Here is a 57,671-nt window from a genome sequence, read left to right as displayed (position 1 = left end):
GGCCAGGAGTTCTACCAGGAGAACAAGGAGACCATCGACACCATTCTCTTCAACTGGGACGAGGGCGATGGCGGCAACGACTGGACGGGCGGCGACGATATCGTCAGCAAGAAGGATCTCGAGAAGATCGCCGACCCGGAAAACGGCCACTCCAAGAAAGAGCGGGACGCGGCACAATTCCTGCTCGACAACGAGGACTTCTTTGCCCTGCTGGATACGCTGCACAAGCAGGACGGCTCGGACGACAAGATCAGCAGCGCCGACATCGACTCCTGGATGCAGTTGATCGGCGAGCGTGCAATCACCGACGACAACCCGGCCTTCGCCGAGGAAGACAGCATCTGGGACAACCCGGCGTCGTACAAGCTGTAGGCTGAAGCCACGAGCTACGGGCTGCGAAAAGCGGGCCATGCCTCGATCCGAGGCATGGCCCGCTGTCGTTGTCGCGACCGGATCGTCGGTCGCCTTTCAGCCGTGGCTCAGCCGAACTGGTTCATGGTATTGAGCCCGCCGCCGGCCTTGAGCGCGGCGGCACCGGAGAAGTACTCCTTGTGGTCGTCGCCGATATTGGAGCCGGCCATATCCTGATGCTTGACCGAGGCCAGGCCTCGCCGAATCTCCCGGCGCTGGACGCCGGCGACGTAGGCCAGCATGCCGGCCTCGCCGAAGTAGCCCTCGGCCAGCTCGTCGGTGGAGAGCGCCGCCGTGTGGTAGGTTGGCAGGGTGATCAGGTGGTGGAATACGCCGGCGTCGCGGGCTGCGTCGCGCTGGAATGCCTGGATACGGTGATCCGCCTCCCGCGCCAGCTTGGAATCGTCGTAGGCGGCGCTCATCAGTTGGCTGCGTTCGATGCCGGAGAGCGACCGCCCCTCTCGTTGCCCTTCTGTCTGCCCTTCTCGCTCCCAGTCGTCGAAGACCTGTTGGCGGAAGTTGAGCGTCCAGTTGAACGAGGGCGAGTTGTTGTAGACCAGCTTGGCATTGGGCACGACCTGGCGGATACGATCGACCATGCCGGCGATCTGGCCGACATGGGGTTTCTCGGTCTCGATCCACAGCAGGTCGGCGCCATTCTGCAGGGCGTTGATGCAGTCCAGCACCACGCGATCCTCGCCGGTATCGGAGCGGAACCGATAGAGTCCGTTGGCGAGACGCAGGGGTTTGCGCAGATCGCCGTCGAGCTTGATGATCGTATCGCCTTCGTTGACATCGTCCGCCGAGCAAATCGGCACGGTGCAGAGAAAACCGTTGTACTGGTGGGCGAGATCTCCGGGTTCCTTGCTGACCGGCAGTTTCTGGGTCAGGCCGGCGCCTAGCGAGTCGGTCCGGGCGACGATCACGCCCTCCTCCACGCCGAGTTCCAGAAACGCATGGCGAACCGCGTTGATCTTGGCGACGAAGTCTTCGTGGGGAACGGTGACCTTGCCATCCTGGTGCCCGCACTGCTTGGCATCCGACACCTGGTTCTCGAGCTGGATGCAGCAGGCGCCCGCTTCGATCATCTTTTTCGCCAGCAGGTAGGTCGCCTCTTCGTTACCGAAGCCGGCATCGATGTCGGCGATGATCGGCACGATATGGGTCTCGAAGTTATCGATTTTCTCCACGATTCCCCGCGCCACCACCTCGTTACCCTGTTTCCGGGCGCTGTCCAGTTCCCGGAAAAGCAGCGTCAACTCTCTGGAATCCGCCTGGCGAAGAAAAGTATAGAGTTCCTCGATCAGGGCCGGAACGGCTGTCTTCTCGTGCATCGACTGATCGGGAAGCGGGCCGAACTCCGAGCGCATGGCGGCAATCATCCAACCGGAGAGATAGAGATACCGCCCCTGCGTCGTACCGTGGTGTTTCTTGATGGCGATCATCTTCTGCTGGCCGACGAAGCCGTGCCAGCACCCCAGCGACTGGGTATAACGGGAAGGGTCCCGGTCGTAGGCCTCCATGTCGCGGCGCATCACGGCGGCGGTGTAGCGGGCGATGTCGAGGCCGGTACGGAAGCGGTTCTGGGCCCGCATCCGTGCCACGTTTTCCGGATCGATATTGTTCCAGCGGCCATTCTGTTCCCGACGCAATCGCTCGAGTGAATCGATATCGCTCTGATAGATGGACATGACTGTCTCCACACAGGAATGGGAATACTCTCCTGGGCCCGTTTCTTCCCGTGTCATTTTCGACGGATCAAAAACGCCCGTTTTAATCCTGACAATGAGAAGAAAATGCCCCATCGGCGAGTTCACTATGTGAGAAGCGGTGCCATGCCAACAATTCGTACTTAGCCGTCATCATGGTAAGGCTTCTACCAAAAATGGCGCTTATGGATGAATCCTGTAGTCATGTATGACGTATGATGCCCATCGTTCCAGCGCGGGGAAATCATTTGCCGGAAAACCACTGTCGCCCTGCCAGATTGCGGACGATTTCCAAAACCGCTGCGGTTTCATCACCTTGGGGCGACCGCGGCGCCATGGTCTCGACCACGGCGTGCCTGCCGGATTCCCTGTCGCCGGCCAACTGACCCGCGACTTTCGTCGACAGGGAGTTAGCCGGGTTTCAAATTATTGATCCGCGGTGGCCAGTTCCAGCCCCTCGTGGGTGACTTGCGCCACCATGGCCAGCTCCTCTTGCGAGATCACGTAGGGTGGCATCCAGTAGATGACGTTGCCCAGCGGCCGCAGCATCACCCCGCGCGAGAGCGCGTGCTGGTAAACGCGCAGGCCGCGACGTTCGCGGAAGTCGTAAGGCGTCAGGCTGGCCTTGTCCGCGACCATCTCGATCGCTACCACCATGCCGGTCTGGCGGACGTCGCCGACGTGGGGGTGGTCGCGCAGCGGTTCGGCGAGCCGCCCCATCGTCTCGGCCTTGCCACGGTTGGTGGCGATCACGTCGTCCTGCTCGAAGATATCCAGCGTCGCCAGCGCGGCGGCGCAGGCCAGCGGGTTGCCGGTATAGCTGTGGGAGTGCAGGAACGCCTTGAGCGTCGAATAGTCGTCGTAGAAGGCGGCGTAGACCTCGTCGGTGGTCATCACCACCGACAGCGGCAGGTAGCCGCCAGTGAGCGCCTTGGAGAGACACAGGAAGTCGGGGCGCACGCCCGCCTGCTCGCTGGCGAACAGAGTCCCGGTGCGGCCAAAACCGACAGCGATCTCGTCGAAGATCAACTGGACGCCGTGACGGTCGCAGGCCTCGCGCAGCCAGGTCAGATACTCCGGCGGGTACATGCGCATGCCGCCTGCGCACTGGATCAACGGCTCGACGATGACCGCCGCCAACTCGTGGGCGTGACGCGCCAGCGCCGCTTCCATGTAGGCGAAGGCGCCTCGCGCCTGGTCGGCCCATTGATCTCGCGGCAGGCCGAAGCCGTCCGGCGCCGGCACCTTGATCACGTCCAGCAGCAGCGAGCGGTAGGTGTCGGTGTAAAGCGCCACGTCTCCCACCGAGAGCGCCCCCAGCGTCTCGCCGTGATAGCCGTTGGTGATGGTCAGGAAGCGCCGCTTCTCCGGCCGCCCGACATTGCGCCAGTAGTGGTAGCTCATCTTGAGCGCGATCTCGACGGCGGAAGAGCCGTTGTCGGCGTAGAAGCAGTGGCCGAGGCCGGCGGGTGCCAGTCGTCCGAGTCTTTCCGACAGCTCGATCACCGGCTGGTGAGTGAAGCCGGACAGGATCACGTGTTCGAGTTCGTCGAGCTGCTGCTTGATCCGGTCGTTGATCCGGTCATTGGCATGGCCGAACACGTTGACCCACCAGGAGCTGACGATATCGAGATAGCGCTTGCCCTCGAAATCCTCCAGCCATACGCCCTTCCCGCGCCGGATCGGCACGACGGGCAGCGTCTCGTGGTCCTTCATTTGGGTGCAGGGATGCCAGAGGCTAGCCAGGTCACGCTGCATCCAGTCATTGTTGGAGGTCATTCGATGAATCCAGGGTTGGGGTTTTCGGTCTCGGCGGTCGTTGTCAGTAAGGGTTCGACATCCAGAAAATCGGCGACGCGTTCGGCTGATGGCGCCTGCAGCCAGGGCGCCTTTTCCAACCACGGAACTGTGCCCAGGCACGGCGCGCCGCCCTGCTCGCTCAGCCACTCGACCAGTGAGTCCAGGTTCTGTTGTCGTCGCGGCAGTTCGGGATCGACCACGTTGGCGACCCAACCGGCGACGCGCACGCCGTCGCGATGGATCGCTTCCAGCGTCAATCGAGCGTGATTGATTGCGCCCAGCCGCACGCCGACCACCAGCACGACGGGTAACGCCAGTTCGATCGCCAGGTCCGACAGCGACTCCTTGTCATTGAGCGGCACGCGCCAGCCGCCGGCGCCTTCGATGAGGGTGAAGTCAGCGCCGTGGGCCAGTAGCGAGCGCATCGGAATCTTGAGTGACGACAGCGACAGCGCCACGCCCGCTTCACGGGCGGCGATATGGGGCGCGATAGCGGGCTCGAAGGCGAAGGGGTTGATCACCTCGTAAGGCAACGCCGGGTGGCATTGGGTCTGAATGGCCAGTGCATCGGCGTTGCGCAATCCTTGCGGGCTTGGCTCACAACCGGAAGCGACCGGCTTACCGCCAGCGACGGCCAGCCCCCGACGCCTGGCCGCTGCCATCAGCCCGGTGGCGATCACGGTCTTGCCGGCGTCGGTATCGGTACCGGTAACGAAATAGGCGTTCATGACTCAATCCTGAAGGTGACGACGTTGCATCAGCACCGTGGCGACGCGGTAACGGGTGGGAATTCCGGTCGGCTCGCGCCAGGTTTCCAGCGTTTGCGCCAGTTGGGCGAAACGGCGACGACCGGAGAGACCACCACCGGCCGCCGCCGACGCCGTTATCGTGTTGGCGCCGATACGCTTCAACGCGCGCAGCGTATCGGCCGGCGTGGCATGATGGGTTCGGCGTGTCGCCATGGCCACTTCGTACCACTGCCAACCGGGCGTCTTCAGCGTATCGATCAGCCTGGCTTCGGCCATGAACTCGTTGACGTGACGCTCGCCGTCGACCTGCTGCCAGGCCCGATGCAGCTCCTCCAGCGTGCCTTCGCATAGCGTCGTGAAGGCGAGCCAGCCGCCGGGACGAAGTACGCGGGCGGCCTGATTCAAGAAGCCTTCGAGCGAATCGCACCACTGCACGGCCAAGCTGGAAACCACCAGATCAACGCTGCCATCGGCCAACGGCAGTGCCTCCGCGCACCCGGTCACCCACTGAATGGCATGCCCGGCATGCCGTCGCCGGGCTTCGTCCAGCATGCCGGGGGCGATGTCCAGACCGATGGAAAGCCCGTCGTGATGCTCGGCCAGGCGTGAAACCAGATAACCGGTGCCACAGCCGACATCGACCAGGGTCTGCACTCCCTCAAGGGTCGGCAGCCGCGCCAACAGGTCGTCGGCCACCGCCCGCTGCAACTGGGCGCCGGCGTCATAGCTGGCCGCGGCCCGTGAGAAGCCGTTCGCAATCCGCTGCCGACGGCGATCCCCGCCGGCGACGGATCGGCGGCAAGCAGACATGGTGGTCATGGGTCGGTCTCGGCGTGAGCTGACGAGAGAATGAAAGTCGCCATGAACTCAGCGGTCTCCTCGGCGCGTTCCAGCGGGAAGGCGTGGCCCGCGTCCGCGATCGACGCCGTACGGCCGCCCTCGGGCAGGCGTGCGGCGATGGCGTGGCGTGCCGCCGCTGGCACCAGACCATCGTTGTCGCCGAACAGATGCAGTTGCGGGATTCTCAGCGTTGCCGATACGTCCCGCAGGTCGAGCGCGGACAACACTCCCAGCCCGGCCAGCGCCTGATCGAGCGGCGTCGCTTCCAGCGCGGTCATTAATTCGCGCCCCAGAAGACGCGTATCGCGGCCGCCCTGGGCGCTCAACTGCGCAAATCGTCTGAACGTCCGGGCGGGCGACGCTCGCAAGCCGCGCCGGAACTCTCCCACGGATTCCGCCGTCATCGCCTCCGTCCAACCCGATCGCGTCACGAAGCTGGCGTTGGCGCCCAGCGTGATCAGCCCTCGCGCCCGACGGCCGCGCCACTGCGCCAATGACGTGGCCAGCATCCCACCGAGGGACCAGCCCGCCAGCCAGGCGTCCTGGGGCAGCGCATGATCCAGCGCCGCCACCCAGCTTTCGGGGCGGTGGCTGGTCAAGGCGGGATAGTCGATGCACTCGACCCGGTAACACGGGGGCAGCCGTCGACGCAGGGCGTCGGCCAACGGTTCCAGCGGTGCCGAACCGAGCGCCCAGCCGGGCAGGAGCAGTAGGGTCTGCGTGCTCATGCCGACGGGCCTCCACTGGACAGCCGGCGGGCGGCGTCGAACAGCACGCTCAACAGCCGGTCGAGATCGTCGTGGGTGTGGGCCGCCGACAGCGTGAAGCGCAGACGCGAGGTGCCTTCGGGCACCGTGGGGGGACGGATCGCGCTGCACCAGGTGCCGGCATCCTGGAGTGCGGCTGCCAGCGCCAGCGCCGCGGCTTCGTTGCCACCTCGCTCGCTGGCCCGTCCCTCGCCCGGCGCCCTGCCCCAGCTCGGCCCGACCACCAGCGGCTGGATCGGCGTGGGCGATGGCATCAGATGCAAATCCAGTTCGCGCAAGCCGGCTGCCTCGCGACGAAATTTCGCGATCAATGACGCGAGGTGACTGCGGCGTTCCGGCTCGCCGCGGACGATGTCGAGGCTGGTCAGCGTCGCCCATGCCAGCGCCGGCGAGAGACTCGTGGTGTAGATGTAGGGGCGGGAGAACTGGATCAGCGCGTCGATCAGTGTCTCGCTGCCGGCGACGAACGCCCCCTGGGTACCGAGCGCCTTGCCCAGCGTGCCGACGGTAACCGCTATCCTGCACGGTGCGATTCCTTGCGCCTGCCGCGTACCGCCGCCCTCATCGCCCAGCACACCCAGTCCGTGGGCGTCATCGACCATCAGCCACGCCCGATGACGTTCGCACTGCACTGCCAGATCGTCCAGGTCGGCGACATCGCCATCCATGCTGAACACCCCATCGCTGACGACCAGGGTGCGTCGATTGGCGGCCAGCGTCGCCAACCGTTGGCCGCAGTCGTCGGCATCCCGATGCGCGAATCGCTCCAGCCGAGCTCCAGCCAGTCGCGTCGCGTCCAGCAGCGAAGCGTGGTTGAGGCGATCGTGGAGCGCCACATCCCTTCGCCCCAGCAGTGTGGAGATGACGCCGAGATTGGCCTGGTAGCCGCTGGAGAAGAGCAGCGCCCGCGAGCACCCCGTCAACTCGGCGAGTCGGGATTCGAGGCGTTCGTGGGCTTCGCTATGACCGCAGACCAGATGTGAGGCGCCGCCACCGGTACCGAAACGGCGCGCGCCTTCGGTCAATGCCTCGGCCAGACGCGGATCCCCGGCCAGCCCGAGATAATCGTTGCTGCAGAAGGCGAGTCTCTCGCCCCCGTCTCGCCGAAAGCGTGGCCCGATGCCGGTCGTCGTCGCTCGCTGGCGGTAGCGCTGGCGTTGCCGCTGACGCGCAAGCCGTGCCGCCAGCACACTGTCCAGCGACTTGTCCCGCGTTTCGAGCGCTGTCTCCACGGCCTCGCTCACACCCGGGCCGTGGCGTCAGTGACCATGGTATCGAGCCGTGCCCGGGCTACTCGCTCCCGGAGGGCGGCCTCGTAGGCACTATCGTCGACATCCTCGCGTCGCTCCGGATGCAGGCCAAGGCGATCGAACAGGCGCTGGTCGTGGCTCGCCTGAGGATTGTGTGCCGTGAGCAGGCGTTCGCCGTAGAAGATAGAGTTGGCACCGGCGAGGAATGCCAGCGCCTGGGTCTCGTCGCTCATCAGTTCACGCCCGGCGGCCAGACGGACGTGGGAGCGCGGCATCAGGATGCGGGCGACGGCGATGGTACGAATGAAATCGATGGGGTCGAGATCCTCGACGTGTTCGAGCGGCGTGCCCTGAATCCGGATCAGCATATTGATCGGCACGCTTTCAGGGTGCTCGGGCAGGTTGGCCAGTTGCTGCAACAGCCCCGCCCGATCGCCGACGCTCTCGCCCATGCCGAGAATGCCGCCGCTACAGATCTTCATGCCGGACTGACGGACATGGTCCAGGGTCTCCAGCCGATCTGCATAGGTGCGGGTGGTGATGATCTCGCCGTAGTACTCCGGCGAGGTGTCCAGGTTGTGGTTGTAGTAATCGAGCCCGGCCTCCCCGAGCTGCTCGGCCTGATCCCGGCTCAACATGCCCAGGGTCATGCAGGTTTCGAGCCCCATGGCACGCACGCCACGCACCATTTCCAGCACGTAGGGCATGTCCCTGGCGCTGGGATGTTTCCAGGCCGCGCCCATGCAGAAGCGGCTGGCACCGACCGCCCTGGCCTTGCGCGCCTCCTCGAGCACTGCCTCGACCTGCAACAGCTTCTCGCGCTCGAGTCCGGTGTTGTAGTGCCCGGACTGCGGACAGTACTTGCAGTCCTCAGGGCAGGCACCGGTCTTGATCGATAACAGTGTGGATATCTGGACGGCATTGGGATCGAAATGGCGTCGATGCACGCTCTGCGCCTGGAACAGCAGATCGTTGAACGGACGTTCCAGTAGTGCCTGTATTTCCGCCCGCTGCCAGTCGTGGCGCAGCGTCGTGTTTTCCGTTGCCGAAAGTGCGGTGTTTTCCGCTCGAGAGAGAGGCGTTGCCATACGCTCAGTCAACCTTGACTTCCAAAGTGGTTGACGGAATGGTGTCACGACCACTGGTCAACTTCAAATAAAAACCATGTTGACTAAATAAAGAGACGCCATGCCGATATCGGCATGGCGTCCCGCGATGATGCCGACGATCGCCGCAGCGTCGTCTCAGGAAGCCTGGCCGGCGCCCCGGCCCGTGCCGCATCACCGCGGGGCGACTACGCCCGGGAATCGCCGTCGCTGCCGAGATCCAGCGACCGGGCAAAGTCGCTATCGAAGCTTGCGGGGTCGAGTCGCTGCGACCAGCCGATGATCGGAATCATGTCGTCGTTCGGGCCTCCCCGCGTCGGCACGATGTACTCCCAGGCGATGCGGCCTTCACGGGTCACTTCCACAAGGCGACCGCCATCGGATTCGCTGATCAGAGTATTGCCGTTGTCGAGCCGATGCTGATCGCCGCGGATCTCGCTCTCCAGCGGACGCTCCGGCGTGCCGGCGTACTGCCAGACGACCTTTAGGGTTCGAGGATCGAACTCCACGACCCGCGATTCGCCCTCCGGGGTGTGGTAGTGACCGCGGTTGTCGAACATCACGATATCGCCGTTGGGAAGAACATCGGGATCGTGCTGGCGAATCCATGGGCCGCGCGTCGCCCAACTGATCTTCTGCGAGCGCGGATCGAACACCGCGATGGAACTGGTCTCGCGGAACGACAGCAGCAGGTCGCCCTGGTTGCCGAAGGAGAAGTTGCGGGCCTTGTCGGCAGTAAGGTAGTCGACCGCGTTGGCGTGGATGGGGTCTCCCAGCATGATGCCCGGCACGTTGTTCAGCAGCTCGCTGAACGGCGAGTGCTGGATCGTCGGTAGCAGGCGGGTGCGCTGCAGTTCCTTGCCCCCCGGCGACAGCACCACCAGCGAATCCTCGAGGCGCGGCGGCTTGAGGTAGTCCAGCCCTTCGATCTCGTCGTCGAAGATGCCGTGAATCAGCGCATAGATCTTGCCGTCCGGCGCTATGGCGAACTGGTGGTGGGCTCTCCCGGCGTAGCGCCAGATCACGTTGGAGTCCTTGTCCAGCTTGACCAGCCCGTAGCCGTAGGGCGTATCGCCGTTGCCCTCGTAGAGCGCGATCAGGTCGCCGTTGGGCAGCACTTGCGCATTGCGGAAGTGGATGAACTCGTCCGGGCGCGGGTTCGGCACGCCCTCCCCGTCGGACCACACCTCGCTGTAGGGTTTGCGCCACTCGTGCACCACCTTGCCGTGCATGTCGACGAGATAGGCGGCCGGCTCGGTGCCCACGGTATAGAGCGTCAAGCCATTGCGTGCGAGTTGGGGGTCGTATTGGGTGACGCCCTTGGCGTCGGTGCGCTGGGGGCGCCAGATATCGCCCTTGTAGACGTCGTTGTAATCGGTCGCTTGATGGTAGAGCGCCTGCCCCGCCTGGTAGGCATGCTGAATCTGCGGTCCGGGAAAGATCTCGGTGACGACCGAAAAGGCGCCGATCACGAAGACCAGCACCAGCGCTGCGACGATCGCTAGCGTCTTGAAGAGTTTGTCGGTGAACGTGTCGGCATCCTGCCGGACAGGGCGCTTTTCGGGCGTCTTCGAGTCCATGATTCCACCATCCTGTATGGCTTCCGGGTGAGGCACGGGTTGGCCGTCGCTCGTCGATTGTTCAGGTCGCTCGTCGAGCGTTCAAACAAGGCTTAGAGCGGGATGGTGGAATGGAGGTTCAGCGGGGAGTGTTGTCTTAATGTTGTCTGTCGGCGCGTTTTAGGTAACGCGCTCCGCGCCGGCCAGCCGCCCCATGGCACCATGCTGCGGCCGCGATGGGGCTCCCTAGAGGCCCTGAAGCAGATCCTCGATTCTGATCGGAAGGTGCCGGATACGCTTGCCGGTCGCGTTGAAGACGGCATTGGCGATCGCCGCGGCCGCGCCTACCATCGCCACCTCACCCGCGCCCTTGACGCCCGACAGGTTCAGTCGGGTATCGGGTTCGTCTATGACCTCGACGTCGATCCAGTCGATATCGGCGTTCACGGGCACCAGGTACTCTGCGAGATCGTTGTTGAGGACCCGGCCGTAGCGGGGGTCGGTTTCACCGATCTCGCGCAACGCGGCGCCGATAGCCCAGACGACGCCCCCCTTGACCTGGCTTTCCGTGGTGCGCCGATTCATCACGCGACCGCAATCGATGACGCTGGCGAACCTTCGCGTTCGGACCCGCCCCGTCGACGGTTCGACGTGCACTTCGGCGAAATGGGCAATCCAGCTGAAGGCCATGAAGTCGGCGTACTCGGGACCCGTCGTGACCGGCAGGCCCCTGCGCAGATTGTCGAGCGCCTGTGGGCCTTCACCCAGGGGAACCGTGTCGATCTCGACCTTCAGCATGGGTCGGCGGGTCTTCGCCAGTTGCACGTGAGCCGGCCCTTCGAAATCGTCCCGGCCGATCAGTTCGACGAGATTGGCACGCAGCTTGAGCGCGGCAGCCCGGGCGGCGGGTGCCACGCTGGCCGTGCCCCAGGAGCCGGCGGTGAGCATCTGCGGGGCAAGGCCGGTATCGCCGATCCTGATGTCGAGCTTGGCGGGGTCGACGCCCAGCACCTCGATCAGTTCCGCCGCGATCACGCTGCGTAGTCCCTGCCCCATCTCGTGACCCGACAGCGAAATGCGGCAGACGCCGTTCGCCTGAAGCCGCAGCGTCGCGATCGCCGGGCTCATCGACGCCTTGTAGTTTCCGCAGGCCACGCCGAGCCCGATCCTGTCGCCGTTCTCGGCCCGCAGCGTCCCCGGCTCCCGTCTCCGGCGGCCCCAGTCGATCATCCTGGCTCCGCGTCTCAGGCACTCCGCCAGATGCCGCGACGAGTATGGCTTGCCGGTGATGGGGTCCGTATCGGTATCGTTGGCCAGCCGCAGTTCGACGGGGTCCATGCCCAGCTCGTGCGCCAATTCGTCCAGGGCGCATTCGGTGGCGTAGCTGGACGGATGTTCGTGGGGAGCGCGCTGGTGGCCCGGCGTCTGGGTGTCGACGCGAATCACGCGATCCTCGCCCGCCCAGTTCGGGTAGCCGTACATGCGTGGCGGGGTTTCGCCGAACAGCGGGTTGTAGCCGTCGTAGCGGCTGTTCTGCTGCTCGGTGCGGTAGAGGCCGGCCGCCAGCTTGCCGTCGGCGTCGGCCGCGAGACGCACGTGATGTAGGCTGCGCGGCCGATACGACGCCGTGTGGAAGAGCTGGCCGCGCGGCATCACCAGCTTGACCGGGCGTGCCATGATCGTGGCGGCGCGGGCGACCAGCGCGCTCTGCTCCTGTATCCCGTTCTTCTGCCCGAAACCGCCGCCGACATAGGGGCTGGAGGCGCGAACCGACTGCGGCTCGCGGCCGATCATGCCGGCCAGCCCACCGGCGAGGGCCGAACTCCACTGGGTGCCCTCGAGGATGCGCAGCTTGCCCTCCGAGAAGAGTGCCGTCGTCGAGATCAACTCGATCGGATTGTGATGCTGCTGGGGATGCCGATACGTCACGTCGACCTTGTGCACGGCGCCTGCGAAGGCCCCTTCCGCATCGCCATGGTCAAGGCGGGTGAAGACTTCGGACTCCTCCTCGGCCCCGTCCTGCTCCATCAGCGCGGTGAACTCCGCCGCCTCGTCATACTCCACCGACACCGACTCGGCGCCCTCGATGGCCGCCTCCAGGGTTTCGGCCAGTACCAGCGCAACCGGTTCGCCGCGGTGGACGATGTCGGGACCGGTCATGGGCTGGTAGCCTTTCCCCGGCTGCCCATAGGCGCCCCGCGACGCCGGCGTCGTCCGGATGTCCGCGAAGTCGTCGAAGGTCATGACCCTGACGACGCCCGGAACCTTCAGCGCGGCGGATGAGTCGATAGCGCGGATCCGCCCCTTGGCGATGGAGGCCGGGACCGTCATGGCGTGGAGCAGGTTATCGACCCGCTGGTCGGCCGCGAACAGCGCTTCGCCGAGCACTTTCTGGCGCGCGTCGACACGCGGACGATCCGGGTTGGAGGAGAGGGTCATGATGCGCTCCTTTCTGCAGCGATCGAGATCGCATCGGCGATCGTGTTGGCGGCGAGATCGATCTTGAAACCGTTGTGCCGGCCGGCCTTGGCGCCGGCTAGCGCGGCACGTCCCGCGGCGAGTGCGTTCTCGCGCGTCGGCGCCTTCCCGCGCAGCGCCGCTTCCGCCTCTCGCGACCGCCAGGGTTTGGTGGCGATGCCCCCCAGTGCGATATGGGCCTGCCGCACCTGGCCGCCCTCTATCCGCAGGGCGACGGCGGCGGCGGCAAGCGCGAAGGCGTAGGATTCCCGGTCGCGCACCTTGTGATAGGTCGAGGCGCGGCCGGCAGCCGTCCTGGGCACGCGGATCTCGATGACCAGTTCACCGGGTTCCAGCGAGAATTCGCGATCCGGCGTGTCCTGGGGCAACAGGTAGAAGTCCGCGATCGGAATGGTGCGATTGCCCTGGGGCCCGAGTACGACGATGTCGGCGTCGAGGGCGGTCAACGCCACCGGCCAGTCTCCCGGCGATACCGCGGTGCAGGCGTCGCTGGTTCCCAGCACCGCCTGTCCGCGATCCAATCCATCGATGGCGGCGCATCCCGTTCTCGGGTCGCGCTTGTTGCAGGGATAGACACCACCTGCGCCGTTGCGGAAATAGGGGCACCGGGTGCGCTGCAGCAGGTTGCCACCAACGCTGGCCATGTTGCGCAATTGCTGCGAGGCGGCCCGCCAGAGGCTCTCCGCCAGCAGCGGATACTCTCTTTTGATCGTCTCGTCGTCGGCGATATCGGCCATTCGCGCGCCCGCACCGAAACGCAGCACGTCGCCGGATGTCTCGATCAGATCGGTGCCGTGGAGTTCGGATACGTCCACCAGATGGGTGGGACGCTCGACATTGAGTTTCATCAGGTCGAAAAGCGTCGTTCCACCCGCAATGTACCGCGCGCCCGCCCCGGCATCGGTGAAGGCGGCCACGGCGGCTTCCGGAGTGCGGGGGCGGCTGTAGCTGAATGCACGCATATCTCAGCCCTCCCGCACGGATCTGGCGATCTGCTCGACCGCGGCGACGATGCCGTTGTAGGCGCCGCAGCGGCAGATGTTGCCGCTCATGTATTCGCGAATGGTGGCGGCATTGGAGGCGTGCCCTTCCTCGATGCAGGCGATGGCGGCCATGATCTGTCCCGGCGTGCAGTAGCCGCACTGCAGCGCGTCATGATCGATGAAGGCCTGCTGCATGGGATGAAGCGCCTGCCCGTCGGAGATGCCCTCGATGGTCAGCACTTCCGCGCCGTCGACCTTCGCCGCGAGCGTCAGGCAGGAAGCGACCCGGCGCCCGTTCACATGCACCGTACAGGCGCCGCACTGACCGTGGTCGCAGCCCTTCTTGGCCCCGACCAGGTCCAGCCTCTCGCGCAGCAGATCGAGCAGCGAGGTGCGCGCATCCACCCGTAGCGTCCGGCGGGTGCCGTTGATCCGCGGTGAAATCTCGACGACATTGCCGGCAGCCAGCCCCGGGGCCGGTTGCCTTTTATCGTCGAGCGGCTGCGCGCTGGCCTTCCAGGGGACCATGACACCCAAGGGCACCATGGTGGCCGACATCGCCCCAACCTTCATGACGGTGCGTCGTGTCACGCCCGATGATTGGCAAGGCGCTTCGGTGTCCGGCGGGTTTGATTCATGGTCCATCATCGCGACCTCTTCTGTGGTTTCAATCCCGCTTTGGTTAGCTGGCGGAACCTTTGGGCGGCAAGCCCATCTTCTCCTGACCCAGTGAGTATGGCGGTCCGCCATACGATACGAACGGAGAGAGTATTGGCATTCGTCGTGGATCAATAAATCAGCTAGATTGAGAACACTATTCAACTATGAACAACAATTGCCATGGACAGACTCGATGCCATGACGCTCTTCGTACGCATCGTCGAGAGCGGTAGTTTCACCAAGGCGGCCAATGCGCTCGATATCCCCAGAGCCACCGCCACCCTCGCTATCCAACAGCTGGAGAGCCGCCTCGGCGTCCGTCTGCTGGAGCGAACTACGCGCCAGGTCCGCCCCACGCCGGAAGGCGAGGCGTTCCATGAACGCTGCGTGCATTTACTGGCGGAGCTGGAGGATGCCGAGGCGATCGTGCGGCCGGGCTCCACTACGCCCTCCGGCGTGCTTCGAGTCGAGATGCATGGCGCCCATGCTCAATTGGTCGTGCTGCCCCACATCCAGGCGTTTCACGAGCTTCAACCCAAGCTGACACTGGTCCTGACCAGCGGAGACCGTCGAGTCGACTTGATTGGAGAAGGAGTCGATTGCGCAGTACGCGCCGGTATCCCGGACGACTCGAGCCTGATTGCTCGAAAGTTGACCGACATGACCCAGGTCATTTGCGCCAGCCCGGCCTATCTGGAGAGTGCCGGCCACCCAGGCCATCCTGACGAGCTACGATCCCACCGGGTCGTTCGCTTTTTCTCAGGCAACGGTGCCATCGACAGCACACTGGAGGTTGTCATCAATGGCCGAACGCAACTGTTCGAGGCCAGCGGCTGGATCACGGTCAACGACGCCGCCAATTACGCCGAATGTGCCCGGCAGGGCTGTGGCATGATTCAGCTACCTCGCTTTCACGTTGCCCCCGCGCTAGAGAGAGGCGAACTCGTGGAGGTTCTCCCCGACTGGCCCAAACCCACCTTGCCTCTCTATGTGGTCTACCCGCAACGTCGCCAGCTCTCCCCCCGGGTAAAGGTTTTCCTGGATTGGCTCACGTCGATCTATGCCGAGCGCAATCTCGGTTAGGCGCCTGGCCTCATCGTGCATTACCTTACAGCCTGTTCGACTCCGGCGACGTCAAAGGCACCATCCGGACGCTCGGTGCTGAATAGGAGCGCGATATACTAAGAAAGACCGCGCGTTACTCCGCTCGGCTTATCCGATGTGACTTTGCCGATTGCCGGAATGCGGCGTAGTGCCTGAAGCCAAGACCTCTGGCATCGGACGCCACCTGGCCGACCGGTCACATCTACCTAATTCCTGGAGAGTTCGATCCGGAGATCATGCCCGACTGCGGCCGCGCCCTTCGCTGGTCGAGCCAGAAGCTACGCGCGCCATTGGTGAACATGCTACCTGGTAACCTAACCCAATGGTCAGCCATGCGGAGGTTGAGCCAAGGGCCCGCTTTAGTCCCTGGTATAACCGGGACTGGCATCCGATGTTTCCTGATGGCGCGGGCGATGGACAGCGTGAAGCCTGCGCCATTGAGGGAGATATTCAAAAGCGCGCCATCGTAGATTGGATCCGCGCAGGGTGTAATAGTGACTCACCGAGTTCAGACCGCTGTGGTCGTCTACAGCAGCGAAGCGAGGCGGCACTGCAAGACGCTTTGAACTATTCGTTCGGTAAAATTTAACGCCAGAGAAGCCCCACCGACTATAGCAATCGGCAGAATCGTGGGATGGGCGGCATGATCATTTGCGGAGCATCAACGAGAGCGGCATACAAGACCATCTTTCACTCGGGGGCAATCTCGATGATCCAAGGTCCAGGTTTCAAACGGCGCCACGATCGGGAAATCTCTTGGAACGAGCCTGAGCGATTGACCACCGGTCAATGAGGGAATGTTGAGAGCACTAATCGAGAAACACGGTAAGAACCAGAGAGAACTATCGGGAAGGGGATTCTGGAACGAACATCGCGCTGGCTCCCCGAACAGGACTCGAACCTGTGACCCAATGATTAACAGTCAGTTGGACTATTTGAGTCGGAAAAACCCGAAGTTTCAGTCGCTTAAGAAAAACATGCCTGATATGAAGTGCTGGCTAATTGCCTACCGCGCCTGCACTACATTGGCATCAGCAATCTTGGATTCCGAGGTGATCATTGTCAAGCTGCCCGCCGCAAGAACGAGCGGCCGTCTCTGGGCCGCCCTTTGCTCGCCTAAAATCTAGGGGCACCGACGTTGATTCAGCGCCTTCCTCATGGAGTCAACGCTAGGATGAACATACTCCATGGTTGTGCGCATACTAGAGTGGTCGAGGATCATTTGGGTGACTCGGATGTTACGATCAGGGTCTTCCATGAGGTCGGTCCCGAGAGTGTGCCTAAACCGATGTGGTGTGACCCGCGTGCCGCAAAACCCTGACAGCCTCTTAAAGAAATGCTCGACCTGATTTATGTCCATCTCCTTGCGCCGATGCCTACGTGAAAAGCGGTTTACGTTAAAAAGCTGATCTTCACGTTTGAAACCTTCACGATGCGCCGCAAGCATCAGCTTTGCAATGTAAGGGTACAAGCCATCTGCGATCGGCACTACGGACTCAGAATAGGTTTTGGATCCTTCAAACGAAGTCACTAAAATCATTCTCTTGAGATCAACGTCTTTGGCTTTAATATGGAGCAACTGATTCAATCTGATACCTGTGAAATAAAAAGCCTCAATAACGGTCTCCCAAAACCAAGCGGGATAGAGCTTCGATGGATCACCTTGCGCGGTTTCGAATCTACGGCATACATCCATGACCTCACGCACATACCTGATAGTATACGGCTGTAAGGTTTTCTTAGGCTTGCGAGGCTCCCTGACCCGCACCTGATTAAACGGATTTTCCTCGACCATTATGAGTTGATGCTTGATCCCAAAATTGTATAGCGCAGCCAGATGCCTCACATAATTATTCCAGCTAACCTCGACAATGCCACGTGGATTTTCCCTCGAACGCAATGCCACTTTACGCCAAGCGCATACTTTTTCTCTGGAGAGCATGCTCGGATAAGTTTCCTTTCCGAAGTGACGGCGAGCGGCTCTCACTGCTGAAGCATAGCTATCAACGGATTTCGGCTTGAGATGTGTGTCGGCACAGTACCTGCTCAGCAACTCCATAAAAGACACATCATTCATTCGTTTCGTCCTTATCGACTTGGTGTGGAATTAAAGTCAATACCCAATTGTCAGGCGGTATCCGTTGACTCACTTCTCGCGGATCCTTGATCAAGTAACCCTTCAGCAGTCGGGTCTTGTTCGGCCCCTCGACGGAAACGTTATGAATGTTTTGTCCCTGGCTTCTGATATGCAAACCCAGCTTTTGGAAGCGCTTTTGAACTAACTTCCACTGTTCTTCATCACCAAGCTCTTTGGTGCTAAAGCGCTTGAATATGCCGGGACTGACCAGAAAATAGGTGCCTTCCACGACATGGATGGGCGCCTTAGTGTCATTGATGACGATGGAGTGATCCGTGATCCCCATCTTCAACCACTGCCAGAACCGCTCACCGAGGTCCGAATTATTATTAACCCCCTGTGTACTCGACTTTGGTCGAGAACCGACATTTTTATCAGATCTAGATGAATTTGGCTCGGCCGAGCTTTCTTGCCCAGCAGCATTAGCGCTCTGAAGCTGGTCCGAAACTATCTCCGGCTCAGGATTCACCTCTGGAAAAAGTGTCATGATGTCGTCGTCCAGAGTGTCATTGACGGTGTCAGTCTGAGAGGAAGGCTGTGAGTCGGTGGTTCGCGGCGGCGGCATCTTGCCAGCCCGTGGCTTGTTCTCTGTGATCGATTCCGATTTGGTTACTGCCACATCTTCTGAGGACGACTTATCTACTGTTACTGCACCTTCACCTCTGATCGTGATTTTCCCTCGAAAAGGGGCTGGCTTATCCTCTACCCCCCAGATCAAAGTTGGGGGCACCTTGATCATGTTGAAGGACTGTCTCCAGTCCCCTTCCACGATCTCGCACTTCCACACCGATTTCCCCTCGGTGACTTCCTCGATCAGCCCATGTGACTGCAGCTCACCGTAGAGCCTGTTGAGGTCTCCTGGAATGCTCTTGACGCCCTGAGCATATAGGTGTGCTTTCAGTTCATTGACCGCACGCGGTGAAACCAGCCAGAGGGCCTCTTCAGTCAGCCAAGCGACTTCGCCCTTCTTATTGAGCTTGAACTGCTCCTTGACCATCCACCGCAGGCCTTCTGCCAGCTTTCTCTGGATGGACTCCACCGGGGCAGAAAGAGCCTGAAGCGGATCGCCTCCCAGAGCCTTGGCGACACTGGCGCGATCCGCCTGGTGAATCAGCTGCGCAACGATCCCGCCTCGCTCGGTGTGCCCTGCGATGGTGTACATGAACAGCGCAAAAAGCTTGGGCTGCGTCATCATCCAGTCGAGCACCTTCGCCCCAAGGACTCGTTCGCATAACAACGGATTAACCGCCGCGTGAAGGTGATACTCCCGTCCAGCTCGGTACCTGACGCGATAAGGCGCAGGAATGGGGCCGTGCCACAGCCTCCATTCCTGCCCATCCTCAAGATGAATTTCAATGTCGACCAGCGTCTTGGCTACGTCGTGCATGAGTGCACCGTAGATGACGGCCGCACTCCAAAGCTCACCTGCTGAACTTTGATCCTCGGGCTTTGCTCCGGGTGGCAGGAGATGACGCTGACGTAGACGCAGTCCGTAGCAGGCCATCTCCAGGGCATGATCCAGCATACCCCCTGGATAGGCGTGGTGATGTGATTCCGAGGCAGGGAGCAGTTGGACCAGCTCGGCATACCGGCAGATCGGTTCAAGGAGGTACTCGTCAAAGACCCTCTGGGTCAACGATGTCGCATCCCATAGCATTTTGACCATCTGCTGGCGGCGTGGAGTATCGAGCAGTTCCCCACCGCTAAACGGCTGCATGAAGCCTTGCGACGGCCTAGCTTTCTGGGTGGGTCTTGAGAACAAACGCCGTAGCATTGGTGATCCCTGTCGAATTGCGTGAGCGACAGGTATGACAGGAAGCCAGCAACAGACAAAGCAGAAACGTTAATTCTACCGCGCCGGCTTTCTCTAGCCCATTGCCATGCAACGTCTTGGCAGTGAACAAGGGGATCGCGTATAAGACGTTATCGCTATTCTGATGCAGCACAAACAAGATCATAGATACTGATAGGTAACACCCATTCCTGCTAGCGCAAGGATTTGCGTCGAGAGTCTCGATCCGTCATCGGATAATTGATTTCACATCCAAATCTAGTAGACCTCTCCCGAGTGAGCTTGAAGAAAAATATTCACATCACATGAAATAAAAAGTAGAAATCGGCGCATCACCCAAAAACAATCACCCAATTAATTTAAAGGGCATTAAATGCAGGCAGGCGGATAAAAAACGGGCAACCTTACACTATTACCATGAGGAACGCCAAACTCGAACCAACCACATAGCTTCAGCCAAGCCTTGAAAACGCAAACTTCGCATCATTGGAAACGAAATGGATTTTAACAACTACCCAGCAGCATCCTTCGATCCAGCATATGCTCTTTTCTTGCCCGGTCGAACTGAATAAGAGGGCTCCCCGACAGCACCGCAACAACCTCTGTCGGTGTTGGACGAAAGAGAGTTTTATCGGCGATTCCCTTAGGGCAAAACTTACGCGACTTATCGGTATTAAGTAGGGCGATCACAGGTACTCCTAAAGCCGTGGCCATGTGCATAGGCCCCGTGTCCGGCGTAATCAATGTGATTACATGAGATAGCACAGCCGCAAATTCTCGAATAGGCATCAAGGGCAATATTTGACCCTGGGGGCCACAACACTGTTCCAAGTGCTGACGATAATGTTCCTCTTCGGGACCCACCATTACCACATAATTCTCTCCTGTCATATTGAGCTCTCGAATCTGCGCCTGCCAGAAAATTAGTGGCAATCGTTTATCGAGATGACCGCCGACGAATACTCCGACAACGCCGCCCTCAGACGAATGCTTAAAAAGCTCTTTGGCCCTAGCATGTTCTTTTTCACTAACGACCATCCACGGCAATGATTCGCAATGTAAACCTAGAGAGTGTGCAATAGCGCTAGGTAGTTCATATGCGTGACTGGTTTTTCCTTCGATAAGCCAATCATAGGTATTCTGCAAGCGCCCTTTTTGACCCAATGTTTTCTTTGCGCCACAAAGGTGCGTAAAGGCCCAGCTGGTTAAAGATCCTTCTCCAATCTGGATTGCCAAGTCGTAGTTCTCTCTACGTAGCTCCCAAATCATGCGCAAAAAAAGCCAAGGCCGATACGAGAAAGTTCGACTGTAGGCATGATAACTTGAGATACCGATTCCTGAAAACAGCTGGACTGTCGTATCGGTACCCAGATAGTCTATTCGGATTTCCGGTTTATTTTTCGAAAATGCCTCAGCCAGCCGCGCCCCTATAACAGCGTTTCCAAGTCGAAAATTCGGTCTCACGAGAAGAACCCGTTTTACATCGACCAATGCCAATGAGGACGCACGACTAGGCTTACGAGACATAACACCAAGCAAAAGATACAACCCAGTTTTAGCCATTTTTTCTAAGCATTTTCCCAGCCGGCGCATGACATCATGACGACGAATTTTAGTTAGCACGTTGCTCATACTGCTCTCCCGACAAACTAATTTTCGCACAGAATAAACAACGAAGCTTAAGAGAATATTTACTCTAATGTTTTCTTCATGAGGGCATTACGTGTATATGCGTTGTAGTGAAATCGAGATTTGATAAGGATTCCTTCATAATTGATCGATTAGAGTCACGCTACGAAAATGTGACGGATTTCAGAAATGTCGATCGATTCCAACTTGACTTCTCTCATCAATGGGTTATCTGGGCATATATCTTTCATCGACTCGCTGGTGGTCGCTGTTACCCATTGGGGACTACCTTTGATGATTCTATGCGTCGTGCCCCTGTGGTGGCTCCGGCTCAACAGATGCGAAATGAGGTATTTGGCTGTTTCCTCGGCCCTGACGTTCATCTCTGGCCTGCTAATCAACCAATTTGTATTGATGTTCATATCGCGCGCACGCCCCTACACGGAAGGGCTCACGCATCTTTTGATTGAACCCTCCACAGATCCCTCGTTCCCTTCTGACCACGCTACCGGTGCTTTCGCGATAGCCGTCACATTTTTCTTCCATGGCCGCAACAAAATGGGAGCGCTCTTCTCTTTGGGAGCTCTCCTAGTGATGTTTTCTCGAGTCTACGTAGGCACACATTACGTGACGGATGTTTTGGGAGGACTTGTGACTGCGTCTATAGCGGGGTTGTTGGTCAGACGTTTTCATTACAGAGAGAGCTTTCTCAACCGCTGTCTCACAAGGATTCTCTAACTTGGCCTCGACTCTGGAGTGTCCCGATGCTTGAGCACGCCCTAGACCACGTTCCCGACCTTGCCTCCCGCCATGCATTGCTCACCTATCTGGTGGTGGGTCTATCCGCATTGCTGGAAGCGATACCTGTCGTCGGGACAGTTTTTCCTGGGTCGATGCTGATTGTTGGTTTGAGCGCATTGGCCAGTTCCGGTACGTTAAACCCGCTTTCACTTGTCATCTCAGCTTTCGTAGGCGCAATAGCCGGCGACGGCCTCTCTTTCTGGATTGGCTGTCACTACCAGTCACGTATAGCGCGAATCTGGCCAATTAGCCGTTACCCAGACTGGTTGAATCGTGCCAAGTCGTTGTTTAGTCGTCATGGCGGAAAGAGCGTTTTCACGGCGAGATTTGTGCAGGGTCCTCGTGCTTTTGTACCGTTAGTCGCCGGCATGAGCCAGATGCCAGCGGGCCGTTTTTATTTAGCGAATATTGCATCTGCGTTGATCTGGGCCCCCAGTCACGTCCTTGTCGGTGTCATCGTCGGCACGTCACTACAGGTACTCGAACAGATCGGAGGACGCTTGGCCCTGCTGGCTGGGCTAGTCGCCGCCTTGGCATGGGCGATTCTGTGGATCAGCCGGAGAATTCTGCTGCCCTATGGAAAGTACGCCTTATCGAGCGCCCAGAAAGGCGTGATGCATCGCACAACAATGCCGACAACATGGGCAGGTCAATGCCTGGCTCGGGTAGTGCGGTCAATCAGCGGCATGCGAACGCTGACTATCGGGGCATTGATGGTAGTGCTTGAATGTCTCTGGCTATTTTCAGATTTGCTTGAAGATCTCGTGACGGACGATTCGCTGGTTCAAGCCAACCAAGCTGTTTTCCATGCGCTACAGACCTTACGTTCCCAGTGGGGCGATAGTGCAATGCTGGTTATCACGGAGATGGGTGATGGCTTCGTGACTACCTCACTAACACTGGCGATAACGGCCTGGTTCTTGATCAAGCGCTCATGGTACAGCGCCGCTTACTGGGTTATTGCTGTAGGAGGGGCTGCATTATTTACCCCCGGTATCAAGGCATGGGTGCAATGGCCACGTCCGACGGCGAACCTGTACAGTGGATGGGAGCTTTTTTCTTTCCCTAGTGGCCACGCCACGATCAATACGGTTCTTTACGGGTTTCTTGCCTATCTTATCGCTCGAAGCTCACCTGCTCGCTGGCATCGATGGATCATAGGAACCGCCTACCTGATCATCTTTATGATTGCCTTCTCAAGACTCTATTTAGGCGCCCACTGGTTTGCCGATGTTGTGGCTGGCATGTCTCTGGGCACTGCTTGGGTCATTTTATTGGCCTTGCTTCATCATCGAAGCGAGATCAAAAAGCCGGGGGTGAAGGGTTTGATTCTTGTATTTTTGATAACTCTGGCGATCACGTGGCCCTATCATGTTTCTCAACAACTGGACCATGATCGCAGTCGATACACGCCTGAGTTGTCGGTTCAAAAGTCTACCTGGTCCGATTGGCTGAATGGAAAAACACTCGATATTCCCGCCAAACGTATCGATCTGGCTGGAGAAACCGAGGAGCAGCTGGTGCTTCAATGGGCCGGGGATCTGTCGTTGCTCAGCAACGCGCTTGAGCGTGGTGGATGGCAGGTCGATACACCTTGGTCTCTTCACAACACGCTAGCATGGTTAGATCCCAACACAAGCGAAGCTCTATTCCCGATTTTGCCTCGTCTCAATGACGGGCGCCCCGCCGCGCTGAGCGCATCGGCCAACGTTGCCGGAGAGCCGACACGACGGGTTGTCCTACAAGTGTGGCCCACATTATTCAGGCTCGTGGGCGCGTGTGGACCCGCCAAAGTGCCGTTATGGACCGGATCACTACGGTTACAGGAGCACACATCAATTCTAGGGTTGATAGCTTTGGAGAAAGACCGGGAAGACGCCTCGTACTCACAGCCGGCACTATTCAAAGCCATTAAGGACGATCCAGACCTGGAGGTGCGCCAGCTGATTCGGAATAACAGTTTCGATATCCTGGCTGGCTACCCCCGTGGACTTCAGCCATGTGGGGACGCTTAACTGGGTCAGCGAAGCAGTCGAACCGGGGACTAGAGATCCCGGTTGACTACTCAACGATTTCTAGACAAACCTCTTATTAATTAAGCCCCAGCTTATACCCAACACCTCGGACCGTGAGAATGGCATTGGGACTCGTCCTTTTACGGAGAGTGTGAATAAAAACCTCAATCGTATTTGATTTAGCCACATAGCCATAACCATAGAGCAGTATTTCTAAATGTTGCTTAGTAAATATACGCTGGGGATTAGCTATCAACTCATTCAGAATCAGTAACTCTCGCGAAGAAGGGTATATTTTTCGCCCTTGCCATCGCACTTCATGAGCCTCCATATCAATACTGACCCCGCTTTTATAAATTATATCATGCCCCCTCGCGTTAGTAGCTCTACATTTGCATCGAACCCTGGCAAACAACTCACGAACGTCAACAGAAGATGGCAAAAAATCATCAGCGCCGGCGTCAAGCACCTCAAAGGTACTATGTTTTTGTTGTCCGTATGTCATTACCAAAATTGGTAAATTTAGCCCATCCCGAAGTCGGCCCAACACTTCGAGATTATGAGAGCAGTTCCCATCAAATATGTGAATAATTGCATCATGGGTGGCCATAGCGAGTATCTCTCTCGCCTCTTCCATACTGGCGCACAAATCTGCCTGAACTGATTGCTCTTCGAGCTTCTGTTGCCAAAACCTCCCACTCGCGACAATTTTTGAATAAATCAACACACGCATAAAATGAACCTGCTATTTTTCATCTAACCTTTTCAGAAAAGGCGTTGCAGCGTAAATACAGACCGTGGTCCTTACCCATTAGCCAAATCTTATTAAAGCTTAATATTATTGCAACCAAAAAATGGTGCTGGCATAAAATCAGCGTATTCGATAATAACACTTACCTCACCAAGGCCTCAATTTTCAGATGACCCCATCCATTTTTGTTTCAGTCTTGTAAGCCCAAGACTCTACGAAAGTCATATTGCGTTCCTCCTTAAGGGTCTTTTAAGACTAACTCGTGAAGATAGGTAACTGCTTTGCAGAGCGCTGGCTCCAGAATCATCGAAATCAGATAGCATTTATTGAACTTGCATTGTTCAGAACGGATGCCCACTGCGTCCTGTGCTGGGCAGTCTTATACTCCGAGCGAGAAAATTCGACGCGATGCACTCCCCTTTGCTTTCGATACTCATTCCCGCCAAGGATGAGGCCGGTAACCTCTCCACGTTATTGGATGAAATCGCTGCCGCCCTGGCATCCACCGACTACGAAGTCATCGTCGTTGACGACGCCTCCACCGACGATACCTGGTCGTTATTGGAACAAAGAGCTTCCGGAGATGACCGTGTGCGTCCTTTGCGCCACTCGAAAAGTGCTGGACAGAGTACCTCAGTTTGGCAAGCAGCCTGGGCGGCACGTGGCGTCTGGCTTGGCACGCTTGATGGTGATGGGCAGAACGACCCAACTGATCTGCCTAACTTGTTCGAGCGAGCGCAACTCGATGGCGTCACCTTAGTAGCTGGGCACAGAACCAATCGTCGCGATGACTGGATCAAGCGAATGTCTTCGAAGATTGCCAATAAAGTACGCTCGGCGATGCTCAATGACTCTACACCGGATACAGGCTGTGGCTTGAAGATCATTCGCCGTGATGCCTTTTTATCACTTCCCTATTTCGATCACATGCACCGATTCCTGCCTGCCTTGGTACAAGCCCAGGGAGGCAGTTGCGTTTCACTTCCCGTGAATCACCGTCAGCGGGGGACTGGCAAATCACACTACGGGCTCAATAACCGCCTCTGGGTAGGCCTAGTCGATATGGTTGGGGTGATGTGGTTACGACGAAGAAGCCGTCTGCCGATAGCGAACGCGGATGCCAGCGTCGTCACGAGTAGCGTCACACACAAGCCAGATAAAACAGAAGTCGAGTCGAAACGATGAATACCGAATGGATATGGGTCTGCGTTGGCTTTGCCGGCCAAACACTATTTTCAGCGAGATTCATTGTGCAATGGCTTACTAGCGAGCGGGCAAGACGTAGCGTCGTGCCGGTTGCATTCTGGTTCTTCAGCTTAGGTGGAGGGGCGACGCTTCTGGCATACGCCATTTATCGCCGTGACCCAGTGTTCATCGCCGGCCAAGGGGCCGGGTTGGTCATTTACGTACGCAATCTCATGTTGATCCGCGGTGAGCGACAGCAATTTATGCCACCTGGCAACAATCAGACCTCCTGAACGGAATGCCATCCCGATGAAAGACTTTTGGAATGCCCCATCACAGGCACACTATCGCCGTGCTTGGCTGCTTCTAATGCTGTTCGCTGTCATTCTTCTTGGGATCGGTATCGGCCTGCGCGATCCCTGGCCAGCCGATGAGCCTCGTTTTGCCCTTAATGCGCTGGAAATGCTGCGCACCGGTCAATTCTGGTTCCCGCATCGAGGAGGAGAACTCTACCCGGATAAGCCGCCAGTTTTCATGTGGGCATCGGCACTGTCCATCGCTCTCACCGGATCCGTTCGGCTTGGCTTTCTGATTCCCACCACCTTGGCCGCTCTGGGCTGTCTGGTGTTGGTCGTTGATCTCAGTCGGCGTCTTTACGGACGCCGCCTGGCCATCATGTCTGGGCTCACATTGCTGGCCGCACTACAGTTCGTGCTGCAAGCCAAGACTGCTCAAATCGACATGATGCTGACCTTCTTCACCACCTTGGGAACTTATGGGCTCCTTCGCCATGCTCTACTAGGCCCCTCCAAGCGCTGGTGGCTGATCGGTTGGGGTGCCATGGGCCTGGGAATCATCACCAAAGGTGTCGGCATTCTTCCCCTTGCCCTGTTGCCAGCATGGCTATGGCTAGCGCATCGCGGCAGCGTGACACGTATTGGTGTGAAGGATCTGCTTCAAGGCTTGACAGTATTAATGCTATGCATAGCCGCTTGGCGCGTACCCATGATTATCATGGCGACAATAAGTGGGGATCCCGCGCTCGCGGCCTATCGCGATAATATTCTGTTCAAGCAAACCGGACAGCGCTACGCGGAGTCTTGGGCCCATCTAGCCCCCTGGTACTACTATTTACTGGAAGTGTTGCCGTGGGCGTGGATGCCTCTCGTACTCGCATTCCCTTGGGCTATCCCGGCCTGGTGGAGGCGCCTGCGTCGTGGCGATGCAAAAATCATATTACCTCTGACCGCCGTCGTACTGATCGTGATTTTCTTTTCGCTGTCGCCGGGCAAGCGTGGTGTCTACATGTTGCCGACCTTGCCACTGTTGGTGATGGCGCTAGTCCCACTGGTGCCAGGGCTCTTTGGCAAACGCAAATTGCATTGGCTGGGCTTCACGCTGCTGGCAGCCTTAGGCGGCGTATTCCTTCTGACAGGTATTCTTGGAGCATCAGGCCTGACCGCGCTGCAACGCGTAGCCGAACGCCATGATGTGGTTCCCTGGGCGTGGTGGATCACCATCGGCGCGATCGCCATGGGCTTGCTGATTGGCTTCCGCCCACATCGTGGCCTTTGGGCGCTTAGTGCGTGGCTGATCGTTTTTTGGGTAAGTTGGTCAACGTGGGGGTATGCGCTACAAGATCCGGCTCGCTCTCCTCGCGACATGATGGGAAAGGTCGTTGAGATTACCGGCGACGGCGCGTGGCTTGCCATGCCCGACTTCGATGAAGAGTTTCTGCTGCAATCACGTCAACCCACCGTCCATTTTGGAGATGGAACAAGGAACCGTGATCAATTCAGCCGTGCCTTTGCCTGGCTTCAGGCAGATTCAAGTCGATGGATGCTGGCGATCCAGCGTGAGGCCGAGGATTATAGCTGTATCGACCGGTCACAAATGCATGACCTAGGTATGCAAAATGGCGACATATGGTGGTTAGTACCGGCAGGCGCCGTTGGCACCTGCCATAGTGATGCTGACGCCGCGCCGCTGTTCGTGGCGCCCACCACGCTGTCAAACAAACAAGATGGGCCTAGCGTCTAGTCGCCAAGGATTCAAGAATAGGGGTCATGCCAATCCAGCCTGGCGGAAAGCCCTCCTGAAGGACGATTCTCGAGCGTTAGCGTGATACGTTGACGCTCGGCTATCTCAACGACAATCGCGAGTCCCAAACCACTACCGCTGATACTCTGATTGGCGTTTCGCTGAAAACGCTGTTTCACCAAATCAATCATATCGTCAGGGATCCCCGGACCCGAATCTTCGATGGTCACCCAAGCACGAGCAGACTCGACACCCCAGTTCACAGCTACCTCGCCGCTTGCTGGGGTATAACGCAGTGCATTATCTAACAAGTTACGAATTAATATTCCCAACTCAGTCTTGTTGCTTAGCACCCATACAGAGGCGCAGTCTCCGACGCTCAACACTTGTTCACGGGCTTCCGCCTGGGGCCAGACGTCCGCAACCAATTCCAGGATCACCCCGGAGAGCTTTACCTTTTCGCCCGAAAGGCTCTCGTCGCTGATATCCAGACGAGCCAATAGAAGTAGCTGCTCTACCACTCGCTGTAACCGCTCCACCCCCTGATACGCCTTATCTAGGGAGCTCGTCTCACCATGCCGCGCATTATCTAGATGAATTTTCATGGCAGCCAACGGTGTGCGCATTTCATGAGCCGCATCTGCTGTAAAGCGTCGCTCACGTTCCAATGTGCTCGCCAATCGGGAGATAAAGTCGTTGAGCGCGCGATGCAGCGCTTCCAATTCTAGGGGTACCCACATGTGGATCGTACTGAGATCTTTCTCGTCGCGTGCCTCTACTTGACGAGAGAGCTGACCTATCGGCTTCAGCCCTCGACGAACAAAGTGAGCGATCAGTATAAACAGAATCGGCAAGGCAAAAAGAAGTGGGGCGAGATTTCCCATCGCAATCTTATTGGCTAGCTCACTTTGAAAGGTCTCCCTCAAACCAATACTAATCCAACGACCATCATCTAAATGCAGACTGAAAATGCGCCACCAATTGCCGTCGTAGTATTGCGAACGATGCCCTGTTTTGTCGGGAACGGGAAAAGCACGGTCCGGCTCATTCCAACGCGCCCCCATCAGAATAGGCCGTCCCTTGGGGTCCCAAAACCCCATCGATAGCATCCGTTCTTCATCATCGTAAAGGCTTAAGTCAATGGGCTTGCGCCTAAAGCGATTGGATGGGTCAAACCAGCGAGCGAAGTGTCCCGGCTGAGACAGTTGTCTGGCAATCATTGCATATTCATCGCTGGTCGTATGGACGCCCACCAGCGATGAAACGATGCGAGCTTGCACACTCAGTTGGGCATCGAAGATTTCCTCCATCTCATGGCGCGTCATATAATATGCAGCGGCACCTGCCAACCCCATAATAACGAAGAGGACACCTGCCAGTGTTATATTCAAATAACGCCGGATAGATTTCATGCCGCGCGGCTATCGAGACAATAACCAACCCCTCTAATAGTAACTATTAGCTGCTTATCAAGTTTGCGCCTCAAGTGGTGTATGTGAACTTCAAGAGCATTTGAACCGATTTCTTCGTCATTGGTATAAAGCAGCCTTTCGAGGTCAATGCGTGACATCACCACGTCCCGATGGCGAGCAAGTTCGAGTAGCAACGAAAATTCTCGCCGTCCGAGACTAATGGGAGCTCCGTTCCAAACGACCTGATGCCCTAGCTCACTAATTGATAGGCGACCCATGGACAATTGCTGGTTGGATTTTTCCCCAGCGCGCTGGGTTAACACACGAATTCGGTCGAGAAGCGGCTGAGAACTACAAGGTTCGACTATATAATCATCTGCTCCCGCATCCAGACCCAAAATGTGCGTTTCAACATCTCCCCCTAGTGTGAGGGTCATAATGGGCAGCAGGGAATGAGACCTAACTTCTCTCAGCACGCCCAACCCATCGACATCAGATAATTCCAGATCCAGAATGAGCAGCAAGAAAGATTCAGATAAAACCTGCTGCAAAACCTGCTTGCCTTCGGTCAACCAAGTGACACGATACCCTTCCCGATCATGTGTCGCTTTAATTCCCCTGCCAAGAACAAGATCGCTTTCAACCAACAAAACATTCATTTTATTCGTGCCCTCGCTAGCCATACTGACACTCTCCCGAAAGTCATAGCCTAGGATTGAGACACAGGTAGCTTAACGCTGACTTATCAGTTTCAACATCCGCTCATATCGAGTCTAAAGGCATTAAATACGCATCAACACCCGTCGATAATGTTTTGTTAAGATTCATCACTCAGGGTACGGCTGAGATATAGCTCAAAACTGATACCGGGGTACCAACTTGGCAAGTTCAAGACGCTTCTGGGCCCGGCTCTGGGAAGCCAAGCATCGCGATACGCTCATCATTGCTTTTCTGTGGTTGATAGCAGTCGCTGGGGCCCTGACACGCCCTTTCTTACCCATTGACGAGACACGGTACGTCTCTGTTGCGTGGGAGATGTGGTACTCGCATTCCTGGTGGGTGCCATTGATGAATGGCGAGGCCTATGCCGATAAGCCCCCTTTGCTGTTCTGGTTGATTCATATTGGCTGGGAGGCATTTGGCGTCAACGACTGGTGGCCTAAACTCATAGGTCCCCTTGCATCTCTAGTGGCGATGATCCACCTCTATCGAGTCGCCCGCCGCCTGGGTTACGCCGGCAGTCGAGCACGGCTTGCGCCTATGATGATGATGGCGATGCTGATGTGGAGCCTTTACAGCAGTGCCTTGATGTTCGACATCCTGTTGACCGCCTGTCTGCTGGGCGCTATTAGCCCCCTGATCCAAGGACAATTGACCACGCGAAAAAGCCTCGTCAGCGGAGTCTGGCTAGGGCTGGCACTGCTGGCCAAGGGACCTGCCGTTTTCGTTACTCTCGTGCCAATTCTTCTCGCCATGCGCTGGTGGCGCGAGAGGCAACTAGGACCCGAGGGACGTATGCGGCTAGGACTATCGCTCTTGATCGGCACGAGCATCCTGTTGTGCTGGGCCCTCTCTGCGTCCTGGCTGGGTGGCAGTAGCTATGCCCGGGAATTGCTTTGGGGCCAAAGTGTCGATCGGCTTCATGACGCGATAGCTCACGCACACCCATTGTGGTGGTATATCCCATGGTTGCCACTGATTACCTTTCCCTGGATGGTGTGGCCGGCTACATGGCCACGTTTGCCACGCTTTCGATATCAACGTCTTGCCTGGGTGTGGCTTGTCATTCCGTTGATAGTGTTCTCGCTGATCAGTGGTAAACAAATCCACTATCTGATGCCATTAATACCCGCGCTAGCGCTGGTGATAATGGACCGTATCGGTCAAAGCCAATTGGACTCCGATGTTCCCCACAGAACCCGAGCGCCGGCACTCGCTATCGGTCTACTTGGGGTGGTCGGGCTTTCGCTGATGATATGGGGCAAAGGAGCCGTGGGGCCCTCCACCATCTCTCCGCTCGGTGCGTTCGCTCTGATCGCTTGGGCCGGCTTACTCTGGCGCTGGCACTGGGCTTCCGCCGGAGCGGCTGTGCGAGGAATCGCGTTAGGCACAGGTCTCGCCGTGTTGATCGCCACGCAATTCATGCTGGGACCTTTTTGGAATCGCTTCGATGTCAGACCACCGAGTGCGCTGCTGGCGCAACTGGAATCACAAGACATACCGGTGGCATTCAATGGCGATGGATATCAAGCGACATTCCAGTTTGCGGGGCGGCTAAAGCGCCCTCTTATGACCCTGGACGGCTCAACCGCAAGAATGTGCAAATTTAATAAACAGTTCCCGACAGGCTGGGTCGTCGCCCGGGATCGAGATGTCAATCATCTCATTGTCGATGACAATGCCGCCCACACTTTCAAGTACCGTGGGGGGCAACTGGTCATCGTTCCCGTTCATGCCCTTTTTCCAAGCGGATACGAAGCCAACTGTTCCGGACACAGCTAATCGGACAGCGAAGTACATCCGTGTGATTTAACGTTAGGACCCATAATGAAAATTCTCGTCACCGGCGCGGCTGGTTTCATCGGCTTTCACCTTACTCTTCGGCTCGCCAACGATGGCCACGACGTCGTCGCGCTTGATAACCTGAACGACTACTATGCGGTGTCGCTTAAGGGGGCTCGCCTTGAAAGGCTTGGAGACGTGCCTTTCCACACCATCGACATCGCCGATCTGAAAGCGCTGGATGCGCTATTCGCCCAGGAAAGATTTACCCATGTCGTGCACCTGGCTGCTCAGGCCGGCGTGCGTTACTCCGTCGACCATCCTCATGAATACGGCCTTAGCAATCTGACCGGCTTCCTCAACATCCTCGATGTCTGCAACCGCTACCAGGTTGAGCATTTACTCTACGCGTCGTCCAGCTCGGTATACGGTCGACAAGAAACATTGCCCTTTCGGGAGACCGACGCAGCCAACCAACCGGCTTCGATCTACGCTGCGAGCAAACGTGCCAATGAAATGATGGCATACAGCTATGCAGATCTGCATCGCCTACCGGCCACAGGTATGCGTTTCTTCACGGTTTACGGTCCTTGGGGCCGGCCGGACATGGCACCCTGCATGTTCGCTGCGAGTCTGCTTCGAGACGAGCCCATCGACGTATTCAATCATGGCCGGATGGCGCGAGATTTCACCTACATCGACGACGTCGTGGAATGCATTGTGCGACTTCTGCCTCTTCCTCCCAAGGGTCAGGATTCCGCGCCACATGAGATCTACAACCTGGGTCGCGGTAAACCTGTCGCGCTGCTCGACTTCGTTGAAACGCTGGAAAGCGCGATGGGTACCACGGCAACCAAGCATTTTAAACAAATGCAGCTCGGCGATATCGAGAAGACCTGGGCAGATACAGAGAAGCTTAGATCCGTCATTGATTACACCCCGCAGATATCGCTGGAGGTAGGTATTGGGCGTTTCGTGCGATGGCTAGAGAGCCATCACGAACTGGTATTGGAATCGGTCGACGCTTGAGTCGAGAATAGCGAGCCATATCTATACGCGGGTCGTAGATATGGCCTTTCCTTCCATTACCTTCTCTCAAATGACACTGAAAGACCCCCTCCTCGACTGCTCTCAATAGCCGCTTATAATTAGAACCAGTTTTGGCTTGTAGGGGATCATTTCCATCGTGGCTCTCTGTTAATACTCAAAAACACGAATAAAAAGTTATTCCATTTCATCGCCATCAGGTTCAGGTAAGCATGGCACTCCTTGCTGTGATCAGTACCACTAATGGTATCGAAAAAGAGTGAGGAATTGGCGATGGCTAAATTGCCCGGTTTATTCCGATTGTAGGGACGATCGCACCTTTCCTTGCAGGGATATCGAGAATGGAAATGATGCGATTTTCTATGTACAACATAATATAAGCCTCCTGCTGGTATACATTTTTAATATCAGCAGATTAACGGTTAGAAAAGATAGAATGAGTGCAACAGCATTTTCAGTGGATGACCTTAGGGATCATTTTCCTCTCATTAGTGCCGGTGATCATACACTTCTACTCAAACAAGAAAGCTGCCTCTTGAAATAATCCGGCGCTTACTGAGAGCGGGGAAAATGATACGAGCCCCTAGCGGGGCTCGTGTAGCACTTCAAGATGCTTGGCAGGAAGCCGCCATGTCGAGTTTGACGTCGTAAACATCAGTTTTGACTTGGGCCAAACCCAAGATCGTGTGGAACAGATTGGCGTGACTGTGATGAGATCCAGCCGCTTGCTGAATGCACCTGTAATCAATGCCTTCATCGTGCCGGATATTCTTGGAAAGCCACCAAATCATGGGAACATGCGTCTGCTCGTCAGGCGCGATCAGATAGGGCAACCCGTGGAGGTAAACACCATTTTCACCTAAGGATTCTCCGTGATCAGAAGCATACAACATCGTTGAATCATAGTTATCCTGCGTTTCCAGATAGTCAATGATTCCGGATAATACATGATCATTGTAAAAGATCGCATTATCGTAAGCATTCTTGATGCTTTGAACGTCACACTTACTTAAGTCATCCTGCTGACACACAGGAGTAAATTTTTCATAGACTTTAGGATAACGCTTATAATAGCTAGGCCCGTGATTGCCCATTTCGTGCAGAACGATGACGGTATTTTTCTTAAGCTCCTTGGTTCTCACCTGTAATTGTTCTCGGAGCGCATCGTCAAAGCATTCATCCTGGCCACACCCTGGTGTTTGGGTCGATGAATCTAGCTTGATACTGGGAATTCGATCACAAACACCCTTGCAGCCGGATTGATTATCGATCCACAGCACGTCGTAGCCGGCCATCTTCAGCACATCCAGTAGCGCCTCATGCTGGTCTATCGCACTTTCGTCGTAATTGTCTCTGCCCCAAGGTGAGAACATACACGGAACTGAAACGGCTGTACTCGTGCCACATGAGGTTACGTTGGAGTAGTTAACCAGATCCCGATTGGCAAGCTCAGGCGTCGTCTGTCGATCATAGCCGTTAAGCCCCCAGTTAGCGGCACGAGTAGTTTCTCCGACAACCATAACAATCAACTTTGGTCTATCACTGCCCTCGTAGGTCGCTTGGGCGGTCAAAGGGATCTTCGTCTCAACTTTATTTTTCTCGCTTGCTGTTAACACCCTAGCCAATGATACAACATAGTTCCCAGGAGTTAAAAGATATCTCATCTCCGGATTATTACGCATCTCCGAAGCAAAACTCTGATAAATGAGAAGCGCGCTGCCGATTAGCAGAACGACGCCCGACAAAAAATAACCGACCTTTCTGAAAACTGTGACTTTCCAACCACTCCTTACGACCTTGAATCTCAGCAAAATTAGAATAGGCAATCCCGCAAATATCAGCAGATGCTTAAAAAAGCCAGCCGTAATTAGCTCGCTTGCCTCATGAGAGTCAGTCTGAAGCGTATTCACCACCATAGTTGTATCGAAATACGTGTGATATGCGGAGGTAAAATAGCTGATGCTAGCGGCAACCAGTATTAATACTATCAACACTGGTTTTGCCGTGTATCGAGTCGCAAATAGCATATAAACGATGTACTGAACAAGAGTCATCAGTACACCGTATCCTATCAAGGTCAGCCACGACCCGGCTAAGGCCGGAGAATGCAAATCCAGCACCTTCTGCCAGAAGGCATTATTATAAAATAATGTGAATGCTACCGAGACAATTAGCGTCAACAGTTCTGGGCTTGCCGTGGGGCGACGGCTCAGTAAATTTATGAACTTGTTCATGCCCCCTCCTTTTTGACGTGATGAGTGGGGGCAATGACTGGTCGAGCGGCGTGGGACATCCACGCATTCACGAATTCGGACTGGGCGCTGAACTTCCTTAGCATCAGCCACCCCAAAATGGCGCTGCACGACCAGCAGATCATGAGCGTCGACAGATCGTGCGATAAGAAATGAGCGCCCCTGAGCTGTTGATCGATACCGAAAACCAAACCCATGCTCAGGCCTATCGCCAAGCCAACATACCTCCAACTCGGCGCCATTACGGCAAGAAGAAAATACAACGCAACCCAGCCATAGCCCGCACTAGCATGGCCCGCAGGAAAGCATGCCGTATCAGGCATGCCTGCTGGACGGCTTTCAAACAGACCGATAAAAGGAAGATCACCACCGTAGCGTGCAAGATCCCAAGGGCAATCCATGCTGATGGAGTTTTTGATGAGGCTTACAAGCACCGTGGATGAAGCCACGGAGGTGATGAGGTACAGCAAAGGTCGACGCCAATGGCCGAGGCTCTTTTTCATAAATGCCGTCACCGCAAATCCAATCAGCCCGGCTCCCATCAACTCGCTTAAAATTCGTCCATCGTCATGAAGAATGGATTTAGCGATAGCATTATCTTTCAGTAACCACTGACCGCCCTCCCAGTGGTAGAGATAATCAGCAATATAAAAATCTATGTCATAGAGCTGAAACAGCAGCATTAGCGCAATAAAAAAAAGCCATCCGTAAAACAATCGCAACAGATGGCTTTCGAATCCTACAGAAGTATGCATAGCCATACTCCTGCCATTAGGACCAGACTGACCAAGACCGCTGCCGATCCCATATCTTTTGCGCTACCGCTCAGCGGATGAAACTCTAGGCCGATTCGGTCCACGACTGCTTCTAACGCGGAATTTAGCAATTCAACAATGATGACCAGTATTGCGGTCCCAAAAAGCATAGCCCGCTCTAAACCGGAAACGTTAGCCATCAAAACCACAGGCAACAGCACCGCACACAATATGATTTCTTGCCGAAATGCCGCCTCCTGCTTCCATGCATGCCTGAGGCCGAATACGGAATATCTAGCTGCGTATAGGATCCTCGCAAGGCCTTTGCGAGAAGGAACCACAGAATGCTCTATCGTTGTCTTCACTTAAGACAGTCCCTCTGACGTCATATCGCCGGCGCACCAGAACTCGGGCCGACTTCAGATGGGCATATTGGGAGAGGTGCCTTAAGAAAAGATTATAATCACTGCACTATTTTTTTTCTTCACATAAGTGTTTTTTAAGCAATTTGGTATCTATCACAACAACCGTATAAAAACTTTGTCACCTTACCGAGGTTCGCAGTCATATAAACGGCATCTAGTGCTAGAAACACAACCCAAATTCACCTCTGACAAGTCACACCGCTTCATTAACTACCGATAAATCGGCGAAAAAACCTAAAGTGCAATGCTGACTATAGGGTGATTAGCACGCCTCCGCTTGAAAGGACCAAGACCACTATCCACGCTGGCAGTTTCCAGACGCTCAGCAGGAGGAAGCCGGTCAGCGCCAGAGCGAACTCACGGGGGCCGTGAATCGCACTGGTCCAGACTGGCTGGTAGAGGGCGGCGCCCAGAATGCCCACGACCGCCGCATTGGCCCCACGCATCATCGCTTGCGCGCTGTCCCAGCGCCGGAATCGGTTCCAATGGGGCAGTACCGCCACCAGCAGCAGCAATCCGGGCAGGAAAATCATCACCAGCGCCACGGCGGCGCCCGCCAAGCCGCCGGCGAGCGGCGTCATCAACGCGCCCAAATAGGAAGCAAAGGTGAATAGTGGCCCAGGTACGGCTTGGGCGGCTCCGTAGCCGGTCAGAAACTCGTCCGCGGCGACCCAGCCGGACTGCACCACCTCAGTCTCGAGAAGCGGCAACACAACGTGACCCCCCCCGAACACGAGAGCACCAGCGCGATAGAAAGCATCCATGACCGACAGTAAGGCGGTGGGAAAAGCCCAAGCCAGTAACGGCAAGCCGAGCAGAAGTGTGATGAAAGCGAACCCCGACAGATAACCGGCACGAGTAGACACCGGGAAAGTCAGATTTTGGACATCGGTTACGGCGTGAGTCCGACAAAGGATAATGCCTGCCGCCACCCCAATCATGATGGCGGCCACTTGTCCCGCTGGACCGCTCACCAACGCCACGGTGAACACGGCGGACAAGGCAATGCCGGCGCGCCGAGAATCGGGACAGAGACTGCGCGCCATTCCCCACACGGCGTTGGCGACCACGGCCACGGCCGTTATCTTTAGGCCGTGGATGATGCCTTGGCTGATGGGGCCATCAAGCACTTCAGCGCCCAGGGCGAACAACGCCAGCAAAATGGCCGAGGGCAGCGTGAAGGCCGTCCAAGCCGCCGCCGCGCCCCAGGGGCCGGCGCGCATCAGCCCTAAAGCGAATCCCACCTGACTACTGGCGGGCCCAGGTAGAAACTGGCAGAGCGTCACCAGGTCTGCGTACGCTTGTTCAGAAAGCCAGCGGCGTCGCTCTACGAACTCGCTGCGAAAGTAACCCAGGTGAGCGATGGGACCACCAAAGGAAGTCAAGCCCAGCAACAGAAAGGCCGCGAAGACCTCTCTAATAAGTCCGGCAGGGCGTGGTGTCTGATTCTCCATCCGGGCTCCTTGCCATGGCTCTCTTACAATGGACTGTCGTCTTTTAAGGCCTCGCCGGTCAGCTCTCTCAGCTGGCGTTTGGCCGTTTCAAGCCCTTCTCGACCTAGATCGGTCGCGCGATAGAACTTACGGCGAACGCTACCCTGATGCGCTTCGCGGGAGATCAGGTATCCCCTGTTCTCCATCGAGTGCAGCATGGGATAAAGAGTGCCGGGGCTCAGTCGATAGCCGTGACGCGCCAGCTCATCGATCATCCATTGTCCGTTGATTTCATGCTCGGCGGCATGGTGAAGGACGTGTAGTCTGACCAGGCCCACGAGCAAGTGATGATGCTTCATTGTATTGACTTCCGGTCTACCGAAAACGAAGATCGATATCGACTTTCGTTTTAGCAAGTCTTGCTCCTGATCGCAAGCCAACCCCCTCCTCTCATGGATTAGACAGATGTTGATAGAGAATGCGGTCTTGCTGGTAGCGACCGGCTTTGGCCTGGGATGGATATCCTGGGCACCGGGGACAATCGGGTCGCTGATCGGTGTGCCGTTGGCCTGGTGGCTGACACATCACTCGCCGCAACGCCGGGTTGTCATTCTGTCGGTACTGCTGGTCACGGCAGTGCCAATTTGTCATTGGGCTTCAATCTGGCTCGGCGGCGGAGATCTCTCCCAGATCGTCGCCGATGAGTACCTGGCGTTTCCGATCGCCATGCTCGGAATCACGGTGGCGCGCCGTGCCTGGACGATGGGAGTGGCGTTCGTGTTATATCGGCTGTTCGATGTCACCAAGCCATTGCCCATTGGCTATAGCGAAGCCATCGGTGGCGGCTTGGGTATCGTGCTGGATGACGTTATGGCGGCATTCTTTGCATGTATTGTGCTCTTTGTGGGGCTTACCCTGTGGCACCGATGGCATTCCAGGTGAAGCGATGATCCTGCCACCGTCACGCAAAAACCCGGTCGATCGAAATGCCTGAGATGTGGCTTCGGGGAGGCCTCAGTTGAATGAACACCGAATTGGGATAAATCACGATATCCGGCGCCTTCCGGATTTTCAGGAACCATTCAGGAACCGGCTGTATCTTCGGCAAACAGATTCAGTCTCTCGATGAGCCATGAGAATATTACTGGTAGAAGATGATGAGCTGTTGGCGGAAAGTTTGGCAGAGCTTCTAGATGATGCTGGCTACCGCACCGACATTTCACCTAGTAGCCGATCGGCGTCTGCGCTCTCGGCTAGCGAGGAGTACACGCTGGTCATTCTGGACCTTGGTTTGCCGGACGGCTCCGGGCTGAGTCTCCTCTCCGACTGGCGGGACGCTAAGTGGTCTGTGCCGATACTGATTCTGACCGCAAGAGATAGCTGGATGGATAAGGTCGAAGGGCTTCGCGCCGGCGCCGACGACTACCTCACCAAGCCTTATCATGAGGAAGAGTTGCTGGCGCGCCTGGAGGCCTTGTTGCGTCGTCAAGGTAGTCATTTTTCCTCCCTTCTGGAGATCAACAATCTTCGGCTCGATGAGGCACGCCAGCAGTTCAGTCTGGATCACCAGGAGTGGCAAACACTCACCTCCACCGAATTTCGGCTTCTGCGCTACCTGATGCGCCACCCTGATCGCGTTCACTCCAAGCGACACTTGCTCGAACAACTCTACGCGCTCGAGCAGGATGCTGCGGCTCCCAATCTCGTCGAGGTCTATATCGGCAGACTACGTCATCGGCTCGGACGTGAGCGCATCGTGACGCGCCGTGGTGAGGGGTACATGCTTGTCTCGGTTTAGCCGGCGAAGCCTACGCCTCCGGTTGCTGGGTAGCCTGGGCATTGCGGCGCTGATCGTCGTCGGGAGTACCTGGGTACTGCACGGACTGCTGCTGGACCAGTTGGCACGGAATTTTCTCGCCGATCGCTTACAGCAGGAATCCGAACTGGTCGTGCGCCGATTGCGCCTCGAGGGCCCGAGTGCCCTGTCGCTGCCACCTGATTCCAGCCCCGCCGAAACCTTTCACCACTTCTATCAGTTGCGGACCAACGGCCGTGTCTACGCGACTCACGATGCGCTCGAGACATTGCCGACCGGGGACACAGAAGGCGCGCAACTCTTGCAGTGGCGCGATCATCGACTGCTGCTGTGGCGAACCGGATTGATGCTTGCCGGCGAACCCGCCACATTGACGGTCGGCGAAGACTTCGCCGGCATCGAGCGAGGACTGACACGCCTTCACTGGTGGATCGGTGCAGCGGCCATGGTGCTGCTGTTGCTGTTGATACTGCTCAACCTGTTCGCGGTCAATCATGCTTTACGCCCGTTCGGTCGGCTATCGCGCCAGCTCATCGAGCTGCAACGCGGCGAGCGCCGCCGCCTGGACATCAAAACCGTCTCCGAGCTGAAAGCCCCCATCGCTCAACTCAATACCCTTCTCGACGAACATGAACGTCGTCAGCAGCGCTCGCGGGAGTCACTGGCCAACCTTTCTCACGCGATCAGGACGCCACTAACGGCGGTCATGCAAGCCCTTCGCTCAAAACGAGCCCTGGATGATCAACGTCGTAAGCAGATTCTGGCTCGTCTCGACGACATCGATGAAAAACTGGAGAGCGAACTACGCCATTCGCGTATCGCCGGCCAGTCTACAGGACAGCAACATACCGGCATGGCAGAAGTCATTTCCATGCTGGAAATGTTTCGTACCCTCTACCCCGATCGCATCTTCGTTCTCGATGACACCGCCGTCGTCGATTTCCGGATACCGCTGGAGCGTCAGGACGGCATGGAGATGCTCGGTATCGTGCTCGACAATGCCGGTAAATGGGCGCGCCAACGCGTCGAGCTTACGCTACTTCCCAAGCCCTGTTGCCTAAGGCTCGAGGATGATGGCCCGGGGGTTCCGGATATCATGCTCGAGCGCCTTGGCCAGCGAGGCGTCAGGCTTGATGAACAACATCGTGGCCACGGCCTGGGGCTCTCCATTCTGTCACAGCTCACCGAACGCTACGGCGGTCGTGTGACCTATGGCCGTTCACGACTGGGCGGGCTGCGGGTCGAAATCACGTTACACCCTGGCTCGGCACCGTGAAGATACTTTTCTCGTTTTGGCGGATCCATTCAGCCTCTTTTCAGCTTACCCACGTTTACTGTTGGCGAAGGCTCATGAACGCTCCGGAGATTCGTCATGCCAAGCAGAAACATCGCATTGTTGTTATCCGCAACATTCATGCTGGGTGCCCAAGTGGCCCACGCTTCACTGCCCGACCAGGCGACACTCTATAAAAGCCCTTCCTGCGGTTGCTGTGCCGCTTACGGCGATTATCTGAAGGAACGTGGTGTCGATGTCAAAGTCGTGGAAACCACCAACCTCGGCGAAATCAAAGAACGCCTTGACCTTCCTCATGGACTCGGGAGCTGCCACACCCTCGAGATGGGGGGCTACGTTGTCGAGGGCCATGTCCCCGGCGCAGCGCTCGATCGGCTTTTTGCCGAACGTCCAAGCGTTCGCGGTATAGCCCTGCCCGGCATGCCGGCTGGCACACCGGGGATGCCCGGCGATCAGGCTCGGGCCTTGAACGTGCATCAGTTCGACGATAACGAAACTCAAGTGTTCATGACCCTGCCGATATCGGCAGGTTGATTCTGGCACCCGGCAATCTGGTTTTGGTATCCGCCGGCCTCGATCAGCGGGCGAAAACATCATTTTTAAATATCCTTTCTCATAACAGCGGAGCTTTTTGATGAAATTCCTGTTCTTGCTTTTCACCTTGACTGCCGTCAGCGCCTCAGCCTTGGCAGATACCGGCCACGGTCAGTCACACCAAAGTGAGCCCGCGCCCAGCCGAACGATCGATATTCAGGCCGGAAGCATGTGGTTCGACGCCGACAAACTGCAGATTGAACCCGGTAAGACGGTACGTTTTCGGATCGAAAACGTATCCATGATTCCCCACGAATTTTCTATCGGCAGCGGCCGCATGCAGCAGATGCATCGAGAAATGATGCAACAGGGCGGAGACCATCACGGCGCTGAAGGCAGCGATAAGATGATGGGCGATCATCACAACGGCATGATGGATCACGGTGAGACCCAAAGCGCAGCCGTCACCATAGCGCCGGGCGAGACCGAGACACTGATCTGGACCGCACCCGAGCAGGGCGACGTCATCGAGTACGCGTGCTTCCTTCCCGGTCATTACGAAGCCGGGATGAAAGGAACCGTCACCTTGAATTCGAACGCTTGAACCTTGGTCATGCGCACCGCACGCGCTCTTAGGTGATCTCACGCACGTTGGGGAATGAAATCCATGAAACATCGCTCGATCGATAATGATCGTCGTCGACTTCTGATCGCACTGGCCGGAACCGGCGCCCTAGCAGGATTGGAGTCACTGCTACCCAGCTATGCCCGAGGCGAGGCGCTCTCTTCGCAGAGTGGGGTCGCGGCGCTGGTTGCGGGCGGCTCGCCCCGCCCTGTCTCGCTGGATCTCGACGTGCGTCGAGAACGGGTTGCCATCGCCGGTGGCCTTGGCAGCGGCATCACCATCAATCGTTCGATTCCCGCGCCGCTAATCGAACTATGGGAGGGGCAAACCGCACGCCTGCGCATTCACAACCATCTCGATGAAGATACCTCTATTCATTGGCATGGTTTGCTCTTGCCGTTCGAGATGGATGGCGTGCCAGGTGTGTCGTTCCCCGGCATCGCACCTGGCGAAAGTTTTGAGGCGGCATTCCCCGTGCGCCAGAGCGGCACCTATTGGTATCACAGTCACTCCGGCATGCAGGAGCAGATCGGTCTGACCGGCCCGCTCGTCGTGCACCCTGCAGCCCCCCATCGGATACAGGCCGATCGCGAATACGTGATCATGCTCAACGACTGGACCTTTGAAGATCCACATAGAGTGATGGCACGGCTGAAAAGTCAAAGCGACTACTACAACTACAACGAACGCACGGCAGGCGATTTTTTCGAGGCCGTGGAGAAGCATGGTTGGAAAGCCACGCTACAAGACCGTCTGGCGTGGAACAATATGCGCATGAGTCCCAGAGACATTGCCGATGTGACAGGGTCGACGTACACCTACTTGATGAACGGCCGTCATCCGGCGGCTGGCTGGGAAGGACTCTTTCAACCGGAAGAGAGGATACGGCTGCGGGTTATCAATGCCTCGGCAATGACCTACTTTAACTTCCGCATTCCCGGCCTGGCCATGACAGTGGTAGGTGCTGACGGTGAGGAAGTGGAGCCGGTAGAAACCGACGAGTTTCAGATCGGTGTCGCAGAAACCTATGACGTTATCATCGAGCCGCGAGCAGACACTGCCTACACGCTGATGGCGGAATCAATGGACCGCAGTGGTTTCGCCTTGGGCACTTTGGCGCCTCGCGCTGGCATGCGCGCGGCGGTACCCCCGTTGAGAGAGCCACCGCAGCGCACGATGGTGGATATGGGTATGGATATGTCGCACGGCGCCATGGGCGGCATGGCCGCCGGTGAGATGAGTGGCATGAGCGATGGCAGCATGTCGATGAACCACGGCTCCATGAATGGCATGAGCGATGGTGGCATGTCGGGTATGAATCACGGCTCCAGGAATGGCATGGGCGATGGCAGCATGTCGGGCATGAATCACGCCGGCGGCAACCACAACGCCATGGCCGGAATGGGCGGAATGGGCGGAATGGGCGGAATGGGCGGAATGGGCGCAGAGGATGCCGGCCCGGTCGTGTCACGCCATGAGCAAGGCGGCCACGGACCCGGCAACATCAACGTCGCCGAGCTGCAGCGCAACCGGCTCGGTGAACGTGGGACCGGTCTCGAGACTGTCGATCATCGCGTGCTCACCTATAGTCAGCTACGCAACATCAAGCCCATGCGCGACCGACGCCCGCCGTCACGTACGATCGAACTGCACCTGACCGGCAATATGGATCGCTACATGTGGTCATTCGACGGCGTGAAGTATTCCGACGCCGAGCCAATCGACATCGTGCTGGGAGACCGTATTCGTCTGGTGCTGGTCAACGACACCATGATGGAGCATCCCATCCACCTACATGGCATGTTTATGGAGCTGGAGAACGGACAGGGGGAACACCTACCGTTCAAACACACGCTCAGCGTCCTGCCGGCCTCGCGTGCGTCATTACTTCTCACTGCAGATGAACCGGGTCGCTGGGCTTTCCACTGCCATTTGTTGTACCACATGGATGCCGGGATGTTCCGGGTAGTCAGAGTCGCTCCGGCGGAGGCGTTCGACAATGTTTAACAGCAAATTCACCTGTTGCGGAACACTCCTCCTCGCGGCTCTATGCTTGCCAGTCGCCGCTATCGCCGACAACCATGGCCGTGCCAATGTGGACGAAGTCGTCCCCGGCGGGCCTCTGAACGCCCACAGCGGCTCTCCCGCCGAGTGGAACGAACCGGTACATGATGACGCGCTGTTCAGCCAGATACTCCTGGATCGGTTCGAGTATCGCGACACAAACGGCGCCCCCAACGCCTGGCTGTGGGATGCCCAAGGCTGGATTGGAAACGACATCGACCGTTTCTGGTGGAAAAGCGAAGGAGAAGGGCCAACCAATGGAGGAGGTCCCGAAAGCAGCGATCTCCAGTTGCTCTATAGTCGCGCGATAAGCCCGTTCTGGAACTTGCAGACGGGCGTGCGTCAAAGCTTCAATCCGGACCCCGATCGACGCTTCGCGGTCGTTGGCTTTCAGGGGCTGGCACCTTTGATGATGGAAACCGACACTGCGTTATTCGTCAGTGACGAGGGTGATGTCAGCGCAAGCACCGAATTCGAATATGAAATGCTCATCACTCAACGACTGATTCTTCAGCCTCGGCTGGAGCTCTCGGCATCGCTTCAAGATGTGCCGGAATATGACCTGGAGCAAGGCCTCAACAGCAGCGAGGTCGGGCTGAGGCTAAGTTATAGCCTGATACGGGAGATCAGCCCTTACGTGGGGATCAGTCATGAACGCAATTACGACGAGGATGAATCGACTACTGCATGGGTAGTGGGTCTGCGAGCCTGGTACTGAGTCTCTGCTGTGGGGAGGAGGAAGCATCACGATGGCATTTTTACCCGTGAAGGACACACCTGATCGCTACGGCAGAATCAGCCGATGGTTACACTGGGGAATCGGCGCGCTGCTGCTTTGGCAACTTGGCGGGATGGCAGCAAAAATATTATGGGGACACCCACAGTGGGTACAAGCCTGGCTTTCGACCCATCAACCCCTGGGCACGCTGTTGATGGGCTTGATTGTACTTCGCGCACTTTGGGCACTGTTCAACTTACGCCACCGCCCAGCTCACGTCGGCAAGTTAGCCAAAATCGCGACTTTGTCGCACTTATTGCTCTATCTGCTAATGCTGGGAATACCGGCTCTCGGGCTCTACATGACCTGGCTCGGTGGTCAGCCCTTCGCACCTTTCGGCATACCTTTATTCGACGGCGGAAGCACCCAAGGTCCTCGGATGATGCAGGCTCGCCAGTGGCATGTCTGGCTTGGCTGGACCCTGCTGGTGCTGATTGTCGGTCATGCCGGTATGGCACTGCTTTGGCACGGCCTGATACGCCGGGATGGTACTCTTAGCCGCATAGCCGGGCCCCGGCGCCGCTGATCTAGCGTCAGTTCGAAGCAAGATTTCGAAGATATTCGGATGAAATAATTGGTAGAGCTCCCTGTTTCCAATCTTTTGATCCTCTTGAAGAGTCGATGGATCGGACCGAAAATACTTGTCGGACTCAGGGAGACTCATGCAGGAAACCATGAATGCCGTCTCATCGTCATAGGTGTGACGTATCCATCATGGTTTGAGTGATTCTAGTCGGTGTCCTTTATAATTCGATAGTTTGCATATGGATCCCGTGCGATCGTGTTAGACAATGCGGCCTTTCCCGATCCTTATGTTCGTCAAAATGCAGGACAAATGCAGCTATAATTCGGAAATTGGAGGACTCACTCGCCAAACAAGCTAACCAGTGCCGCTCTGCTGGTCGGTTCTTCAAGATTTATTTGCTGGCAACACGGCATCCCCTACCCTCTACCGGCTACCGGCTACCGGCTACCGGCTACCGGCTATAGAAATATCATTTCCTATGCACCAAACCTTTTCAGTCATTTTAAACACCGTTAGTGGTCTGAATCTTCAAGCAGATTCGAGAAACGTTCGAAATACAGAGAGGCTATAAAGAAACAGAGTTTAACATAAGTGGTGCTATCATAGGTCGGACGAGGTGTCGTGGCATGAACATCTGAAGACCTATCTAATTTGGTGAAAGGATTGCAATGTGATAGAACAAGCAGAACCGCAAAGAAAACATTCACTTAGTGCAATTGACTTACGCCACCCCATTACCAGATTCGCTTTTCAAGTTTATCCATCAATATTCGTATCGCTTTCAGCTCCAGTTCAGATTCGTCGCACATACTTAGGCTGTACCAACTTTTAGGAGATTGTCATGAACCGTGGAATTCAAGCATTGACCTTAGCGCTTGCCGTGGCTATCACTGCACCCGCCTTTGCTGCTCCGGGACATCAAGATACAGCGAACAAGATATTACAAGAAGGTATCTCTTCTACCCAGCAGTTAGCGAGCACCTCCGTTCGCTACCAAGTCCCGGTTGATCGGGCTGGTAAGCTTTACTTAAGCAGCGAACACCTTGCCAGCGATTCAGGCCAATCAATGGCAATCGAAGCTGCATTATACAACTCTGCTGATCAGCTACTAGCTAGCGACACCGACAACAGTGGACACTTCATGATCACCGAGGACGTAACACCGGGGCAGTACTACCTTGAGATAAAAGGTTCTGCACTGGGCAGTGTCAACGAGTCAAACAGTCGTTACAACATACACATGGGATTTGAATAGCCACAAAAAATAATTAAATCAACGCACCAGGCCCTAAACAAAGGGCCTGGCTGTCACGTTTTTGGCAAATGCTTTTGCAAAAGAATAGTTAAAAAAAGAACCTATGTACGTGATTCAGCCTTAAAAACAGTAGACCAAGCTCTTTCCACCTAATGAACACTAAACAGAGCGGCATCATCGACCCACTCAGCTCTCGCTTGAAAAGCCCGCACGCCCAACTAAAACCTGGAATCCCTCGATCGTGTATTTATAGGAATTCTCGGTATGTTGCGTCTCTCCAGCCTCGAAACGGAAAATTTCGTCGACCACCTCGATCTTCTGGGCAATATCGCTGACCAAGTGCATCTCGGTACGCGATTGCGCTTCGCTGTAAAACGCCATAGGCGAAAATGAACTGCGGATCGAGATCGGCCTCAAATTCGCGGCACGGCCGCTCGAGCAGATTGAAGTTGAGGGCCGCCGTCACCCCGCTACATCGTTGTAAGCAGCATTGAGGATTGTGGCGTCCTTGATCAGGTCGACGCCGATCAGCAAACCGCTATCCCCAGGCAGCATTGAGTGCAGGCTGTGCAGAAATGGCTCCGTTTCCTGCAGTGTGAAGTTACCGATGCTCGAGCCGGGAAAGAAAGCTACCGGATGATCGCACGCCAGCCCCTTGGGCATCGCCACGCGCTGCGAAAAGTCAGCATAAGCAGCATGAAGGATAGTCAGCGACGAGACATCGCGTACTATCCAGCAGGAAATCACGGGTAATATCCATACCCAGATAGCTCGTCGGTCGCACCGTCTCGAACAACAGGCGGACATTGCGGCTCGCTTCGCTACCCAGTTCGATCAGCGTGGCATCCCGGCCTACCACATTGGCGATGTCATCGGCGGCATCGCGCAGGATCGCTTCCTCCGTGTGTGGGATAATACTCAGGCTGTTCGCAGATCTGGTCAAACAGCTCCGAACCACGCCGATCGTATAACACTAGGGTGATGCCATCTTGGGGGCCGACCTCAGGCCTCGAAGCAACTCGTCGCGTAGCGATTTGAAGGCAACCGGAGGTTGCTGATCGTGGAAACGCACGGCTGTTGCCGTGTTCGACATTATGGTCACGCCTCTCTTGCCAGGCGAAATCCCGAGAATGCCCAGCGGGCATGAGGCGGGAAGAAGTTGCGATAGGTGACGCGGATGTGATCGGCCGGCGTCGCACAACAGCCGCCTCTCAACACCATCTGGCCGGACATGAACTTGCCGTTGTATTCCCCCAGACTGCCCGGCAACTTGCGAAACCCCGGATAGGGGCGATAGGCGCTGCCCGTCCACTCCCAGACATCGCCGAACATTTGTCCTGGCACTTCCGCTGGCTGCACGGCCGCGACCGGCTGCAGATGGTCCTGCTCGACGAAGTTCCCCTGCCCGAAGTTGCCCTGAATGGCGGCATCATGGGCCACCGTCTCCCACTCGGCCTCGGTGGGCAGGCGGGCACCGGCCCACTGTGCATAGGCATCGGCCTCGAAGAAGCTGACATGGCAGACCGGCGCGTTCATGTCGACCGGTACCAGGCCGCCCAGAGTGTAGTGGTGCCAGACACCGTCGCGCTCGACCCAGTAGAGCGGCGCCTGCCAGCCTTCGGCCTCGACCGTGGCCCAGCCGTCCGACAGCCAGTGCTCGGGCTTGTCGTATCCCCCCGCCTGCATGAACGCGAGAAACTCGCCGTTGGTCACCGGGCGGTCGGCGATCTGGAAAGCCTCGACGAACTGGCGGTGGCGCCCCATCTCGTTGTCATAGGCAAAGCCCTCCTTGGTTTCGTCGTGGCCGATGTACCGAACGCCGGCCGGATAGACATGCCAGCCGAGCGCAGCGACGTCATGCGCGGGCGTCAGCGCCAGGTCGTTCCGGTAGGCCGGGCACAACGGGTTCTGAGCCAGGATGTGCTTGATATCCATTAGCAGCAGCTCCTGATGCTGCTGTTCGTGCGGCAGGCCCAGCTCGAGACGTCGGAGAATCTCCTGGAGATGTTCCTGCGGTGGATCGCTGAGCAGCGCTTCCATGGCCCGGTCGACGTGAGCGCGATAGCGATAGACATCGTCCACGGTCGGCCGCGAGATCATGCCGCGTTCGGGCCGGGGGAACGGCGTGCCGTGGGTCACGTAATAGGAGTTGAAGAGGTGATCGTACGCGGGGTCGAGGGTCTGGTAGGCGGGCAGGAACGGTTTCAGGATGAAGGCTTCGAAAAACCAGCTGACATGGGCGATGTGCCATTTCGGCGGGCTGACATCCGGCATGCTCTGCACCATGTAGTCTTCCTTGTGCAGAGGCGCACAGATGGCCTCGGTGGCGGCACGAATCCGCTGGTACGCGCGCAGCCACTCCTTGGCGTGCAGGTTGTCTGGCGTTTCGATGGCCAAACCTTGAGCAGGTGACATAAATGACTCCTTTCTCAGTATCACTCCATTGACGTGGATCCGGCAGGCCAGGCCCGCCGGGGCCTACAGGGCAAAGCGTATCGATTCTGTAAACAGCGAGAGCGCTTCCGCGCCGAGTCCTCCGACGATCAGCAGCACGCCCGCCACGGCCATCGTGGCACGCGCCCACTGGCCCGACAGCACATGCACGGCGGACCGATGATTGCCGAACATCATCGGCGCGACGATGCGCAGGTAATAGAACAGCGAGACGACGGTGTTGATTGCCGCCACGAGCGCCAGCCAGGCGTAACCGCCGTCGAGGGTGACGCGAAACAGCATCAGCTTGCCGAAGAAGCCGACCAGCGGCGGGATCCCCACCAGGGACAACAGCGACACGATCAGTATCGTGGCCGCGATCGGTGCGTGTCGGGCCAGCCCCCGGTAATCGTCCAGTGCGGTACGTCCCCGCAGGTGCGTGACCACGGCGAAGGCAGCCAGGTTGGCCGTGGCATAGCTCGCCAGGAAGAACACCAGTGCCGGCAGGGCCTGATCGCTGACACCCAGCACCACGATGGCCATCAGGGCATAGCCGGACTGGGAAACCGATGACCAGCCCAGCAGGCGGCGCACGTCCGTCTGTCGCAACGCCGCCACGTTACCCAGCGTCATGGTAGCGACGGAGATCAATGCCACGATCGCCCGCGAGGCGACGTCCGGCGGCAGCAGGGAGACGAAACGGGCCAGCGCCACTGCGGCACCGACCTTGGGAATGACAGTCAAGAAGGCCGCCGCCGGTACTGGCGAGCCCTGCGCCACGTCCGGCATCCAGGCGTGAGCCGGAAACGCCGCCAGCTTGAAGGTCAGGCCCAGCACAACGCAGGCCGTGGCAATGGTAAGCGCCAGGCGGTCGCTGTCCGTGGCAAGCGTTTGGGCGATGTCCGGATACCCGGTACTGCCGGTCAGGCCGAACAGCACCACCACCCCGATCGTCAGCAACGTATTGGTCAAGGCGCCGATCAGGAAATACTTCATCCCGGCTTCCAGCGCGGGCGCCCAGCCACGGTGATAGGCGGCCAGCGGGTAACTCGCCACCGATGACAGCAGCACGCCCAACACCAGTTCCATGGTATCGCTGGCCGATGCCATCATGATGACGCCCAGCAGGGCGAACAGCACCAGCGCGTAGTACTCGCCATGGCGGCGATCGGTCCGCATCCATTCAGGCGACATCGCGACAACCAGCGCACCGGCGACCAGCACCACCAGCTTGCTGGCGAGCGCCACGCCATCCAGGGCCCAGACACCGGAAAACGTCAGCCGCGGCGCCCCGCCCCATTGCGCGACGGTCAACCCCGCGCCGAGGCCGATGGCGAGCAGGGCCAGCACGGCTGCCCAGTGATGCTGCCGCTGACGGACGAAGCTGGCGAACAGGACGATCGCCACGGCACCCAGCGTCAGGCTGATTTCCGGCAGTACGTCACCGATAGGCATCAGCGACCTCCCACCAGCAGCGTCGCCGATGCCTCGACCAGGGTCAGCAGAAACGCCGGCGCCACGCCGATGATCACGAAGCCTGCCGACAGCACCGCGAGCACGCCCCACTCGATGGGACGCAGATCCTCGAACTGCGCCCAGCGCTCCGGCATCGCCCCGAAGAACACCTTCTGCAGCATCTGCAGAAACAGCGCCGCCGTCACCAGGATGCCCAGCACACCGATGACGGCGAGCCATGGATAGACACCGAAGGTGCCGGCAAAGATATGGAACTCCGCCACGAAACCGGCCAAGCCGGGCAGGCCCAGGCTGGCAAAGGAGGCGAGCACGGCGAAGGCGGTCAGCCACGGGGCCTGACGAAGCAGACCACCGTAGCTGTCCAGGTCATACTCCTCGGTACGCTGCCAGAACGAGCCACAGATCAGGAACAGCGCCCCGGTAATCAGGCCGTGCGCCACCATTTCCATCGTGGCCCCCACCAGGGCCAGCTCGCGGGCATATCCGGTGTCCTGGATCAGGGCACCGGCGGCGGCGATACCCAGCACCGTGTAGCCCATGTGATTGATCGACGTGTAGGCGATACGTCGTTTCAGGTTGCTCTGACCAAGCGCCACGAAAGCCCCGTAGAGAATCGACGCGACCGCGAACAGCGCAATGACCAGGGCATAGCGTGAGAACGTCTCCGCCATCATGGCGAACGGAATGCGGATGATTCCGTAAGTACCCATCTTGAGCAGCACCCCGGCGAGAATCGCCGAGACCGGCCCCGGGGCATCGACATGCGCCTGGGGCAGCCAGGTATGCACGGGCACCACCGGTGTCTTGATGGCGAAGCCGAGCATGAGGGCGAGGAACACCAGGCCGGCCGTCATGCCCGCGCCCGCCAGCGGTTGCTGCTCGATGAGCACGCGCATGTCGAAGGTATGCGGTTCGACCGACAGATAGAGTCCGATGATCGCTAACAGCAGCAACAGCGAGCCGCAGAAGGTGTATAGAAAAAACTTGAACGCGGCGAACTGCGCCTGGCCATGCCCCCAACGGCCGATCAGGAAGAACATCCCCACGAGGCTCAGGTCGAAAAAGACATAGAAGAGCAGCAGGTCCAGCGCCAGAAAGACACCCAGTGACACGGACTGCAGAAAGAGCATCCAGGCGTAGTACTGGCGAGGCTGATGCTTCGTGTCCACGGGGTAGGCGATGCTGGCCGAGAAGACTAGCGCACTCATCGTCGCGACAGCCAGCGCAATGCCATCCACGCCCAACCTGTAGCTCATGCCCAGGCTGGGTACCCAGGGCACCTCCTCGACGAACTGGAATAGCGCACCTTGCGGATCGAACTGTCGCCACGCCCAGGCCAGCAACAACACCGGCAACACCGAGACCGCGATGGCAAACCGGCGAGCCGTGGCCTCGGTCCAAAGGCTTGAAACGGCGAGTGCGAGAGCCCCCAGCATGGGAAGCCCCAAGGCTGCAGTCAAAATCAAAGGAGCGCTCCTATGCTCAGGATGATCAGGATCGCGGCGAGTCCTGCCGCGATACCGGTGTAGTAGTGATGCATCTGCCCAGTGTGCACCCGACGTGCCACTTGCCCCGCCCAATCGACACCCTTCGCGAGCTGGTTCGTGGCCCCATCGAACGCGCCTTCGCCACGCCGCTCTCCCAGCCTGGCCAACCACGCACCGAAGCGGGCACTGCCCCGGATCCCGGCATCCACGGCGCGATCGTCGAAGCGTGCCAGGCCATGGCTGAAAATCAGCACGGCATTCGCACCACATGCTGCCAGCCTCGGCAGGCCCAGCCAGTCCGCCACGCCGGTTCGCGTGGCGCCAGGTCGGCGCGCCCCCGTCACTTCACGACGCACCGCCCAGACGCCCAGGCCCATGCCCAGCGCCACCAGCAGTAGCGACAGGATGAGTTCCCACGGCCTGGTCCCGGGAAAGTGCACGGACAGCCAATCGGCGAGACCATTTCCGACACCGGGCCACCAGAGTAGCGACAGTGCCAATGTGCCTGCCGCCAGCAGGTAGAGCGCGGCGGCTTCCGCCCGGGAGTGGCCGGGCCGGGAGACAGCCTCGCTCATGCGGTCATGCCGCCCCCGCCCGAACGCCAGCAGCTGAAAGCGCGTGGCGTACAGCGCACTGAGCCCTGCCGCCACGGCGACGATCACGGCCAGCCAGGGCGCCTGATGGCCGGCGGCCGTGACGATCTTCTCCTTGCTCCACGCCGCACTCAGCGGAACGACGCCCGCCAGCGCCAGGCTGGCCACCATGCTGGCTGCCGCGACGCCAGGAAGCAGGCGACCCAGGCGCATCGCCGTCAGCGAATAGCTGTCGACATGGCGTTCGGCGATGCCGGCGGCCAGGAACAGCGCCGCTTTGGTGAATGCATGCGTGACGAAGTGCACCAGGGCGACGCCGGGAAAGCCCGCCCCTGCCGCCAGCCACATCAGGCCATACTGGGCCGATGTCGAGGCGGCCAGCAGCTTCTTGGCATGGCCCTGAAGACAGGCCACGAGCCCCCCTGACAGGGCAGTGGTCAACCCCAGCGTGATGGCGACCGGCGCAAACCAGGCGACGGCGGAGAGTTCCGCATGCAGCCGGACCACCAGATAGATCCCCGCCGCGACCATGGTCGCCGCATGGAGCAATGCCGACACCGGTGTCGGCCCGGACATGGCGGCAAACAGCCAGGGAGAGAACGGCACCTGGGCGGATTTCGCGGCGGCGGCCAGCACGACGCCGGCAACGAACACGTCCAGCCGCCACCCATCGAGTTGGGCCAGGTCTGCAAAGGCAAACGAGCCCGTGCCGGCGAACGCTGCCGCCGCGGCGATGTACAGCCCCAGATCCCCGAAGCGAGTGACCAGGAACGCCCAGGCGGCATCCCGCAGGTTGCCGGCCTTCTGCCATTCATGGGCGATCAGCGCCCACGAGCATGCCCCGACCAGTTCCCAGGCGATCAGCAGGGTGACGAAATCCTCGGCCAGGACGAGCAGTTCCATCGCGCCGACGAACGCCGTCAGCAGCACCATCAGTCCGACGGGTGGGCGCGCCGTTCCCCCGCCACTGACCGGCGATGCTTCATGGTAGGCGCTGTAGACGATGATCGGCGCGGCGATCAGTGGCACGACGATGGCGAACACGGCGCTCGCGGACGTCATCCCGAGCGACAGAACGACTCGGGAACTCCAGCGATAGGTGCCGCTCCAGTCCACCGTGACCGCGACACTCACGAGCAGCAAGGTAGCGACCGTGATCGCCACCCCCGCCAGGGTCAGCATGGCACGGCCCCTGTCGTCGCCCGGCCAACGCTTGCCGACCCCATGGATGACGAGGGCCGCCAGCAGCGGCACGAGAGGAACGGACCACAGCATCAATATTTCAGCCCGGTCAGCGATTCGGTCATGTCGGCCTGTTTACCGCGAAAGACCGCGACCACCAGGGCGAACCCCATCGCCATCTCGATGGCCATCACGGCCATGACGATGATCGTCAGCAGTTGGCCTTCCGGTGCTCCGGCCCCGCTGAAGGCCCAGAAAGCCACCGCCGCCAGCATGACACCGTTGAGGATCAGCTCCAGTCCCATCATCAACATCACGAACGACTGCTGGGAAAGCGCGCCATAGATCCCGATACCGATCAGTGCCGCTGCCAATAGCAAAAGTGTGGCGAGTGTCATGCAAGCCTCCCTGCCTGTCTGTCCCGCTCAGTGATGATGGTGATGATGGTGATGCTCGCCCTCGCCCGCTTCGTCCTCCTCGGGCTTGCCTGCCGGGTCGCCGCCCGGTTCCAGCCCCGGCGGCATCGAGCCCTCCGCCGCTGCGCCATAGCGCCCGCGATGGCTCGACAGCACCACCACGCCGATCATGGTGGTCAGCAGCACGAGACCCGCCGATTCGAAAATCAGCATCGAATCACCGAGCATTTCGTTGCCTAGTGATCTGACGGGTTCGAGGTCTGCCGGCACCGGCTGATCGGGAAATACCGCCAACAGGGCCATGGCGCCCAGTATCAGAAAACCGGCGATGCCGGCCCCGATGGCGATACGTTCCTGGTGGACCATGTTCATGGGATTCAGGCCGGCCGGGTTCATCATGAACATGACCATGAACAGCGCCATGACCGTCATTTCCACGGCCATCATGAAGAACATGGCAACGCCCAGGTATTCCGCCGCCAACAGGATCATGATCACGCCCACGGCGATGAACGACACCAGCAGAAAGAAGGAGGCCCGTACCATCGAGTCGGTGCGAAACACGCGCCACCCGGTGGCCACCGCCAGCGTGGCCAGCAGCAGAAACGCGATATCGACACCGATGCCGTCATTCATGCTCTCCATCACAACAGCGCTCCTATCCCGGCCCACACCAGATCGATAAACGACAGCGGCAGCAACACGACCCACATCAAGGTGACGCAGCGCTCCGGCGCCAGTCGCGGCAGTAGCCGCCCGAGCAACAGCAGCACGCTCAATACCGCCAGCATCTTGAGGGACATCCATAACGGGCCGGGCAGCCAGGGCCCCAGCCCCCCCCCCAGGAAGGCAGTCGCTGCCACGCCGCTGAACGCAACCAGCATGGCCGCCCGGGCCATGTCCCAGACCAGCCGTGGCGGTCCCGAGATCTCCGAGGCCGTGCCGCCGGCCAGATCCGTCGAATCGGCCAGGTTCAGCGGCCCCCAGAAGGTCATGCCCAGGCCGACGATGAGAAACAGCGGCAGCCCCAGCGGCTGGCGAATGACGTTCCACAGCCCTTCCTGCGAAGCCACCACCTGGGTGAACTGCAGCGATTCGGCCGGCAATGCCACGCCGATCAGCACGAACATGCTGATCAGGATGTAGGAGAGCCCCAGCGCCACGTACCGGTACCCGCCGATCAAGGCCAGTAACGAATTCGCCGACCAGCCATGCAAGAAGATGACGACGGTCGCCAGCGCTTCCACGCTGCCCCACAGCACCACGCTGGTGACCAGATCCGTGGCGACCAGCGATGCCGACCATGGCACCACCGCCAGCCCGCCCGCCGCCAACGCCAGATACAGGGCTGGTGCCAGCCGCCAGGCTCGCCAGTCAGGCGCTTCGGTGGCATTGGCGTGCTGGATCAGCAACCAGGCTCCGCGCGCTATCGGCGCCAGCCAGATACCTCCGGCCTGGGGGGTGCCAAGCGCGCTGGCAACCAGGCGATCGAGCACGGCAACGGCATAACCGCCGACAACCAACATGAAGATCACCATGAGAACCGGCAGAAACAGCTCGCTAAACATCGTTCCCGGTGCCTCCCCGTACCGCCCGGGACTCGCCGGATGGCCGTGTGCCGACAGGTTGATCGGCCACCCCCGCGACATCCAGGCTGGCGACCGTCGCCAGGGCATCGCCCCACTCCAGCCCGGGTAACAGCTCGTCGAAGAGCGCGCTCGCATCCGCCGGCCGCCGCGCCGACCAGGGGCCACGCGGTGTCTCGACGCTGCCTGTTCGCTCCGTGTGTACCCTGTCGCGTTCGGCCAGACGGGCCAGATGGAGGGACTGATCGATTTCGTCCAGAAGCTGCCGCCAGCGAGCATGGGTATCGCCCGCAGTCTGACAGACGGGAGAGAACCCCAATCGTCGATAGCCGGCATCCTCCGAGCGTAGGTCATCAGCCATTCCGGCAGCTCGAGCGGCGGACCCACCGATCATGCGCGCCTGCTCGGGGCCGAGCACGCCGCCGCCCGCCGTCAGGCGAAAGAAGCCGCTACGTGATAGTGCGCGCCGCAATCCATCGAGGGTACTCGACGTCGACAATCCATGCGCCAGACGCAAGGTCCGCAGGCTCACATTCTCCAGACCCGCCAGGTGCAATGCATGGAACAGCCGGTGAAGGTGATGGCGGGCCCGGGCAAGCTCGACCTCCGCAATGGGGACGGGGCGCTCGCGAGCGTTGAAAAAGATATCGTCGAGAGATTGTGGATATGGCGCAAATTGCGTTTGCCATGTCTGCACGAGATCCCCCTGCAGGGTGATCTCCGCCGCCATGCCGGGCGGAAACGCGAAAAAGAACGGCCCCAGCCGGAAAGTCAGTGAATCCAGCGTCAATCCGTCGCGGATGTCATCTGCCATGTTCATGGCCATGGGTCGCCCGTAGGGCACCCCGCCCATCATGCCTTCACCGCCCTGGCCGAAATCGCCCTCGCCTTCCCAAGGGTTGGGCGGCTCGTCCGGCAGGAGACGATGGGTACTGCCGCGGCAGCCTTCCATCAATTCGAGATGCGCCGTGACCAGTGCGCCGGGCAGGTCGTCGAGATCGTCGATACGGGCCACGCGTTCCAGATGAGGCCAGGGTTCGCTGCGAAACCACAGCGTCGTGAAGGGGTATGGCAATTGGTCATGCACCCGACGCAGGGGCTCGAAGCGGTCGGCCGGAATCTCCCCCGCCACCAGCAACACACTGGCGTGGCGCGGCGAGTCGACCAGTTCGATTTGCGGAGAAAGCGCGAGATGCCGCAGCGCGCCATCACCCTGCTTGCCCAGCACGGGAAACACAGGAACGCTGCCACGCGAGGCGAGTTTGTGCAGCCAGTTCACTGCCACTTGAACACCCCCTCACGCCAGGCATAGACGATGCCCACCGACAGGATGGCGAGAAACATGCCCATCTCCATCATGGCCTTCTTGCCCGTCTCGACGAACACGACCGCCCACGGGTACATGAACATCATCTCCATCTCGAAGGCGATCAACAGCAGCGTCATGGAGTAGTAGCGAACGTGGTAGCGGCTCCAGGCGTGGCTGTCGGGCGTCCCCCCGCCCAGAAACGGCACGCGCTGGGACCATCTGGGCCGAGGCTGATGACGCATGGGCAGCCACTGCACCAGCAGCCCGGCGCCCAGTACCACGATCAGAATGATGAGAAGAGCGAACAGCTCCATGCGGATCCCTCGCGTCGCTGATTCAAACGAACCTGGGCCAGAGACAATGACCGCGGGTCCCAGTCCCTTCGCTGATAACCAGCCCTTTATCGAAGGGTAGGCGGCTGACCTGAACGCAAACTGAATAAGCGTCCTCATTTAGCTCCCTGGATAAAGTAGGTCAACAATAGCCAAGGTGCGAGGCAGAGTCGGCCGTCACGCAGCCAGCGGCATCGGGTCATGCGGAAGTTACGGTCGGCTGGAACGGCAAGGTGTGAACGACAGTGTAGTGGTCAACTATTTCCGGACAGTATTTTAAGGTTTTCCTCGGCCACAACGGGGGACATGCTGTCATTGAAGGCATGAGGTCGCTGTCGGTTGTAGTACCCCATCAGATACTCACCAACGTCTT

At 58.3% G+C, this 57,671-nt stretch carries 49 protein-coding genes and 1 pseudogene (1 of these 50 running past the window's edge); 18 read left to right on the top strand and 32 right to left on the bottom strand.

The genetic code is table 11. The features are described from left to right. On the top strand, positions 1 to 372 hold the final stretch of the coding sequence (locus F0A16_RS19660) for a hypothetical protein (RefSeq protein ID WP_149437430.1). Its footprint begins 4,176 nt before the window's first position; 372 of the gene's 4,548 nt are visible here — the last part of the coding sequence; its start codon lies beyond the left edge, outside the window; its stop codon occupies positions 370 to 372. 107 nt (positions 373 to 479) lie between these two features. On the opposite strand, the gene F0A16_RS19655 is transcribed toward F0A16_RS19660, so the two are convergent. From F0A16_RS19655 to F0A16_RS19605, 11 genes are all read right to left on the bottom strand, one after another. Next, positions 480 to 2,102, bottom strand: a complete 1,623-nt coding sequence (locus F0A16_RS19655; protein ID WP_149437428.1) for an isocitrate lyase — start codon at positions 2,100 to 2,102, stop codon at positions 480 to 482. 444 nt (positions 2,103 to 2,546) lie between these two features. After that, positions 2,547 to 3,899: an adenosylmethionine--8-amino-7-oxononanoate transaminase gene (locus F0A16_RS19650; protein ID WP_149437426.1), complete on the bottom strand. Its 1,353-nt coding sequence runs from the start codon at positions 3,897 to 3,899 to the stop codon at positions 2,547 to 2,549. Further along, the gene (gene bioD / locus F0A16_RS19645) at positions 3,896 to 4,648 is read right to left on the bottom strand and encodes a dethiobiotin synthase (RefSeq protein WP_149437424.1); all 753 of its coding nucleotides are present in this window, start codon (positions 4,646 to 4,648) and stop codon (positions 3,896 to 3,898) included. The genes F0A16_RS19650 and bioD overlap by 4 nt, the downstream gene beginning before the upstream one ends. A 3-nt stretch (positions 4,649 to 4,651) precedes the next feature. After that, on the bottom strand, positions 4,652 to 5,488 hold the full coding sequence (gene bioC / locus F0A16_RS19640) for a malonyl-ACP O-methyltransferase BioC (RefSeq protein ID WP_149437422.1): 837 nt from the start codon (positions 5,486 to 5,488) through the stop codon (positions 4,652 to 4,654). Continuing rightward, positions 5,485 to 6,237, bottom strand: a complete 753-nt coding sequence (locus F0A16_RS19635) for an alpha/beta fold hydrolase (protein WP_149437420.1) — start codon at positions 6,235 to 6,237, stop codon at positions 5,485 to 5,487. Before F0A16_RS19635 ends, bioC begins: the two co-directional genes overlap by 4 nt. Further along, positions 6,234 to 7,508 (bottom strand): 8-amino-7-oxononanoate synthase, encoded by a 1,275-nt coding sequence (bioF, locus tag F0A16_RS19630; RefSeq protein ID WP_420853088.1) that lies wholly within the window; start codon positions 7,506 to 7,508, stop codon positions 6,234 to 6,236. Before bioF ends, F0A16_RS19635 begins: the two co-directional genes overlap by 4 nt. 8 nt (positions 7,509 to 7,516) lie before the next feature. Continuing rightward, entirely contained in the window at positions 7,517 to 8,614 is a 1,098-nt protein-coding gene (gene bioB / locus F0A16_RS19625; RefSeq protein WP_149437418.1) for a biotin synthase BioB, read from the bottom strand. Between the two features lie 206 nt (positions 8,615 to 8,820). Then, positions 8,821 to 10,212 carry an arylsulfotransferase family protein gene (locus F0A16_RS19620; protein ID WP_149437416.1) on the bottom strand — a complete coding sequence of 464 codons (1,392 nt, stop codon included), beginning with the start codon at positions 10,210 to 10,212 and terminating at the stop codon, positions 8,821 to 8,823. A 225-nt stretch (positions 10,213 to 10,437) separates the two neighbouring features. Then, positions 10,438 to 12,630 (bottom strand): xanthine dehydrogenase family protein molybdopterin-binding subunit, encoded by a 2,193-nt coding sequence (locus tag F0A16_RS19615; RefSeq protein WP_149437414.1) that lies wholly within the window; start codon positions 12,628 to 12,630, stop codon positions 10,438 to 10,440. Continuing rightward, on the bottom strand, positions 12,627 to 13,631 hold the full coding sequence (locus F0A16_RS19610) for an FAD binding domain-containing protein (RefSeq protein ID WP_149437412.1): 1,005 nt from the start codon (positions 13,629 to 13,631) through the stop codon (positions 12,627 to 12,629). Before F0A16_RS19610 ends, F0A16_RS19615 begins: the two co-directional genes overlap by 4 nt. A gap of 3 nt (positions 13,632 to 13,634) precedes the next feature. Continuing rightward, positions 13,635 to 14,297, bottom strand: coding sequence for a (2Fe-2S)-binding protein (locus F0A16_RS19605; protein WP_239023904.1), 663 nt, complete (start codon positions 14,295 to 14,297; stop codon positions 13,635 to 13,637). A 195-nt stretch (positions 14,298 to 14,492) separates the two neighbouring features. Here F0A16_RS19605 and F0A16_RS19600 point away from each other — a divergent pair, with 195 nt between their 5' ends. Next, positions 14,493 to 15,395 carry a LysR family transcriptional regulator gene (locus F0A16_RS19600; protein ID WP_149437410.1) on the top strand — a complete coding sequence of 301 codons (903 nt, stop codon included), beginning with the start codon at positions 14,493 to 14,495 and terminating at the stop codon, positions 15,393 to 15,395. Positions 15,396 to 16,539: 1,144 nt separating this feature from the next. Here the strand turns inward: F0A16_RS19600 and F0A16_RS19595 are convergent. The 3 genes from F0A16_RS19595 to F0A16_RS19585 form a co-directional block, all read right to left on the bottom strand. After that, entirely contained in the window at positions 16,540 to 17,493 is a 954-nt protein-coding gene (locus F0A16_RS19595) for a tyrosine-type recombinase/integrase (protein WP_149437408.1), read from the bottom strand. Next, positions 17,486 to 19,270, bottom strand: coding sequence for a MobH family relaxase (gene mobH / locus F0A16_RS19590; RefSeq protein ID WP_187776085.1), 1,785 nt, complete (start codon positions 19,268 to 19,270; stop codon positions 17,486 to 17,488). Before mobH ends, F0A16_RS19595 begins: the two co-directional genes overlap by 8 nt. A gap of 579 nt (positions 19,271 to 19,849) precedes the next feature. Beyond that, positions 19,850 to 20,977 (bottom strand): glycosyltransferase family 9 protein, encoded by a 1,128-nt coding sequence (locus F0A16_RS19585; protein WP_149437404.1) that lies wholly within the window; start codon positions 20,975 to 20,977, stop codon positions 19,850 to 19,852. 186 nt (positions 20,978 to 21,163) lie between these two features. On the opposite strand from F0A16_RS19585, the gene F0A16_RS22315 reads away from it, so the two are divergent. Both F0A16_RS22315 and F0A16_RS19575 read left to right on the top strand, forming a co-directional pair. After that, on the top strand, positions 21,164 to 21,712 hold the full coding sequence (locus tag F0A16_RS22315) for a phosphatase PAP2 family protein (protein WP_149437402.1): 549 nt from the start codon (positions 21,164 to 21,166) through the stop codon (positions 21,710 to 21,712). Between the two features lie 26 nt (positions 21,713 to 21,738). Beyond that, entirely contained in the window at positions 21,739 to 23,790 is a 2,052-nt protein-coding gene (locus F0A16_RS19575) for a bifunctional DedA family/phosphatase PAP2 family protein (RefSeq protein ID WP_149437400.1), read from the top strand. Between the two features lie 76 nt (positions 23,791 to 23,866). On the opposite strand, the gene F0A16_RS19570 is transcribed toward F0A16_RS19575, so the two are convergent. Beyond that, entirely contained in the window at positions 23,867 to 24,523 is a 657-nt protein-coding gene (locus F0A16_RS19570; protein WP_149437398.1) for a response regulator transcription factor, read from the bottom strand. Between the two features lie 426 nt (positions 24,524 to 24,949). Here F0A16_RS19570 and F0A16_RS19565 point away from each other — a divergent pair, with 426 nt between their 5' ends. From F0A16_RS19565 to F0A16_RS19555, 3 genes are read left to right on the top strand one after another with little or no spacing between them, the layout of a single operon-like run. Beyond that, entirely contained in the window at positions 24,950 to 25,726 is a 777-nt protein-coding gene (locus tag F0A16_RS19565) for a glycosyltransferase family 2 protein (protein WP_149437396.1), read from the top strand. After that, positions 25,723 to 26,019, top strand: a complete 297-nt coding sequence (locus F0A16_RS19560) for a lipid-A-disaccharide synthase N-terminal domain-containing protein (protein WP_149437395.1) — start codon at positions 25,723 to 25,725, stop codon at positions 26,017 to 26,019. The genes F0A16_RS19565 and F0A16_RS19560 overlap by 4 nt, the downstream gene beginning before the upstream one ends. 16 nt (positions 26,020 to 26,035) lie before the next feature. Then, positions 26,036 to 27,766 (top strand): ArnT family glycosyltransferase, encoded by a 1,731-nt coding sequence (locus F0A16_RS19555; RefSeq protein WP_149437393.1) that lies wholly within the window; start codon positions 26,036 to 26,038, stop codon positions 27,764 to 27,766. Between the two features lie 11 nt (positions 27,767 to 27,777). On the opposite strand, the gene F0A16_RS19550 is transcribed toward F0A16_RS19555, so the two are convergent. Both F0A16_RS19550 and F0A16_RS19545 read right to left on the bottom strand, forming a co-directional pair. Further along, positions 27,778 to 29,178 (bottom strand): ATP-binding protein, encoded by a 1,401-nt coding sequence (locus F0A16_RS19550; RefSeq protein ID WP_149437390.1) that lies wholly within the window; start codon positions 29,176 to 29,178, stop codon positions 27,778 to 27,780. Continuing rightward, positions 29,175 to 29,861, bottom strand: a complete 687-nt coding sequence (locus F0A16_RS19545) for a response regulator transcription factor (RefSeq protein WP_239023903.1) — start codon at positions 29,859 to 29,861, stop codon at positions 29,175 to 29,177. The genes F0A16_RS19550 and F0A16_RS19545 overlap by 4 nt, the downstream gene beginning before the upstream one ends. A 385-nt stretch (positions 29,862 to 30,246) precedes the next feature. Between F0A16_RS19545 and F0A16_RS19540 the strand changes: the two genes are divergently transcribed. Both F0A16_RS19540 and F0A16_RS19535 read left to right on the top strand, forming a co-directional pair. After that, positions 30,247 to 31,680 carry an ArnT family glycosyltransferase gene (locus tag F0A16_RS19540; protein WP_187776084.1) on the top strand — a complete coding sequence of 478 codons (1,434 nt, stop codon included), beginning with the start codon at positions 30,247 to 30,249 and terminating at the stop codon, positions 31,678 to 31,680. 45 nt (positions 31,681 to 31,725) lie between these two features. After that, entirely contained in the window at positions 31,726 to 32,709 is a 984-nt protein-coding gene (locus F0A16_RS19535; RefSeq protein ID WP_149437385.1) for an NAD-dependent epimerase/dehydratase family protein, read from the top strand. A gap of 623 nt (positions 32,710 to 33,332) precedes the next feature. On the opposite strand, the gene F0A16_RS19530 is transcribed toward F0A16_RS19535, so the two are convergent. From F0A16_RS19530 to F0A16_RS19510, 5 genes are all read right to left on the bottom strand, one after another. Beyond that, complete coding sequence (locus F0A16_RS19530; protein ID WP_149437383.1) at positions 33,333 to 34,961, bottom strand: phosphoethanolamine transferase; 1,629 nt, start codon at positions 34,959 to 34,961, stop codon at positions 33,333 to 33,335. Then, on the bottom strand, positions 34,958 to 35,734 hold the full coding sequence (locus F0A16_RS19525) for a phosphatase PAP2 family protein (RefSeq protein ID WP_239023902.1): 777 nt from the start codon (positions 35,732 to 35,734) through the stop codon (positions 34,958 to 34,960). Before F0A16_RS19525 ends, F0A16_RS19530 begins: the two co-directional genes overlap by 4 nt. Continuing rightward, complete coding sequence (locus F0A16_RS19520) at positions 35,719 to 36,075, bottom strand: diacylglycerol kinase (protein ID WP_149437444.1); 357 nt, start codon at positions 36,073 to 36,075, stop codon at positions 35,719 to 35,721. The genes F0A16_RS19525 and F0A16_RS19520 overlap by 16 nt, the downstream gene beginning before the upstream one ends. A gap of 335 nt (positions 36,076 to 36,410) precedes the next feature. Then, on the bottom strand, positions 36,411 to 37,613 hold the full coding sequence (gene chrA / locus F0A16_RS19515; RefSeq protein WP_149437380.1) for a chromate efflux transporter: 1,203 nt from the start codon (positions 37,611 to 37,613) through the stop codon (positions 36,411 to 36,413). 23 nt (positions 37,614 to 37,636) lie between these two features. Then, positions 37,637 to 37,951 carry a PadR family transcriptional regulator gene (locus F0A16_RS19510; protein WP_087719879.1) on the bottom strand — a complete coding sequence of 105 codons (315 nt, stop codon included), beginning with the start codon at positions 37,949 to 37,951 and terminating at the stop codon, positions 37,637 to 37,639. A gap of 127 nt (positions 37,952 to 38,078) precedes the next feature. Here F0A16_RS19510 and F0A16_RS19505 point away from each other — a divergent pair, with 127 nt between their 5' ends. The 9 genes from F0A16_RS19505 (at position 38,079) to F0A16_RS19465 (ending at position 46,484) form a co-directional block, all read left to right on the top strand. Then, the gene (locus tag F0A16_RS19505; RefSeq protein WP_239023901.1) at positions 38,079 to 38,534 is read left to right on the top strand and encodes a phosphatidylglycerophosphatase A family protein; all 456 of its coding nucleotides are present in this window, start codon (positions 38,079 to 38,081) and stop codon (positions 38,532 to 38,534) included. Positions 38,535 to 38,724: 190 nt separating this feature from the next. After that, the gene (locus F0A16_RS19500) at positions 38,725 to 39,390 is read left to right on the top strand and encodes a response regulator (protein WP_149437376.1); all 666 of its coding nucleotides are present in this window, start codon (positions 38,725 to 38,727) and stop codon (positions 39,388 to 39,390) included. After that, entirely contained in the window at positions 39,377 to 40,684 is a 1,308-nt protein-coding gene (locus F0A16_RS19495) for a sensor histidine kinase (RefSeq protein WP_143543288.1), read from the top strand. Before F0A16_RS19500 ends, F0A16_RS19495 begins: the two co-directional genes overlap by 14 nt. Positions 40,685 to 40,780: 96 nt before the next feature. After that, the gene (locus F0A16_RS19490; protein ID WP_081919659.1) at positions 40,781 to 41,236 is read left to right on the top strand and encodes a DUF411 domain-containing protein; all 456 of its coding nucleotides are present in this window, start codon (positions 40,781 to 40,783) and stop codon (positions 41,234 to 41,236) included. A gap of 100 nt (positions 41,237 to 41,336) precedes the next feature. After that, complete coding sequence (locus F0A16_RS19485) at positions 41,337 to 41,840, top strand: cupredoxin domain-containing protein (protein ID WP_035476223.1); 504 nt, start codon at positions 41,337 to 41,339, stop codon at positions 41,838 to 41,840. A gap of 63 nt (positions 41,841 to 41,903) precedes the next feature. Beyond that, a complete protein-coding gene (locus F0A16_RS19480) occupies positions 41,904 to 43,868 on the top strand; it encodes a copper resistance system multicopper oxidase (RefSeq protein WP_149437374.1) in 1,965 nt (654 codons plus the stop codon). Then, positions 43,861 to 44,643, top strand: coding sequence for a copper resistance protein B (locus F0A16_RS19475; protein ID WP_051896465.1), 783 nt, complete (start codon positions 43,861 to 43,863; stop codon positions 44,641 to 44,643). Before F0A16_RS19480 ends, F0A16_RS19475 begins: the two co-directional genes overlap by 8 nt. Positions 44,644 to 44,674: 31 nt before the next feature. Next, entirely contained in the window at positions 44,675 to 45,229 is a 555-nt protein-coding gene (locus F0A16_RS19470; protein ID WP_081919660.1) for a cytochrome b, read from the top strand. An 841-nt stretch (positions 45,230 to 46,070) separates the two neighbouring features. Beyond that, positions 46,071 to 46,484, top strand: a complete 414-nt coding sequence (locus tag F0A16_RS19465) for a hypothetical protein (RefSeq protein WP_149437372.1) — start codon at positions 46,071 to 46,073, stop codon at positions 46,482 to 46,484. A 186-nt stretch (positions 46,485 to 46,670) separates the two neighbouring features. On the opposite strand, the pseudogene F0A16_RS19460 reads toward F0A16_RS19465, so the two are convergent. The 10 genes and pseudogenes from F0A16_RS19460 to F0A16_RS19415 all read right to left on the bottom strand — a co-directional run bounded on the left by F0A16_RS19460 (position 46,671) and on the right by F0A16_RS19415 (position 57,280). Further along, positions 46,671 to 47,629: pseudogene (locus F0A16_RS19460) on the bottom strand (L-histidine N(alpha)-methyltransferase). Continuing rightward, on the bottom strand, positions 47,583 to 48,899 hold the full coding sequence (gene egtB, locus F0A16_RS19455; RefSeq protein WP_149437370.1) for an ergothioneine biosynthesis protein EgtB: 1,317 nt from the start codon (positions 48,897 to 48,899) through the stop codon (positions 47,583 to 47,585). Before egtB ends, F0A16_RS19460 begins: the two are co-directional and overlap by 47 nt. Before the next feature lie 63 nt (positions 48,900 to 48,962). After that, positions 48,963 to 50,372: an NADH-quinone oxidoreductase subunit N gene (locus F0A16_RS19450; RefSeq protein ID WP_149437368.1), complete on the bottom strand. Its 1,410-nt coding sequence runs from the start codon at positions 50,370 to 50,372 to the stop codon at positions 48,963 to 48,965. Further along, positions 50,372 to 51,859 carry a complex I subunit 4 family protein gene (locus F0A16_RS19445; RefSeq protein ID WP_149437365.1) on the bottom strand — a complete coding sequence of 496 codons (1,488 nt, stop codon included), beginning with the start codon at positions 51,857 to 51,859 and terminating at the stop codon, positions 50,372 to 50,374. The genes F0A16_RS19450 and F0A16_RS19445 overlap by 1 nt, the downstream gene beginning before the upstream one ends. Then, positions 51,856 to 53,748: an NADH-quinone oxidoreductase subunit 5 family protein gene (locus tag F0A16_RS19440; RefSeq protein ID WP_149437363.1), complete on the bottom strand. Its 1,893-nt coding sequence runs from the start codon at positions 53,746 to 53,748 to the stop codon at positions 51,856 to 51,858. Before F0A16_RS19440 ends, F0A16_RS19445 begins: the two co-directional genes overlap by 4 nt. Continuing rightward, positions 53,748 to 54,053, bottom strand: a complete 306-nt coding sequence (gene nuoK / locus F0A16_RS19435; RefSeq protein ID WP_149437360.1) for an NADH-quinone oxidoreductase subunit NuoK — start codon at positions 54,051 to 54,053, stop codon at positions 53,748 to 53,750. The genes F0A16_RS19440 and nuoK overlap by 1 nt, the downstream gene beginning before the upstream one ends. A 27-nt stretch (positions 54,054 to 54,080) precedes the next feature. Then, positions 54,081 to 54,716: an NADH-quinone oxidoreductase subunit J gene (locus F0A16_RS19430; RefSeq protein ID WP_239023900.1), complete on the bottom strand. Its 636-nt coding sequence runs from the start codon at positions 54,714 to 54,716 to the stop codon at positions 54,081 to 54,083. After that, positions 54,716 to 55,639: an NADH-quinone oxidoreductase subunit H gene (locus tag F0A16_RS19425; protein ID WP_149437358.1), complete on the bottom strand. Its 924-nt coding sequence runs from the start codon at positions 55,637 to 55,639 to the stop codon at positions 54,716 to 54,718. The genes F0A16_RS19430 and F0A16_RS19425 overlap by 1 nt, the downstream gene beginning before the upstream one ends. Then, positions 55,632 to 56,942: an NADH-quinone oxidoreductase subunit D-related protein gene (locus F0A16_RS19420; protein WP_149437356.1), complete on the bottom strand. Its 1,311-nt coding sequence runs from the start codon at positions 56,940 to 56,942 to the stop codon at positions 55,632 to 55,634. The genes F0A16_RS19425 and F0A16_RS19420 overlap by 8 nt, the downstream gene beginning before the upstream one ends. After that, complete coding sequence (locus F0A16_RS19415) at positions 56,933 to 57,280, bottom strand: NADH-quinone oxidoreductase subunit A (protein WP_149437354.1); 348 nt, start codon at positions 57,278 to 57,280, stop codon at positions 56,933 to 56,935. The genes F0A16_RS19420 and F0A16_RS19415 overlap by 10 nt, the downstream gene beginning before the upstream one ends. Between the last annotated feature and the right edge of the window lie 391 nt (positions 57,281 to 57,671).

Source organism: Salinicola corii (assembly GCF_008298015.1).
GTDB lineage: Bacteria > Pseudomonadota > Gammaproteobacteria > Pseudomonadales > Halomonadaceae > Salinicola > Salinicola corii.
The sequence above is the reverse complement of the archived record's forward strand: the minus strand, read 5'-3'. Positions and strand labels throughout refer to the sequence as shown.

Excerpts from the sequence above, each read along its gene's own strand:
- F0A16_RS19425 (WP_149437358.1), bottom strand. The coding sequence starts at position 55,639 with ATGTTTAGCGAGCTGTTTCTGCCGGTTCTCATGGTGATCTTCATGTTG.
- F0A16_RS19595 (WP_149437408.1), bottom strand. The coding sequence starts at position 17,493 with ATGAATGATGTGTCTTTTATGGAGTTGCTGAGCAGGTACTGTGCCGAC.
- F0A16_RS19535 (WP_149437385.1), top strand. The coding sequence starts at position 31,726 with ATGAAAATTCTCGTCACCGGCGCGGCTGGTTTCATCGGCTTTCACCTT.
- F0A16_RS19450 (WP_149437368.1), bottom strand. The coding sequence starts at position 50,372 with ATGCCTATCGGTGACGTACTGCCGGAAATCAGCCTGACGCTGGGTGCC.
- F0A16_RS19635 (WP_149437420.1), bottom strand. The coding sequence starts at position 6,237 with ATGAGCACGCAGACCCTACTGCTCCTGCCCGGCTGGGCGCTCGGTTCG.
- F0A16_RS19555 (WP_149437393.1), top strand. The coding sequence starts at position 26,036 with ATGAAAGACTTTTGGAATGCCCCATCACAGGCACACTATCGCCGTGCT.
- F0A16_RS19560 (WP_149437395.1), top strand. The coding sequence starts at position 25,723 with ATGAATACCGAATGGATATGGGTCTGCGTTGGCTTTGCCGGCCAAACA.
- bioD (WP_149437424.1), bottom strand. The coding sequence starts at position 4,648 with ATGAACGCCTATTTCGTTACCGGTACCGATACCGACGCCGGCAAGACC.
- F0A16_RS19615 (WP_149437414.1), bottom strand. The coding sequence starts at position 12,630 with ATGACCCTCTCCTCCAACCCGGATCGTCCGCGTGTCGACGCGCGCCAG.
- F0A16_RS19530 (WP_149437383.1), bottom strand. The coding sequence starts at position 34,961 with ATGAACAAGTTCATAAATTTACTGAGCCGTCGCCCCACGGCAAGCCCA.
- F0A16_RS19650 (WP_149437426.1), bottom strand. The coding sequence starts at position 3,899 with ATGACCTCCAACAATGACTGGATGCAGCGTGACCTGGCTAGCCTCTGG.
- F0A16_RS19565 (WP_149437396.1), top strand. The coding sequence starts at position 24,950 with ATGCACTCCCCTTTGCTTTCGATACTCATTCCCGCCAAGGATGAGGCC.
- egtB (WP_149437370.1), bottom strand. The coding sequence starts at position 48,899 with ATGTCACCTGCTCAAGGTTTGGCCATCGAAACGCCAGACAACCTGCAC.
- F0A16_RS19525 (WP_239023902.1), bottom strand. The coding sequence starts at position 35,734 with ATGCATACTTCTGTAGGATTCGAAAGCCATCTGTTGCGATTGTTTTAC.
- F0A16_RS19500 (WP_149437376.1), top strand. The coding sequence starts at position 38,725 with ATGAGAATATTACTGGTAGAAGATGATGAGCTGTTGGCGGAAAGTTTG.
- F0A16_RS19475 (WP_051896465.1), top strand. The coding sequence starts at position 43,861 with ATGTTTAACAGCAAATTCACCTGTTGCGGAACACTCCTCCTCGCGGCT.
- F0A16_RS19510 (WP_087719879.1), bottom strand. The coding sequence starts at position 37,951 with ATGAAGCATCATCACTTGCTCGTGGGCCTGGTCAGACTACACGTCCTT.
- F0A16_RS19605 (WP_239023904.1), bottom strand. The coding sequence starts at position 14,297 with ATGGACCATGAATCAAACCCGCCGGACACCGAAGCGCCTTGCCAATCA.
- F0A16_RS19430 (WP_239023900.1), bottom strand. The coding sequence starts at position 54,716 with ATGGAGAGCATGAATGACGGCATCGGTGTCGATATCGCGTTTCTGCTG.
- F0A16_RS19655 (WP_149437428.1), bottom strand. The coding sequence starts at position 2,102 with ATGTCCATCTATCAGAGCGATATCGATTCACTCGAGCGATTGCGTCGG.
- F0A16_RS19485 (WP_035476223.1), top strand. The coding sequence starts at position 41,337 with ATGAAATTCCTGTTCTTGCTTTTCACCTTGACTGCCGTCAGCGCCTCA.
- F0A16_RS19440 (WP_149437363.1), bottom strand. The coding sequence starts at position 53,748 with ATGCTGTGGTCCGTTCCTCTCGTGCCGCTGCTGGCGGCCCTCGTCATC.
- F0A16_RS19585 (WP_149437404.1), bottom strand. The coding sequence starts at position 20,977 with ATGAGCAACGTGCTAACTAAAATTCGTCGTCATGATGTCATGCGCCGG.
- F0A16_RS19480 (WP_149437374.1), top strand. The coding sequence starts at position 41,904 with ATGAAACATCGCTCGATCGATAATGATCGTCGTCGACTTCTGATCGCA.
- F0A16_RS19600 (WP_149437410.1), top strand. The coding sequence starts at position 14,493 with ATGGACAGACTCGATGCCATGACGCTCTTCGTACGCATCGTCGAGAGC.
- F0A16_RS19470 (WP_081919660.1), top strand. The coding sequence starts at position 44,675 with ATGGCATTTTTACCCGTGAAGGACACACCTGATCGCTACGGCAGAATC.
- F0A16_RS19575 (WP_149437400.1), top strand. The coding sequence starts at position 21,739 with ATGCTTGAGCACGCCCTAGACCACGTTCCCGACCTTGCCTCCCGCCAT.
- nuoK (WP_149437360.1), bottom strand. The coding sequence starts at position 54,053 with ATGACACTCGCCACACTTTTGCTATTGGCAGCGGCACTGATCGGTATC.
- F0A16_RS19545 (WP_239023903.1), bottom strand. The coding sequence starts at position 29,861 with ATGGCTAGCGAGGGCACGAATAAAATGAATGTTTTGTTGGTTGAAAGC.
- F0A16_RS19570 (WP_149437398.1), bottom strand. The coding sequence starts at position 24,523 with ATGCGTGTGTTGATTTATTCAAAAATTGTCGCGAGTGGGAGGTTTTGG.
- F0A16_RS19465 (WP_149437372.1), top strand. The coding sequence starts at position 46,071 with ATGAACCGTGGAATTCAAGCATTGACCTTAGCGCTTGCCGTGGCTATC.
- F0A16_RS19415 (WP_149437354.1), bottom strand. The coding sequence starts at position 57,280 with ATGGAGCTGTTCGCTCTTCTCATCATTCTGATCGTGGTACTGGGCGCC.
- bioC (WP_149437422.1), bottom strand. The coding sequence starts at position 5,488 with ATGACCACCATGTCTGCTTGCCGCCGATCCGTCGCCGGCGGGGATCGC.
- F0A16_RS19490 (WP_081919659.1), top strand. The coding sequence starts at position 40,781 with ATGCCAAGCAGAAACATCGCATTGTTGTTATCCGCAACATTCATGCTG.
- bioB (WP_149437418.1), bottom strand. The coding sequence starts at position 8,614 with ATGGCAACGCCTCTCTCTCGAGCGGAAAACACCGCACTTTCGGCAACG.
- F0A16_RS22315 (WP_149437402.1), top strand. The coding sequence starts at position 21,164 with ATGTCGATCGATTCCAACTTGACTTCTCTCATCAATGGGTTATCTGGG.
- chrA (WP_149437380.1), bottom strand. The coding sequence starts at position 37,613 with ATGGAGAATCAGACACCACGCCCTGCCGGACTTATTAGAGAGGTCTTC.
- F0A16_RS19620 (WP_149437416.1), bottom strand. The coding sequence starts at position 10,212 with ATGGACTCGAAGACGCCCGAAAAGCGCCCTGTCCGGCAGGATGCCGAC.
- mobH (WP_187776085.1), bottom strand. The coding sequence starts at position 19,270 with ATGCAGCCGTTTAGCGGTGGGGAACTGCTCGATACTCCACGCCGCCAG.
- F0A16_RS19550 (WP_149437390.1), bottom strand. The coding sequence starts at position 29,178 with ATGAAATCTATCCGGCGTTATTTGAATATAACACTGGCAGGTGTCCTC.
- F0A16_RS19610 (WP_149437412.1), bottom strand. The coding sequence starts at position 13,631 with ATGCGTGCATTCAGCTACAGCCGCCCCCGCACTCCGGAAGCCGCCGTG.
- F0A16_RS19540 (WP_187776084.1), top strand. The coding sequence starts at position 30,247 with ATGAATGGCGAGGCCTATGCCGATAAGCCCCCTTTGCTGTTCTGGTTG.